The 57,671-nt window shown below is 69.7% G+C and carries 47 protein-coding genes and 1 riboswitch (1 of these 48 running past the window's edge); of the genes, 17 read left to right on the top strand and 30 right to left on the bottom strand.

Going from position 1 to position 57,671, the window contains the following annotated elements; all coding sequences use genetic code 11:
- Positions 1-507 (top strand): methyl-accepting chemotaxis protein (locus tag J2Y58_RS06895; protein WP_310100670.1); only part of this gene is annotated, 507 nt, incomplete at its 5' end.
- 84 nt (positions 508-591) lie between these two features.
- Here J2Y58_RS06895 and J2Y58_RS06900 read toward each other — a convergent pair.
- A complete protein-coding gene (locus tag J2Y58_RS06900) occupies positions 592-2,262 on the bottom strand; it encodes an amidohydrolase family protein (RefSeq protein ID WP_310100671.1) in 1,671 nt (556 codons plus the stop codon).
- Positions 2,263-2,383: 121 nt separating this feature from the next.
- Between J2Y58_RS06900 and J2Y58_RS06905 the strand changes: the two genes are divergently transcribed.
- The 3 genes from J2Y58_RS06905 to J2Y58_RS06915 all read left to right on the top strand — a co-directional run bounded on the left by J2Y58_RS06905 (position 2,384) and on the right by J2Y58_RS06915 (position 5,118).
- Positions 2,384-3,625: a threonine ammonia-lyase gene (locus J2Y58_RS06905; protein WP_310100673.1), complete on the top strand. Its 1,242-nt coding sequence runs from the start codon at positions 2,384-2,386 to the stop codon at positions 3,623-3,625.
- A gap of 114 nt (positions 3,626-3,739) precedes the next feature.
- The gene (locus J2Y58_RS06910) at positions 3,740-4,504 is read left to right on the top strand and encodes an arginyltransferase (RefSeq protein WP_310100675.1); all 765 of its coding nucleotides are present in this window, start codon (positions 3,740-3,742) and stop codon (positions 4,502-4,504) included.
- Positions 4,505-4,593: 89 nt separating this feature from the next.
- Positions 4,594-5,118 carry a hypothetical protein gene (locus tag J2Y58_RS06915; RefSeq protein ID WP_310100677.1) on the top strand — a complete coding sequence of 175 codons (525 nt, stop codon included), beginning with the start codon at positions 4,594-4,596 and terminating at the stop codon, positions 5,116-5,118.
- Positions 5,119-5,142: 24 nt separating this feature from the next.
- Here J2Y58_RS06915 and J2Y58_RS06920 read toward each other — a convergent pair whose 3' ends face one another.
- The 5 genes from J2Y58_RS06920 to J2Y58_RS06940 all read right to left on the bottom strand — a co-directional run bounded on the left by J2Y58_RS06920 (position 5,143) and on the right by J2Y58_RS06940 (position 11,744).
- On the bottom strand, positions 5,143-6,249 hold the full coding sequence (locus J2Y58_RS06920) for a low specificity L-threonine aldolase (protein ID WP_310100679.1): 1,107 nt from the start codon (positions 6,247-6,249) through the stop codon (positions 5,143-5,145).
- Positions 6,250-6,255: 6 nt separating this feature from the next.
- Positions 6,256-6,364, bottom strand: a riboswitch (SAM-I-IV-variant riboswitch).
- A gap of 29 nt (positions 6,365-6,393) precedes the next feature.
- A complete protein-coding gene (locus J2Y58_RS06925; protein ID WP_310100681.1) occupies positions 6,394-7,194 on the bottom strand; it encodes a transglutaminase family protein in 801 nt (266 codons plus the stop codon).
- Positions 7,194-8,129, bottom strand: a complete 936-nt coding sequence (locus tag J2Y58_RS06930) for an alpha-E domain-containing protein (protein ID WP_310100683.1) — start codon at positions 8,127-8,129, stop codon at positions 7,194-7,196. Before J2Y58_RS06930 ends, J2Y58_RS06925 begins: the two co-directional genes overlap by 1 nt.
- On the bottom strand, positions 8,129-9,676 hold the full coding sequence (locus J2Y58_RS06935) for a circularly permuted type 2 ATP-grasp protein (RefSeq protein ID WP_310100685.1): 1,548 nt from the start codon (positions 9,674-9,676) through the stop codon (positions 8,129-8,131). Before J2Y58_RS06935 ends, J2Y58_RS06930 begins: the two co-directional genes overlap by 1 nt.
- An 85-nt stretch (positions 9,677-9,761) precedes the next feature.
- Positions 9,762-11,744 (bottom strand): protein-disulfide reductase DsbD domain-containing protein, encoded by a 1,983-nt coding sequence (locus J2Y58_RS06940; protein WP_310100687.1) that lies wholly within the window; start codon positions 11,742-11,744, stop codon positions 9,762-9,764.
- Between the two features lie 89 nt (positions 11,745-11,833).
- Between J2Y58_RS06940 and J2Y58_RS06945 the strand changes: the two genes are divergently transcribed.
- Positions 11,834-13,492: an alkaline phosphatase family protein gene (locus J2Y58_RS06945; RefSeq protein ID WP_310100689.1), complete on the top strand. Its 1,659-nt coding sequence runs from the start codon at positions 11,834-11,836 to the stop codon at positions 13,490-13,492.
- A gap of 97 nt (positions 13,493-13,589) precedes the next feature.
- Here the strand turns inward: J2Y58_RS06945 and J2Y58_RS06950 are convergent, their stop codons facing one another.
- From J2Y58_RS06950 to J2Y58_RS06960, 3 genes are all read right to left on the bottom strand, one after another.
- Positions 13,590-14,072 (bottom strand): DUF4142 domain-containing protein, encoded by a 483-nt coding sequence (locus tag J2Y58_RS06950; protein ID WP_310100691.1) that lies wholly within the window; start codon positions 14,070-14,072, stop codon positions 13,590-13,592.
- A 78-nt stretch (positions 14,073-14,150) separates the two neighbouring features.
- Entirely contained in the window at positions 14,151-18,266 is a 4,116-nt protein-coding gene (locus tag J2Y58_RS06955) for a translocation/assembly module TamB domain-containing protein (protein ID WP_310100693.1), read from the bottom strand.
- On the bottom strand, positions 18,266-20,245 hold the full coding sequence (locus J2Y58_RS06960) for a BamA/TamA family outer membrane protein (protein WP_310100695.1): 1,980 nt from the start codon (positions 20,243-20,245) through the stop codon (positions 18,266-18,268). Before J2Y58_RS06960 ends, J2Y58_RS06955 begins: the two co-directional genes overlap by 1 nt.
- A gap of 132 nt (positions 20,246-20,377) precedes the next feature.
- On the opposite strand from J2Y58_RS06960, the gene J2Y58_RS06965 reads away from it, so the two are divergent.
- On the top strand, positions 20,378-20,548 hold the full coding sequence (locus J2Y58_RS06965; RefSeq protein WP_310100696.1) for a hypothetical protein: 171 nt from the start codon (positions 20,378-20,380) through the stop codon (positions 20,546-20,548).
- A gap of 48 nt (positions 20,549-20,596) precedes the next feature.
- On the opposite strand, the gene J2Y58_RS06970 is transcribed toward J2Y58_RS06965, so the two are convergent.
- The 10 genes from J2Y58_RS06970 to J2Y58_RS07015 form a co-directional block, all read right to left on the bottom strand.
- Complete coding sequence (locus J2Y58_RS06970; protein ID WP_310100698.1) at positions 20,597-21,181, bottom strand: STN domain-containing protein; 585 nt, start codon at positions 21,179-21,181, stop codon at positions 20,597-20,599.
- A gap of 45 nt (positions 21,182-21,226) precedes the next feature.
- Positions 21,227-21,712: a DUF1440 domain-containing protein gene (locus J2Y58_RS06975; protein ID WP_310100700.1), complete on the bottom strand. Its 486-nt coding sequence runs from the start codon at positions 21,710-21,712 to the stop codon at positions 21,227-21,229.
- 55 nt (positions 21,713-21,767) lie between these two features.
- Positions 21,768-22,160 carry a cytochrome c-type biogenesis protein gene (locus tag J2Y58_RS06980; RefSeq protein WP_405053077.1) on the bottom strand — a complete coding sequence of 131 codons (393 nt, stop codon included), beginning with the start codon at positions 22,158-22,160 and terminating at the stop codon, positions 21,768-21,770.
- Positions 22,157-22,684, bottom strand: coding sequence for a DsbE family thiol:disulfide interchange protein (locus J2Y58_RS06985; protein ID WP_310100704.1), 528 nt, complete (start codon positions 22,682-22,684; stop codon positions 22,157-22,159). The genes J2Y58_RS06980 and J2Y58_RS06985 overlap by 4 nt, the downstream gene beginning before the upstream one ends.
- A complete protein-coding gene (locus J2Y58_RS06990) occupies positions 22,681-24,606 on the bottom strand; it encodes a heme lyase CcmF/NrfE family subunit (protein ID WP_310100706.1) in 1,926 nt (641 codons plus the stop codon). The genes J2Y58_RS06985 and J2Y58_RS06990 overlap by 4 nt, the downstream gene beginning before the upstream one ends.
- A 198-nt stretch (positions 24,607-24,804) precedes the next feature.
- A complete protein-coding gene (locus J2Y58_RS06995) occupies positions 24,805-25,062 on the bottom strand; it encodes a hypothetical protein (protein WP_310100708.1) in 258 nt (85 codons plus the stop codon).
- Between the two features lie 65 nt (positions 25,063-25,127).
- The gene (locus J2Y58_RS07000) at positions 25,128-26,639 is read right to left on the bottom strand and encodes an efflux transporter outer membrane subunit (protein WP_310101291.1); all 1,512 of its coding nucleotides are present in this window, start codon (positions 26,637-26,639) and stop codon (positions 25,128-25,130) included.
- 61 nt (positions 26,640-26,700) lie between these two features.
- Positions 26,701-29,904, bottom strand: coding sequence for an efflux RND transporter permease subunit (locus tag J2Y58_RS07005; protein WP_310100710.1), 3,204 nt, complete (start codon positions 29,902-29,904; stop codon positions 26,701-26,703).
- A gap of 6 nt (positions 29,905-29,910) precedes the next feature.
- Positions 29,911-31,125: an efflux RND transporter periplasmic adaptor subunit gene (locus J2Y58_RS07010; RefSeq protein WP_405053080.1), complete on the bottom strand. Its 1,215-nt coding sequence runs from the start codon at positions 31,123-31,125 to the stop codon at positions 29,911-29,913.
- 41 nt (positions 31,126-31,166) lie between these two features.
- A complete protein-coding gene (locus tag J2Y58_RS07015) occupies positions 31,167-31,361 on the bottom strand; it encodes a hypothetical protein (RefSeq protein ID WP_310100712.1) in 195 nt (64 codons plus the stop codon).
- Between the two features lie 18 nt (positions 31,362-31,379).
- Here J2Y58_RS07015 and J2Y58_RS07020 point away from each other — a divergent pair, with 18 nt between their 5' ends.
- The 5 genes from J2Y58_RS07020 to J2Y58_RS07040 all read left to right on the top strand — a co-directional run bounded on the left by J2Y58_RS07020 (position 31,380) and on the right by J2Y58_RS07040 (position 38,944).
- Positions 31,380-31,886: a TetR/AcrR family transcriptional regulator gene (locus J2Y58_RS07020; protein ID WP_310100715.1), complete on the top strand. Its 507-nt coding sequence runs from the start codon at positions 31,380-31,382 to the stop codon at positions 31,884-31,886.
- Positions 31,887-31,994: 108 nt separating this feature from the next.
- The gene (locus tag J2Y58_RS07025) at positions 31,995-32,966 is read left to right on the top strand and encodes a substrate-binding domain-containing protein (protein ID WP_310100717.1); all 972 of its coding nucleotides are present in this window, start codon (positions 31,995-31,997) and stop codon (positions 32,964-32,966) included.
- Positions 32,967-33,080: 114 nt separating this feature from the next.
- Positions 33,081-35,573, top strand: coding sequence for a TonB-dependent receptor domain-containing protein (locus J2Y58_RS07030; RefSeq protein ID WP_310100719.1), 2,493 nt, complete (start codon positions 33,081-33,083; stop codon positions 35,571-35,573).
- A gap of 104 nt (positions 35,574-35,677) precedes the next feature.
- On the top strand, positions 35,678-37,438 hold the full coding sequence (locus J2Y58_RS07035) for an alpha-amylase family glycosyl hydrolase (RefSeq protein ID WP_310100721.1): 1,761 nt from the start codon (positions 35,678-35,680) through the stop codon (positions 37,436-37,438).
- A 192-nt stretch (positions 37,439-37,630) separates the two neighbouring features.
- The gene (locus tag J2Y58_RS07040) at positions 37,631-38,944 is read left to right on the top strand and encodes an MFS transporter (RefSeq protein ID WP_310100723.1); all 1,314 of its coding nucleotides are present in this window, start codon (positions 37,631-37,633) and stop codon (positions 38,942-38,944) included.
- Positions 38,945-38,948: 4 nt separating this feature from the next.
- On the opposite strand, the gene maiA is transcribed toward J2Y58_RS07040, so the two are convergent.
- Genes maiA through J2Y58_RS07065 form a run of 5 tightly spaced genes read right to left on the bottom strand, consistent with a single transcriptional unit; the run spans position 38,949 to position 42,849 of the window.
- Positions 38,949-39,587 carry a maleylacetoacetate isomerase gene (gene maiA, locus J2Y58_RS07045; protein ID WP_405053081.1) on the bottom strand — a complete coding sequence of 213 codons (639 nt, stop codon included), beginning with the start codon at positions 39,585-39,587 and terminating at the stop codon, positions 38,949-38,951.
- A 47-nt stretch (positions 39,588-39,634) separates the two neighbouring features.
- Positions 39,635-39,838 carry a hypothetical protein gene (locus J2Y58_RS07050; RefSeq protein WP_310100725.1) on the bottom strand — a complete coding sequence of 68 codons (204 nt, stop codon included), beginning with the start codon at positions 39,836-39,838 and terminating at the stop codon, positions 39,635-39,637.
- A gap of 25 nt (positions 39,839-39,863) precedes the next feature.
- Complete coding sequence (locus tag J2Y58_RS07055) at positions 39,864-41,099, bottom strand: adenosylmethionine--8-amino-7-oxononanoate transaminase (RefSeq protein WP_310100726.1); 1,236 nt, start codon at positions 41,097-41,099, stop codon at positions 39,864-39,866.
- A complete protein-coding gene (gene bioD, locus J2Y58_RS07060; protein ID WP_310100727.1) occupies positions 41,096-41,734 on the bottom strand; it encodes a dethiobiotin synthase in 639 nt (212 codons plus the stop codon). The genes J2Y58_RS07055 and bioD overlap by 4 nt, the downstream gene beginning before the upstream one ends.
- Positions 41,731-42,849 (bottom strand): 8-amino-7-oxononanoate synthase, encoded by a 1,119-nt coding sequence (locus J2Y58_RS07065; RefSeq protein ID WP_310100728.1) that lies wholly within the window; start codon positions 42,847-42,849, stop codon positions 41,731-41,733. The genes bioD and J2Y58_RS07065 overlap by 4 nt, the downstream gene beginning before the upstream one ends.
- A 110-nt stretch (positions 42,850-42,959) precedes the next feature.
- Here J2Y58_RS07065 and J2Y58_RS07070 point away from each other — a divergent pair, with 110 nt between their 5' ends.
- Positions 42,960-43,772 (top strand): DUF4336 domain-containing protein, encoded by an 813-nt coding sequence (locus tag J2Y58_RS07070; protein WP_310100729.1) that lies wholly within the window; start codon positions 42,960-42,962, stop codon positions 43,770-43,772.
- A 318-nt stretch (positions 43,773-44,090) separates the two neighbouring features.
- On the opposite strand, the gene J2Y58_RS07075 is transcribed toward J2Y58_RS07070, so the two are convergent.
- Together J2Y58_RS07075 and J2Y58_RS07080 are read right to left on the bottom strand one after the other, a co-directional pair.
- Positions 44,091-45,890, bottom strand: coding sequence for an IlvD/Edd family dehydratase (locus J2Y58_RS07075; protein WP_310100730.1), 1,800 nt, complete (start codon positions 45,888-45,890; stop codon positions 44,091-44,093).
- Positions 45,891-45,908: 18 nt separating this feature from the next.
- Positions 45,909-47,021: an aldose epimerase family protein gene (locus tag J2Y58_RS07080; protein WP_310100731.1), complete on the bottom strand. Its 1,113-nt coding sequence runs from the start codon at positions 47,019-47,021 to the stop codon at positions 45,909-45,911.
- 169 nt (positions 47,022-47,190) lie between these two features.
- Here J2Y58_RS07080 and J2Y58_RS07085 point away from each other — a divergent pair, with 169 nt between their 5' ends.
- Positions 47,191-48,510 carry a sugar MFS transporter gene (locus J2Y58_RS07085; RefSeq protein WP_310100732.1) on the top strand — a complete coding sequence of 440 codons (1,320 nt, stop codon included), beginning with the start codon at positions 47,191-47,193 and terminating at the stop codon, positions 48,508-48,510.
- Between the two features lie 166 nt (positions 48,511-48,676).
- Here J2Y58_RS07085 and J2Y58_RS07090 read toward each other — a convergent pair whose 3' ends face one another.
- A complete protein-coding gene (locus tag J2Y58_RS07090; protein ID WP_310100734.1) occupies positions 48,677-49,549 on the bottom strand; it encodes an SMP-30/gluconolactonase/LRE family protein in 873 nt (290 codons plus the stop codon).
- A 109-nt stretch (positions 49,550-49,658) separates the two neighbouring features.
- Here J2Y58_RS07090 and J2Y58_RS07095 point away from each other — a divergent pair, with 109 nt between their 5' ends.
- Genes J2Y58_RS07095 through J2Y58_RS07110 form a run of 4 tightly spaced genes read left to right on the top strand, consistent with a single transcriptional unit; the run spans position 49,659 to position 53,177 of the window.
- Complete coding sequence (locus J2Y58_RS07095) at positions 49,659-50,609, top strand: 2-dehydro-3-deoxygalactonokinase (RefSeq protein WP_310100736.1); 951 nt, start codon at positions 49,659-49,661, stop codon at positions 50,607-50,609.
- The gene (locus J2Y58_RS07100) at positions 50,606-51,247 is read left to right on the top strand and encodes a 2-dehydro-3-deoxy-6-phosphogalactonate aldolase (protein WP_310100738.1); all 642 of its coding nucleotides are present in this window, start codon (positions 50,606-50,608) and stop codon (positions 51,245-51,247) included. Before J2Y58_RS07095 ends, J2Y58_RS07100 begins: the two co-directional genes overlap by 4 nt.
- The gene (gene araD1, locus J2Y58_RS07105; protein WP_310100740.1) at positions 51,244-52,239 is read left to right on the top strand and encodes an AraD1 family protein; all 996 of its coding nucleotides are present in this window, start codon (positions 51,244-51,246) and stop codon (positions 52,237-52,239) included. Before J2Y58_RS07100 ends, araD1 begins: the two co-directional genes overlap by 4 nt.
- On the top strand, positions 52,236-53,177 hold the full coding sequence (locus J2Y58_RS07110) for a Gfo/Idh/MocA family oxidoreductase (RefSeq protein WP_310100742.1): 942 nt from the start codon (positions 52,236-52,238) through the stop codon (positions 53,175-53,177). The genes araD1 and J2Y58_RS07110 overlap by 4 nt, the downstream gene beginning before the upstream one ends.
- Here the strand turns inward: J2Y58_RS07110 and J2Y58_RS07115 are convergent, their stop codons facing one another.
- The 3 genes from J2Y58_RS07115 to J2Y58_RS07125 form a co-directional block, all read right to left on the bottom strand.
- Positions 53,178-54,686, bottom strand: coding sequence for an MFS transporter (locus J2Y58_RS07115; RefSeq protein ID WP_310100744.1), 1,509 nt, complete (start codon positions 54,684-54,686; stop codon positions 53,178-53,180). It abuts the gene before it with no gap.
- A gap of 202 nt (positions 54,687-54,888) precedes the next feature.
- Positions 54,889-56,463 carry an alpha-glucosidase family protein gene (locus J2Y58_RS07120; protein ID WP_310100746.1) on the bottom strand — a complete coding sequence of 525 codons (1,575 nt, stop codon included), beginning with the start codon at positions 56,461-56,463 and terminating at the stop codon, positions 54,889-54,891.
- A protein-coding gene (locus J2Y58_RS07125) for an alpha-amylase family glycosyl hydrolase (protein WP_310100748.1) crosses the window boundary here: on the bottom strand, positions 56,460-57,671 show its 3' portion. Its footprint extends 636 nt past the window's final position; only the last 1,212 of its 1,848 coding nucleotides appear in the window; its start codon lies beyond the right edge, outside the window; its stop codon occupies positions 56,460-56,462. The genes J2Y58_RS07120 and J2Y58_RS07125 overlap by 4 nt, the downstream gene beginning before the upstream one ends.

Consider the following 57,671-nt stretch of genomic DNA (forward strand, 5'->3'; position numbering starts at 1 on the left):
CGCGCGCTGGCGCAGCGTTCGGCGGATGCGGCGAAGGACGTGAAGGCGAAGATCACCGCCTCCACCGAGCAGGTCGACCTGGGCGTCGGCCTGGTCGCGGAGGCCGGCGCGGCGTTGCAGCGCATCACCGGGCGGATCGGCGAGATCAGCACGCTGGTCGGCAGCATCGCCGCCGCCGCCGAGCAGCAGGCGACCGGCCTGCAGCAGGTCAACACCGCGGTGTCGGAGATGGACGGCGTGACGCAGCAAAATGCCGCGATGGTCGAGGAAGCGACCGCCGCCGCACGCAGCCTGGCCGACGAGACCGACGTGATGACACGCGAGATCGCGCGCTTCCGGCTGGACACGCGGGGCGCCGCGGCGTCGGCGGCGTCATCGTCGCCGGTGCACCAGTTGCAGGCGCGCGCCGCACGGGCCGGCGCGCAGATCGCCGCCAGTGTGCGCGTCACGCGCACCCGGTCGGGCAGCGCGGCGGCGGCGGTGCAGGAGGGTTGGTCGGACTTCTGAGCGACGCGTGCGACCAAGGCGCCGTCCTCCCGCTCCTCATCGTGAGCGGACCGGGGCGAACACGCTGCGGATTGCTTCCGGCCGTTACTTCCGCTCCCACGCCTTCGTGCCGCCGATCCACGTCTCCAGCACCTTGGTCTGGCGCAGGTCCGCCGCGCTGGCGGTCAGCGGGTCGCGGTCGAGCAGAAGGAAGTCGGCGCGCTGGCCCGGCGCGAGAATGCCGAACTTCTGCTCGGCGAACCCGGCATAGCTCGCGCCGCCGGTATAGGCCCACCACGCCTGTTCGCGCGACACCGCCTGTTCGGGATACCAGCCGCCGACCGGCTGGCCGTTCTCGTCGGTGCGCGTGAACGCCGCCGCCCAGCCTGCCCACGGGTCGGGACGCTCGACCGGCGCGTCGGACCCGAACGCCAGCGTGGCGCCGTCGTTCAGCAGCGTGCGCCACGCATACGCCCCCGCCAGCCGTGCCGCGCCCAGCCGCGCCTCCGCCATCACGCGGTCGCTGGTCTGGTGGGTCGGCTGCATCGAGGCGATGATGTGGTACTTGCCGAACGCGGCCATATCGACGGGATCGACGACCTGCGCATGCTCGATCCGCCAGCGCCGGTCGCCCTTGTACGTCTCCGACAGCTCGGCGATGGCGTCGAGCACCTGCTTGTCGGCGCGGTCGCCGATCGCGTGGACCGCAACCTGATAACCGTCCATCGCCGCGCGGCTCATCGTGTTCTGCAATTGGTCGTCGGTCAGGAAGCCGAGCCCGCGCTGCCCCGGCGCATCGGCGTAGTCGGCCTTCAGCCACGCGCCGCGCGAACCGAGCGCGCCGTCGGCGTAGAGCTTCACGCCCTCCAGCCGCAGCCGGTCGTCGTACAGCCACGGCGTCGGTCCGGTTCCACCGATCGTGACGGTGGTGTCGATGCCGAGGCCGTAGGACATGATGCGGACGCGCAGCGCGTTGATGTCGCCCATCCGGCGGTAGGTCATCCAGTCGTCCACGCTGGTGCCCATGTCGGCGATCGCGGTTACCCCGAAGCCGAGCAGGATCTGCTGTGCCTTCAGGAACGCAGCGGTGCGATCCTTGGGCGACACCTTCGGGACGACGCGCTCGACCAGTTCGGTCGCGCGGTCGACCAGCACGCCCAACGGCTTCTCGACACGTCCGCCCGCCGGCGCGGCGGTGGCGGCGGTGACCCCGGCCAGCTTGAGCGCGGCGCTGTTCGCCCAACCGGCATGGCCATCGGCGCGCGCCAGCCACACCGGTCGGTCGCCGACCACCGCATCGAGATCCGCGGCGGTAGGAAAGCGGCCGAGCTTCCACACTTCCTGGTTCCAGCCGCGCCCGATGATCCACTGGCGATCCGGGTTGGCGCGCGCGTATTCCGCGATCCTGGCCTTCGCTTCCTCCAGCGAGCGCGTGTCCGACAGGTCGAGCGTCAGCGCGGCGAGCCCGAGCTGGATGACATGGCCGTGCGCATCGATCATGCCGGGCACCAGCACGCGCCCCTTCATGTCGGCGCGCCAGTCGTAGCGCGGACCGGGGTTCTTCTTGGTGCGCTTGGGCGGCTCTTCGTCGGGAGCGATCAGCCGCACGACCTTGCCTTGCGGGTCGATGACCATCGCCTTGAAGCGCACCACCTGCCGATCACGGTTCAGCGTCAGCCCGGTGACGTTGTCGATCAGCGCGTCGGCGCTCGCGGCGGCGGCGACGGAAAGGCCGGCGAGCGCGCCCAGCGCGGCGGTCAGATGGCGTCGGTTCATGTGACTTGCCATATGGCGGCGCCGGGCTTTTGGCGAGGGATGTCATGCGGCCATCGGCGGGTGGACCGGCGACGAGCGCGCAGGTGTTCCTTTCGTGCGATCGTTCCGCTACGTCCCGCGAATGGCAACCCAGCTCGCGTCCGCCCCTGCCCTGCCCGTCTCGATCGAGGACGTCCGCGCCGCGCAGATCCGGATCGGCGATGCGGTGGTGCGCACGCCGACGCTGATCAGCCAGACGCTGTCGAAGCTGACCGGCGCAACCGTGTATCTGAAGTTCGAGAACCTGCAATTCACCGCCGCCTACAAGGAACGCGGCGCGCTCAACACACTGCTGCAGCTCTCCCCCGAGGCACGCGCCAAGGGCGTGATCGCCGCATCGGCGGGCAATCATGCGCAGGGGCTGGCCTATCACGGCAACCGCCTGGGCGTGCCGGTGACGATCGTGATGCCGCGCAACACGCCGGTGGTGAAGGTGGTGCAGACGCAGGGGCACGGCGCGACCGTGATCCTGGAGGGCGACACGTTCGACGCCGCCTACGCCCATGCGCGCGTGCTGGAAGCGGAGCGCGGCTTCACCTTCGTGCATCCGTTCGACGATCCGCGCATCATCGCCGGTCAGGGTACGGTCGCGCTGGAGATGCTGGACGAGCATCCCGAGATCGACCTGCTGGTGGTGCCGATCGGCGGCGGGGGGCTGATCTCCGGCATGGCCACCGTGGCGCGCGCGATGCCGCGTCCGATCGAGGTCGTCGGCGTCGAAGCCGAACTCTACCCGTCGATGTACAATCGCATCAACGGCACCGACATGCCGTGCGCGGGCGATACGCTGGCGGAGGGCATCGCGGTCAAGGAACCGGGCGGCATCACCGCGCAGATGGTCGCGCAGCTGGTCGACGACATCGTGCTCGTCTCCGAACGCTCGTTGGAGGAGGCGCTGAGTCTGCTGCTCCAGATCGAGAAGACGGTGGTCGAGGGCGCGGGCGCAGCGGGGCTCGCCGCGCTGCTGGCGCATCCCGAACGGTTCCGCGGGCGGACGGTCGGCGTCGTGCTGTGCGGCGGCAACATCGACACGCGGCTGCTCGCGAACGTGTTGCTGCGCGATCTGGCACGCTCGGGGCGGCTGGCACGGCTGCGGCTGCGGCTCCAGGATCAGCCGGGCGCACTCTACAATGTGATGCGCGTGTTCGATCAGGAGCGGGTCAACATCATCGAGATCTATCACCAGCGCGTCTTCACCACGCTGCCCGCCAAGGGCCTGATCACCGACATCGAGTGCGAAGCCCGCGACCGCGCGCACCTCGACCGGCTGATGACGGGCCTGCGCGAGGCGGGTTACGAGGTGAGCCCCGTCGAACTGGCCTGACGCGGCACACCGCTTGGTGGTAAAGCGGCTTTTCAGCGCGGGCGCGACGTCTCATATGAAGCGCGTGGCAGGCAGGCGGCACGACATGGACGTTAAGCGGGAGGGTCGAGGCGTATGACGGCGCCGTTCCGTTTTCCACGCTTCTTCGTCACCAGCCCGCAGCCGTGCCCGTATCTGCCGGGGCGGCAGGAGCGCAAGGTGTTCACCGAGCTGTCCGGCCCCAACGCAACCGAGTTGAACGATGCGCTGGGACGGATCGGGTTCCGCCGCAGCCAGTCGGTCGCGTATCGCCCGAGCTGCGCCGGGTGCGCTGCGTGCGTATCGGTGCGGGTGCGCACGCACGAGTTCGAGCCGAACGCGACGCAACGCAAGCTGGTGCGTCGCCACGCCGACCTCGACGTCGCCGCATGTCGCCCGTGGGCGACCGACGAGCAATATGAGCTGATGCGCCGCTACCTGTCGGCGCGCCATCCCGGCGGCGGGATGGCGGCGATGGACGAAAGCGACTTCTCCGACATGATCGAGCATTCGCCCGTCAATTCGGTGGTGGTCGAATATCGCGAACCCTCCGACGGCGGGCGGCCGGGGCGGCTGGTCGGCTGCTGCCTGACGGACCGGCAGGCGGACGGGCTGTCGATGGTGTACAGCTTCTTCGACACCGATCAGGACCGGAGACCGGGGCTCGGCAATTTCATCATCCTCGACCATATCGCACGCGCGCGTGAAGCGGGGTTGCCGTACGTCTATCTCGGCTATTGGGTGAAGGGTTCGCGGCGCATGGCCTATAAGACGCGCTACCGCCCGATCGAGATGCTGGGCACGCACGGCTGGATCGCGATGCCGGAGGATGAGGTTGCGATGACGTCAACCTTCGCTTGAGCGTACGCGGCGTAACTGTGAGGATGCGCGCTTGCTCTTGGCCACCGAAGTGACAAGCTTGCTTCGAGATGACCCGGGGGGGCGCGACGATGCTGTCGACTCGCGAAAACAGGCCTCAGAAGCTTGCCGAGTGGCAGCGTCGCATGGACGGCGTGCGTATCGACGTCTCCCGCGACCGCGGCGCGCTGTGGAGCGGGATCGGGGCGGACACGGCGCGACGTCTTGCGGCATCGTTGCAGTTCATCACGCTGGAAATGACGCCGATCGGTGCCAGCCTCGATCATGGCCCCTTGAAGGATGAACTGATCCGCGATTTCGGTGATCAGTGGATCGCCGAGAAGCGACTTATCTTCCGCACGCTGTCGCGCAAGTTCGTCGCCGGCCTGTCGGGACATGTCACCGTCTTCCTGCCCGACGTGCTGGTTCGGCCTCGAGACGGCGCGGCGGGCTCGTTTGCCTACGCGGTGAAGATCATCTGGGACGAATTGAAGGATGCCGACTTCGGAGATCCTCGTGTCGCCGCGCACCGCATCACCTCGATGCGGGTTTGCCGCGTGAGAGGCGAGCAGATCGTGTCCGACACGATCATGTCGTCATCAAACCGAGTACACTGACCGCCGGCAGATGCTGAGCACGGCCTATGCCGCCTGAAGCCGCGCTTCGGCATGCGCCGCGTGGATGTCCTCGGCCAATTCGTCCACCCGCGCCGGGTCGGCATCCCAGGCGAACATGAAACGCGCGCCGCCGCCGATGAAGGTGTAGAAGCGCCAGCCGCGCGCGCGCAGCGTGTCCAGTACTGCGTCGGGGGCGATCAGGAAGATCGAATTGGCCTGCACGGGGAACAACAGCCGCACGCCGGGCAGGTCGGCGATGCGCGCGGCCAGCCGCTCGGCGCACGCATTGCCATGCTCGGCATTGCGCAACCACGCACCGCTTTCGATCAGCCCGACCCAGGGCGCGGACAGGAAGCGCATCTTGGAGGCAAGCTGCCCGGCCTGCTTGCAGCGATAGTCGAAATCCTCGGCGAGCGCGCGGTCGAAGAAGAGCACCGCCTCGCCGACCATCAACCCGTTCTTGGTGCCGCCGAAGCACAGCACATCGACCCCTGCTTCCCAGGTGATCGCGGCGGGCGTGCAGCCGAGCGCGGCGCAGGCGTGCGCGAATCGCGCGCCGTCCATGTGCAGCTTGAGTCCGAGTTCGCGACAGACCGCCGAGATCGCGCGCACCTCGGCCACCGAATAGACCTGTCCGGTCTCGGTCGGCTGGGTGATGGTGACGACGCGCGGCTTGGGAAAGTGGATGTCGCTGCGGCTGCTCGCGAGCGTGCGGATCGCTTCGGGGGTCAACTTCCCATCGACCGAGGGCGCCAGCAGCAGCTTGGAGCCGTTGGAGAAGAACTCCGGCGCACCGCATTCGTCGGTTTCGACATGCGCCGCCGAGGAGCAGATGACGCTGTGATACGACTGGCACAGCGAGGCGAGCGCGAGCGAATTGGCGGCCGTGCCGTTGAAGACGAAGAACACCTCCGCATCCTTGTCGAACAAGGTCCGGAAGCTGTCGGCGGCGCGCGCGGTCCAGTCGTCGTCGCCATACGCGACCGCCGAGCCGGCATTGGCCGCGATCATCGCGGCTACCGCCTCGGGGCAGGCGCCCGCATAATTGTCGCTGGCGAATTGTTGCGGTTGCTGGCTGGTCACGCGCGTCGATCCTGTTGCTCGGTTCAGCACCGGCAAGTCGAACGACATGTGGCGAGAGGTCCCGTTGGTTGCCGGTCCGGCCACATCCCCCCGGTGATAGAGGGCGCCACCTTGCCCGGGAGCAGGTTGGCGTCGAACATGCGTCCGACTCTTGATGCTGGCGCGGGCGTTAGACGACCCGGTGCCGGGCGGTCAATCCTGCGCGACGACCTGTACCTCGACGTCGAGGCATTCGCGCCCCTCGCCCAGCCGGGAGCCGGCGACCGGCGCGCAGCCCGCGGCGTCGAGCGCGACCGCGACGCGGACGTGGCGTTCCTCGGGCGAAAGCCCCAGCGAGGGATCGAACCCGACCCAGCCGAGCCCCTCGACCCAGGCATCGGCCCAGCCGTGCGGCGTCGGGCGCCCGCCCGACAGCATGTCGCAATAGCCGGTGACGTAGCGCGCCGGGAAACCGGCGGCGCGTGCGGCGGCGACGAACATCTGCGCTAGGTCGCGTGCCGTCGCGGTTTCGCGCGCGAAGGCGGCGGTGACCGTCAGGCCGGGCTCGGGCCGTCCGGCATCCAGCGCAAAGCGTTCGTGCAGCGCGGCGTTGAGCGCATGGAGCGCGGATAGCGGCGTTTTGCCGTCCGCCGTGTCGCGACCGAAGGCGGCTAGCGCCGCCTCGGCGTTGGTCGCGGGCGTGCTGCGCAGATAGAGCGTCGGCGGCAGCGGTTCGAACGTGCCCTGCAGGACGCCGCTGGACGAGCTCGTCACGACCTCACCCGACACGGTGATCTCGATCCCCGACAGCGGCCCTTCGGCGTACAGCATGGTCGTGATGTTGCCGAAGCCGTCGCGGTGATCGCGCAATCGCGCGTCGCAATCGATCGCGATGTTCCATTCCGCGACCGTCTGGTCGTGGGTGTTCCGCGGGGTAACGCGCAGCAGCTGCACCACGCGGCCCTGCGGAGCGGTGAAGCGATAGGTGGTGCGATGGTCGATCGTCAGGCGCATCAATGGAACTTGAACTGGCGGCCGATCGCGTCGTGCAGTTGCGCGTTCTCGACGATCAGCGCGCGGAGGTGCTGGTGGAGTCCGGCGGCGATCACGTCCCCGGTGCGGGTGCGCGCGACGCGCGCCTGGCGGGTGCGCGCCATCCGGTCGGCCTCGCCTTGCGACCCGCTGGCACGTGCCAGCGCGGTCAGCGCGGCGACCGTCTCCTCGGTGGAGGCGGCGAGGCTGCGCGGCAGCTCGGCGCGGCTGAGCAGCAGGTCGATGACGTTGGTGGGGTTCAGGCCGTCGCTATACAGCCAGCGGAAGGCGGTGACCGCCGAGACGGTCTGCAGAATCGTCGTCCATTGGTCACGGTCGACCGTGCCGCCGACCCGCTCCCCGGCGGGCAGCAGGATATGATATTTGACGTCCAGCAGCCGCGCGGTGTTGTCGGTGCGCTCGACCGCCTGCCCCAGTCGGATGAACGAGGTGGTCTGGTTGCGGAGCATCCGGTGCACCGCGCCCTCGAACCCGCGCGTCTCGGCCTTGACCGCGTCGACCACCGCCAGCGTCGCGGTGGGGTCGTAGCGTGCCGGGCGCTGGTCGAAGATCAGCCAGGCGGTGTTGATCGCCTGCCACGCCTCGCGACTGAGCGCGGTGCGCACCGCACGGGCATTGTCGCGCGCCATCGCCAGGCAGCGCAGGATCGATCCGGGATGGGCGGCGCTGGCGAGCAGGAAATGCGCCACCTCCTCGCGGGTCAGCGTGTGCCCGCCCGCCGCGAACGCATCGGCGGTCTCGCTGACCGACAATGCGGTGCGCCACGCATCCTCGCCGGCCGGCCGGGTGGAGAGGACGTCGAGGCGCAGCGTCGCCTCGACCAGCCGCGCGACGAAATCGGCGCGCTCGACATAGCGGCCGAGCCAGTAGAGCGAGGCGGCGGTCCGGCTGAGCATCACCGCTCCCCTTGCGAGGACGTCTGTGCCCCGGAGGTCTGCGCACCCAGCGTACCGCGCCCGAGCGTCTGCGTCATGGTGCCGGAGGGGCCGCTGAGCGTCTGCGTCATCCCCGGCGCTTCGTCCATCAGCACGAAACTGTCCTTGGTCCCGCCGCCCTGCGACGAATTGACCACCAGCGAGCCTTCGCGCAGCGCGACGCGGGTCAGGCCACCGGGCACGACCTGCACGCCCTTCGCGCCGGTCAGCACGAACGGTCGGAAATCGACGTGGCGCGGGGCGACACCCTGCTCGACGAGGGTCGGGACGGTCGACAGCGCCAGCGTCGGCTGTGCGATGTAACGTTCGGGTTGCGCGATCAGCGCCGCGCGGAAACGCTCGATCTCCGCCGACGACGCGGTCGGGCCGACCAGCATGCCGTAACCGCCCGATCCGTCGACCAGCTTGACGACCAGTTCGCCGAGATGATCGAGGACGTATTTTAGCGCCTCGGGCTCGCGGCAGCGATACGTCTCGACATTCGGCAGCCGCGCGTCGCTGCCCGAGTAATATTTCACGATCTCCGGCATATAGCTGTAGATCGCCTTGTCGTCGGCGATGCCGTTGCCGGGCGCGTTGAGGATCGCGACGTTGCCCGCGGCATAGGCCGCGATCAGCCCGGGCACGCCCAGCATCGAATCGGGGCGGAACACCAAAGGATCGAGGTAATCGTCGTCGACGCGGCGATAGATCACGTCGACACGCACGCGACCGTCGATGGTGCGCATGAAGACCACGTCGTCATCGACCACCAGATCGGCGGCCTCGACCAGTTCGATGCCCATCGAATCGGCAAGGAAGCTGTGCTCGTAATAGGCCGAGTTGTAATGGCCGGGCGTCAGCACCACGCATGTCGGCCGACCGCCGCAGCCGCGTGGCGCGACCGAGCGCATCGTCCCCAGCAGCAGGTCGGGATAGCTGTCGACCGCGGCGACGCGGAACTTGGCGAACAGCTCCGGGCAGAGCCGCACCATCGCCTCGCGGTTCTCCAGCATGTAGCTGACGCCCGATGGTGTGCGGGCATTATCCTCCAGAACGAAGAAATCGTCGGGACCGGTGCGCACAAGGTCGATGCCGCAGATATGCGCCCAAACGTCGTGCGGCGGGCGGATGCCTGCGATCTCGGGACGGAACTGCGCATTGCCGAGGATCAGGTCGGCGGGCAGTACGCCGTCGCGCAGGATCTTCTGCTCGCCGTAGATATCGACAAGGAAGGCATTGATCGCCTCGACGCGCTGGATCAGCCCTTGCGACAGCCGCGCCCATTCGTCGGCCAGGAACACGCGCGGGACGATGTCGAACGGGATGATCCGCTCGCTCGCCTCGCTCTCGCCGTAGACGGCGAAGGTGATGCCCAATTGGCGGAAGGTCGTCTCGGCGGATTGCTGCCGACGACGCAGCTCGCCATCGGGCGTGTCGGCGAGCCACCGGCACAGCTCCCGCAACTCGGGACGGGCGCCCTCGACGCCCGCTGCCCCCATGATCTCATCGAATGCCGCTGTCCCCATTTGTCCCCTGAACGCACGAGTGCCGCTTTCGACCCATGCTGATCGACATCAATCGCCTTCGCAACACATCATTGCGGTGCTGCGATCATCGCAAGTCGGTGAGCATCGCCTTGGTCAATACCTGTGGCAGGACGCGCGGCGCGGGCGCGGCGGGGGCGTAGAAGAGGTACAGCGGAACGCCGGCGCGATTGTGCTGCGAAATGAAGCGCCCGAGCGCCGGGTCGCCATCGGTCCAGTCGCCGACCAGCACCGCGACCTTGTGCCGGGCGAAGCCGTCCGCGACGGCCTGCGTCTCGATCGCGGCCTTTTCGTTGACCTTGCACGTCAGGCACCAGTCGGCGGTGAAATAGGCGAACACCGGGCGTCCCTCGGCGCGCAGGGCGGCGAGTCGCGCCTCGCTGAACGGCTCGGCGCCGGGCAGCGCTGCTTCGGCGGCGCGCGTCGCGCCGGGGCGGACGGCGGCGATGCCGGCGCCCGCGACCAGCAGCGCGACCGCCGCCGGCGCCCATCCGAACCGCGCACCTGCCGCCTGCCGCCGCCCCGTCCACCACAGCCCCAGCGCGGCGAGCAGCGCGGCGGCGAGCCCGAGCGTCATTCCGTCGACCCCCGCCTGTCGCCCGAGCACCCAGGCGAGCGCGAGCGCGGTCGCGAACATCGGCACCGACAGGATGTGGCGCAGCCGCACCATCCACATCCCCGGCTTCGGCAGCCGCCGCCGCAACGCGGGGACGAAGCCGACAGCCAGGAACGGCAGCGCGATCCCGAGCCCGAGCCCGGCGAAGACCATGAGCGCGGCGACCGGCGGCAGCACCAGCGCCGCGCCCAGCGCCGCACCCATGAAGGGCCCGGTGCACGGCGTCGCGACGAACGCGGCCAGCGCCCCGGTCATGAACGCGCCGGTCGCGCCGCCGCGCCCGGCGAAGCGCGGCGTCGGCAGCTCGAACAGCCCGGCGAGGTTGAGCGCGATCGCGACCACCAGCAACAGCAGCACGCCGACCACGCGCGGATCCTGCAACTGGAACGCCCAGCCCGCACTCGCCCCGCCCGCACGCAACGCCAGCAAGGTGCCGCCGAGCGCGAGGCAGACGAGCACCACGCCCGCGGTATAGGCCAACGCCTCGACACGCGCGTGCCGCTCGCTTTCGCCCGACCGCGCGAGCCCCAACGCCTTGAGGCTCAGGATCGGGAACACGCACGGCATGACATTGAGCAGCAGCCCGCCGAGCAGCGCGCCCCCGAACGCTGCTAGCGCTACGCCCCAGTCGAGCGCGCCTGTCGCCGCCGCGGGTGCGACCGTTCCGGGCTGCGCGGTCAGCGCCAGCGCGGTGCCATCACCCAGCGTCAGCACGCCTGCGAGCGGGCCTTGCTCCGGCGTTGCGGCGGCCTTGGTCTCGATCACCACCCGCTCGCCGTCGCGCGTCACGCTCTGCTGCGCCGGATAGTCGGTTGCGCCGCCGCGCGCCGGATAGAACCACGCCGCGCCCAGCGGCGCATCCGACGGATAGGGCACCGACAACCGGAAGCGGTCGCCTGCGACCTGCCATGTCGCCGCGCTGCCCAGCGGACGCGGGAGCGCGCGCCGCCACGCATCGAACTGCGCGCGTCGGCTTTCGTCGACAGCGCCCTCGCCGACCGTCAGCCGCGTGGCCAGCTCCTGCGTTTCGGGCACGCAGATCGTCTCGGTACAGACGAGATAATCAAGCTTCACGCGGATCGGCAGCGCACTGCCCGGCGCCAGTCCCTTCGGGACGGCCAGGGTGGTCAGCATCGTCCACGGCCGCTCATAGACGTGGTTCATCAATCCCGCGATCACCAGCCGCCCCGGCGGCGGATAGTCGAGCGCGCCCACGGTCGCGCCCGCCGGCAGCGTCCACGTCGCGCGCGTCGCCACGCCCGCGTCGCCGGGGTTCAGCCAATAACCGTGCCAGCCTTTGTCGGGCACGGCATGGATCGCCAGCGTTACGCCGGAACCCGGCGCCGGCCGCTCGCTCTCGGCCAGCAGCGTCATCGCAACATGCCGCGTCTGCGCGCTCACCGTTCCGGGTAGCAACAGCGAAACGACTGTCATCAGAGTGAAAAGCGCCGCGCGCACTGCTTGCCTGACCATCGGAGCGGGACCATAGCCGCTCCGCGTCCCCGTTGCATCAAGGTTGCCCGATGAAAGCCCTGTTCGCCGCTTTGCTATTGACGACCGCGCTCCCTGCCGCCGCGCAGGTCGCACCCGTCGCGCCGGCCCCTACACCGGCACCGACCGGCGCACCGACGATCAGGCCCAAGCTGATCGTCGCGATCTCGGTCGACCAATTCTCCGCCGACCTGTTCGCGCAATATCGTAACCGCTACACCGACGGGCTCGCGCGGTTGCAGCAGGGCGTCGTCTTCCCCTCCGGCTACCAGAGCCATGCCGCCACCGAGACGTGCCCGGGCCATTCGACGATCCTCACGGGCATGCGCCCCGCGCATACCGGGATCGTCGCCAACAGCTGGATCGATCAGCGCGCCGGCCGCCCCGACAAGGTCGTCTACTGCGCCGAGGACGAGCGCGCGCCGGGCAGCGATCACGATAAATACCAGCCCTCCGACTTCCACCTGCGCGTCGACACGCTGGGCGATATGATGAAGCGCGCCGATCCGCGCACGCGCGTGGTGTCGGTCGCGGGCAAGGACCGCGCCGCGATCATGATGGGCGGGCACCATACCGACCAGATGTGGTTCTGGGCGACCGATCATTTCGTCACCCTGCCCTCGCGCAGCACCGCGCCGGTGCCGGCCGTGGTGACGCGCGCCAACGACGCGGTCGGCAAGCTGCTTGCCGCCCCCCAGGCGGCGCTGCCGCTGCCGGGGTATTGCAAGGCGCTGGCACAGCCGATCGCGGTCGGCGGTCAGACGATCGGCGCCGGGCAGTTCCAGCGTGCCGCGGGCGACGCCAAATCGTTCCGCGCCTCGCCCGCGCTGGACGGCGCGGTCTTCGCGCTCGCGGCGGGCATGATCCAGGACATGAAGCTGGGCCAGGGCGCGGGCACCGACCTGATCGCGATCGGCGCCTCGGCGACCGATTACGTCGGCCATGCGCTCGGCACCCAGGGGTCGGAGATGTGCATCCAGATGCAGCAGCTCGACCAGACGATCGGCGCGTTCCTCGCCCAGCTTGACGACTGGGGCCTCGACTACGAGGTCATGCTGACCGCCGACCACGGCGCGCACGACATGACCGAACGGCAGCAGCAGCGCGCGATGCCGATGGAGGAGCACGCCTCGCCCGCCACCAACGCGAAGCTGGTCGGCGAGGCGATCGGCGCGGCGCTGGGGATCGCGGGGCCGGTGCTGCTCGGGTCGGAGGGCGACGTATACATCGCCGACTCGGTGCCGCAGGCGCGGCGCGCGGCGGTGCTGGCGGAGGCGAAGAAGCGCTATCTGGCGATGCCGCAGGTCGCCGCCGCCTTCACCCGCGCCGAGATCGCGGCGACGCCGTTCGCCAGGACGCCGCCGGAGACGTGGACGCTGCTGGAGCGTGCGCGCGCCTCCTATGATGCGGAGCGCTCCGGCGACCTGCTTGTGCTGCTCAGGCCGCGGGTGACGACGATCGTGAACCCCGCGCCGTTCTATGTCGAAACGCACGGTAGCCCGTGGGACTATGATCGCCGCGTGCCGATCCTGTTCTGGCGCAAGAAGATGACCGCGTTCGAGCAGCCGCTGTCGGTGGAAACCGTCGATATCGCCCCGACGTTGGCGGCGACGATCGGACTGCCGGTGTCGGGGCTCGACGGGCGCTGCCTCGATCTGGATGCGGGTGCGGCGGATTCGTGCGCCCGGTAGGATAGAACGTGCTTCGACCGTCATTGCGAGCGTAGCGACGCAATGACGGTCTGATGCACCTCAAAAGGTGGAGCGGGGACGTACCCCGCCCCCGCCCTCACATGCCGTTCAGCATGTCGATGTGGTGCTGCACCACCGGCGCGATCTGGCCGGCGGCGGTCTTCAGCGGCGCGGCGGTGCCGTCGCTGGCATAGCCCTGGTGGAGCGCCAGCGCCTGCTGGTGGGCGGTGCGCTGCTGGGTAAGGTAAGTCGCGTCGCGCTCAGCGCCCTTCTGCGCTCGCAGTTGCGCCACCATCTCGCTCTGCTCGGGCGTCAGCACCGGCGGCTTGGGCTTGACCCCCGACTTGGCGGCCGCCGCCTTCACCATCGCGGTGCTCTTGTTGTGATCGCGGATCATGCCCTGCGCGAAGGTGCGCACCTTGGCGTCCTTGGTCGAGCCGAGCACCAGCTGGCTGGACGTCTTCTCGTACAGGTCGCTTGCACCCGCGGCGGCGACATAGGCGTCGGGGGCCATCTGCTGCGCGACGGCGGGAGCCGCGATCAAAGTGGCAGCGGCGACGATCGGCATCAAACGCATCATGGGTCTCTCCATCACGAAGTCGTGCCGCGTCGAACGCGCAAGAAACAGGAAAGCGCCGACGATTCCGTATGATGCTGATCAATAATCGCGCGAAATGCGCACGTTTCCACTCTGCCGCCCCAGCGTCGAGATCGAGGAGAGCAGCGACAGCCAGCGGGTGACCTGAAACTCGACGCGCGTCGCCGAATAGCCCGCGCCATCGGTGATGATCTCGGCATACAGACGCCGGGTCACATACTTCCCCGCCGCGATCGACGTTCCCTGCCCGGTCTGCGGATCGGCGGGCAGGATGCGCAGGCGGTCGAGCCCGGCCGCGCGCCGCACCGCATTGATCGGGTTGAGCCCGTTGCCGCCGTTCTGGAGCGCGGCGACCGCGGCGGCCAGCTGCAACGCCTCGGGCGCGGACAAGTTGGTGATCGACGTGCCGAACAACAACCGCGACAGCAGCTCGTCCTGCGGCAGCGCGGGCGTGCTGGCAAAGCTGATCTCGGGCTTCTGCGCGACGCCGGTCACGCGAATGGTGGCGTTCAGCCCGGTGGTGTTCGCCGCCGCCTCGATATCGAGCGCAGGGTTGGCGGGCACTTCGCCCGCGAAGCGGATGATCCCGCGCGACAGCTCGAACTCGCGGCCGGCGAACTCATAGTCGCCGCGCACCAGGTCGGCGCGGCCGGTGATTGCCGGGTTGGTCGGCGTGCCCGCGATCTGGACATCGGTGGTCCATTCGCTCGACAGCCCCAGCCCGGTGACCATCAACCCGTTGCGCGCGCGGGCGTGGACATCCAATCGCCACGGCGCCGTCGGATCGTCGTCGACCACCGCGCCGCCGGGTACGTTGATCTCGCGCACGTCCACCTGCGGCACCGCGCTGGCCACTGTGGCTTGTCCCAGCCGGTAGCGGCTGCTGTCGAGTCGCACGTCGCCCGATATGACGCCGCCCACGCCGTCGGAGCGAAAGGCAATCGGACCGGTGACGGTCGCGCCGATATCCGCGCGGTCGATCAGCACCGCATGGTCCGCATCGATCCGCAGGTCGAGCGCGACGCCGTTCGCCGCGCCGAAATCGAAGGTGCCGGTACCGGCGACGCGCCCGCCGCGCCCCGCATCACCGCTGAACCGCTCGATACGCAGCCGCGATCCGTCGAAGCGGCCAGCGGTCTGGATGTTCGTCACCACGGTACCGGTCGTGGCGCTCTGGATGCGCGCATTGGCGGCGCGCACCAGCCCCCGGATCTGCGGCGAGGCGACCGTGCCGGTCACGTCGGCGGAGATCGCGACCGGCCCCGACAGGTCGAACAGCTCGATCCGCGTCAGCCGCCACAAGGTGTCGGCCGGCCCCGAGTAGCGCAGTTGCGCGAACAACCCGGCGCGCGTCAGCCGCTCGACTGCGTCGCCCGTACCCAGCGGGCGCAGCAGTGCCTGCGCGCGCCCCACGGTGCGCCCGCCCGAGGCCATCACCATCCGCACGCCGAGCTTGTCGGGGCCCAGCACCCCCGTCAGGCCGATGTCGATCGGCGCGGACGAACTCAGCAGCCCGGAACGCGTCAGCCCACGGATCGTCAGATTGGTGCGCCCGGTCGGCGCCGCGCCGTCGCGCGCATCGAGCGCCAGCGTGCCGGTCGCGGTGCCGCCCAGCCCGAGCCCGCTATAGCCGATGTCGAGCACCGCCAGCGGCAGACGGGTGAGCGACGCGCGCAGCGAGGTCTCGTCCGCGCCCAGCGCGCCGGAGACCTCCGCCGCACCGCCCGCGAAGGTCAGCTTCGTCGGTGCCAGCGTCCAGCGATCGCCGTCGCGCCGCAGCACCGCGGGCGTCTCCAGCCGGATCGGTTGCGACCCGATCGTCCCCGACGCGCGCAATGCGTAGCCGTCGGCGGTGATCTGCGTCACCGTGTCGACGCGGAAGCCCACCCCGCGCGACCCGGCGATCGACGCGCGCACCTCGCCGGTGTCGCCCGTCAGCGATGCCTGCCCCGAAAAGCGCGCCGCCGACAGCGCCCCGCGCCTGAGCCCTGCGCCGCTCGTCGTCGCGGTGACGCGCGCGCCTTCGGGCTCCAGCAGCACGTTGAAGTCAACACGTCCCTGCCGCACGCTCGCGCCGCCGCCGATCCGGGCATTGCGCGCGTCGATCCGCCCTGAAATGCGCTGCACCTCGCCCACGGGCGCGAAGTCGAGCGCGCCGGAGAGCCCGCCGCCCGCAACGGTCATCCGCCCGCGGAACCCGCCGTCGACGATGTCGAGCGTGCCCGTTGCCCGCGTCCCGCTGACATCGAGCCGCGCGACCGCGATCTGCGCCTGCCCGCCCGGCGGCAACAGGATCGCGCCCGCGCCCTGGAACGGCCCGAGCCGCGATCCGCCCGCCGCGACGAACGCGAAGCCCTGCGGCGTCGGGTCGAGGTGCGCGCGCACCCCGGCAAGGCCGAGCGCAGCGTTGGGGCGCGTGAAGACGAGGTCGACGGTCGGCTTCTCGATCCGCCCGTCGAGCTTCAGCTGCACCGGGCCGTAGGTGGCGTGATCGCCAGCGCCCTCGAAGACAAACGTCCCGTCGCGGCGGCGATAACCGCTACCCGCCAGCCGCAGCGACGGCGCGGTCAGCAGCAGCCGCGGGAAGTGGAGCACGCCGTCGGGGGTTCGCTCCAGCAGCGCCTCCACGCGCGGCAGCCCGCCGGCCAGGCTACGGAAGAAGCCGTTGTCGAGCCGCAGCACACGCGCGGTGCCACGCCCGACCACGCGCGTGCCGTGCCCGTCGGCGCCGGGGATCGCGCGCAACTGGGACTGGACATCGACCACGCCCAGCCCGGGGATGAGATAGCGCGTCAGCCCACCCGACAGCACCACGTCGTAGCGGCCGGTGTGCAGGTCGAGTGTCAGACCGATGGTCCCGCCCAGCTTGTCAGACCGCAGACGCAGCCCGTCGCCGGTGATCGTGTCGGCGGTGACGCGCAGGACGCCGCCCAGCGACAGGTTGCGCAGGATTCCGCCGGCGACGTCGCCGACCCCGGTAACGCGCGCCGCGGTGAAGGCGACCGGCAGCGCGATCGGACGCGGCCCCCATCGCCCCCGGCCCGCGGCGCGCGCCTGCTCGAAACCGGTCTGGTCGAAGGCAAAGCGGTCCGCGGTCAGGCGATAGTCGAAGGCGAAGGTGCGAAAATTGCCGTCGAGGATCGCGCGCAGTCGCAGATCACGCGCGGTCATGTTGCGGAACAGCGCCTCGGGTCGCAGCAGCCGCGCCGACACCCGCAGATTGCGGAACGCACTGTCGGCGAGATCGACCATTCCTTCCGCCTGCACGGCCAGCGCGCGCGAGCGCAGCGACAGCGTGCCGTCGAGCCGCCGGTTCGCGAAGGTGCCCGCGCCGTTCACCAGCACGCGCGGCGCGGTCAGCGTCTGGAGCTTGCCGCGGGTGATGCGGGCGGGCGCGACCTCGCCGGTCAGCGTATAGGCGCCGGCCCGATTGCCGAGCATCAGGTCGGCGAGGCGCGTGCCGCCCGCCGCCGCCACCGCGCGCCCCTGCCAGCGCTGCCAGTCGCCCGCGCCGTTTACGTCCAGCACCACCGCGCGGTTCAGGCCGCTCAGCCGCGCCAGCACACCGGTCGCGGCTCCCCGCGCGCGCGCGTCGATGTCGAACTTGCCCGCGTCGGGCCGCGCGTCGAGTCGGAGCGCCAGTCGATCGCTGCCCGCGACCGCGGCGTCGAGCGCGATCATCGCATGGCCGTCGCGGATATCCGCATGCCCCAGCAGCCGCCCCCCACGCACGCGGCCGGTCACCGCCGGCGCGACGATTAGTCGTGCGACCGAGAGCCGGCCGATCGCGATGTCGAACTTGGGCAGGATCGGCCCGGATCGCCCGGTGTCACGCGGCTCCGGCAGCTTGGCAAGCGTGGCCTCGGGTATGTCGAGTGCGGTGATGTCGAGCCGGTTGTGGATCCACGCGAACGGCGACCAGTCGAGCCGCGCGCGCGGCACCGCCAGCACCAGCCCCTTGGGATCGTACAGGCGGAAGTCGATCAGGTCGGCGGTGCCGTACAGCGAGCCGTCGATCCGCCCGAGCCGAAATCGCAGCCCGTTGTCTGGCTTCAGCGCGTTGATGCGGTCGGCAACGATGCGGTGCCCGACATCGCTGTCGATCACGGCCGCGACAACCGCGGCCAGTGCGAGCAGCACGGCGACGATCGCGCCGACGATCCGCGCGACCCGCATCAGAACGCCTGCCCCAGCGAGACGTAGACCGCGATCCGCGAATCGCCCGGCTGCGGGTTGATCGGGGTGCCGACATCGACGCGGATCGGGCCGAAGTTGCTGTAATAGCGCACCCCGATTCCTGCGCCGTAGCGGAAGCCGCTGAGATCCGGCAGCCCGCCGGTGTAGATGTTGCCGCCGTCGAGGAACGGTACGACCCCGAAGCTGCCGAACGCCTTCACCCGCGCTTCCAGCGCGAATTCGGCGAGACTGCGCCCGCCGATCGGGTCGTTGTTCACGTCGCGCGGGCCGATCGACTGGAAGCTGTAGCCGCGTACCGACGCGCCGCCACCGGCATAGAAGCGTCGTGACGGCGCGATCTGGTCGCGCGGCGCGCCCAGGATCGTACCCAGCCGTACGCGCCCGGCCAGCACCACCGCCGGGGTGACCGGCTGGTACGTGCTGGCGTCGATCTGGACACGGGTATAGCCGAACACCTGGTCCTGCAGCGACACCTCCGGGCTGACCCGCCCCGACAGCCGGAACCCGCGCGTCGGGTTCAGCAGGTCGTCCGACCCGTCGTAGCCGAGGCTGGTCGGCAGCGCGCCGATCAGGAAGGTGCGCCGCCGCGGCTGCCCGGTTGAGGCGATCACGTCGCGCTCGTCGGTGGCGACCAGCTCGGCGCCCAGCGACCACGTCCAGGTCTTTTGGAAGAAGATGTTGGTCTGCCGCTCGAGCGCCGCCGACAACGAGATCGTCTGCGCGTCGAAAGCGTCGCGGCGCAGGTGTGCGGCGGAGAGTTGCGCGGTCAGAACGCGGTCACGCGCGTGGAAATTGTTGCGGCGGAAGGTGACCTGCCCCAGCTGCTCGCGCGTGCCCGCGACCCCTCGCAGCGTCACCGCGCCCTCGGGGGGCAGCAGGTTGCGGTGCGTCCAGCTGACCTCCGAGCGCGCGCCCTCGCCGGTACCGTAGCCCAGTTCGACCGCGACGGTTCGCGGCGGGGCGGGCTCCAGGCGCACCGCGACATCGACCACGCCCGGATCGCCGGCCGCCACCGGCCGCACTTCGGCGGTCGAGACGAGCCCGGTCTGCACCAGCGCACGACGAAGGTCGTCGACCTCCGATGTCTCGTATTCGTCGCCGGGCCGGAAGCGTGCGATATCCTGCACGTGGCGGGCGTCGAACACCTTGTTGTCCGCGTTGACGGTGATCCGGCCGAAGCGCCGCGCCGTGCCGGGGACGACCGTCATCTCCAGCGTCGCGGTCTGCGCCGCGCGGTCGACCGTCACCTGCGGGTCGCCGACCTGTGCGAAGGGAAAGCCCTCCTCGCCGACCTGGGTGCGCAGGTTGGCCTCCGCGGCGGCGATCGCGTCGTTGTTGACCGGGTCGCTCGGCTTCAGCCCGAACGCGTCGCGCAGCGCAGCGGCCTTGGCGCCGGCCGCCTCGACTCCGGCCAGCGTCACGCCGGTGAAGCGGTACAGGGGCCCCGGCGTGGCGGCGAGCACCACCACCGGACGCCCGCGCGTGCGCTCGACGCGCGTCGCCACCGCGGCGTCATAGTAACCATCCGCCTTCAGCAGCGTGACGAGCAGCGCGGCATCCTGCCGCGCGCGCTGATCGAGCTGCGCGGCATTGGCCTCCTTCCCCTCCGCCCCCGCCAGCACCGACAATTCGCGGAAGCGTTGCTGGAGCAACGCACCGCCGATGCCGTCGACGCCGTCGATGCGCCAGCCGTAGCGGAAGCTGCTCGCCACCTCGCTCGCCGCCGCGATCGGTTCGCCGGGCGCGGCGACCAGGTCCGGCCAGTCGACCCCGATATCGGGGAGCGGGGCGAGCGCATCGTTGGGATCCACGCTTTCCATCGGCGCAGGGGGCGCGACGACCGGGGGCGCGATGGGACGCGGCGCGGGCGCGGTCTGCGCGAACGCCGGCCCCGTCGACAACATCGTCCCGCACACGACGCGGACCAGCACGCCATGCCGCCCCACGTCCGGCCACATGCTCAGCGGTCTAGCCGAGCACCCGGCCAAGAAGAAGGGCGAAACCGCCCGCCGCCACGAACCATGTCGCAGCGACGCGCCGTCCGGTCGCGGCGGCTGGCGCGCGTGCGACGGGCGTGGCATGCGCCAGGCATGGCACCTCCTCCCCGCTCTCCCTCGGCCGGCGGCTTCCCGATCGCGGTCGGCGCGCTCGCCGGCACCGCGATCGGCCTTTACGCCGGCCAACCCTCGATCGGCTTCCTCGCCGGGCTTGGCCTTGGCGTCGCGCTGGCGCTGCTGATCTGGTGGCGCGACCGGAAGTAAGGCGTTCGTGATTGCGGGCGTGGCGCGGCGACGACGCCCGGGACCACGTCAGAGCACCGGCGCGACCCAGCCCGGCGGCAGCGGGGCGGGCGCCATGCCGATCCTGCGCGCCACGCGGTCGAGCTGCTCATTGTAGCGCACCCGGTCGTTGACGTTCAGATGCGCCTGCTCGTTCACCTCGCGCGGCACAGCCTTCTCGACATGCCGTAGCATCTGCCCGACGCCGCGCGCGCGCAAACCGCTGATCGCGTCGCGCTCGCGCTGCTCCGCGGTTACGGTGCGCAGGGTCGCGATGCGACGCGCGAACCGCTGCTGCTGACGCTGGTCGATCCGCCAGTGACCCTTGTAGGGCGCGGCCTCCAGCCCGGTGCCGCGCAGCGAGCGATACAGCGCGTGCGCCGCGGTCATCCGCCCGCGCAGACGCCGCGCCCGCTTGTCGGCGAGCAGCGCGACGTCGACTTCCATGAAGCAGCCGGTGTCATGCGCGAGTGTCTGCACCCGCTCGTCCATGCGCTGCTGCGGCAGATCGACGCGCACCTTGCCGCGCGTACATTCCGCTGCGGCGGCGCCCGCCAGAAGCAACGTGGCGCTGCTTGCCAGAGCGGTCAGCGGACGGACGATCGACGAGAACATGACGGCTTCCCCTCAAGGCAATCGATGTGGGTTAGCGCGCAGCCGTCACGCGGGCAACGCCTTCGCGCCGGCGACACCCGCGCGCCGCGTGCCCTCCATGGCCACGCCGAAGACGAGGTGCGAGGTCAAGCCATAGGCGTTGCCCGGCACCTCCGCCTCGGGCCACGGCCCCCATCCGGCGGCGGGAACCATCAGATCATCAAGCAGCAACATCGTCGCGAGGCCGGCGGGCACGCCCCAGCCCTTCGCCAGATCGGGCCATTGCCGCACCGCCAGCGCGTAACCGCCGCCGACCGCCGCGCCGAGCGCATAGTGCATCGCCGATCCTGCCGCCTGCCGGTGCTTTTGCGTCACGGGCCGCCCGGCGACCGCCTCGCTGATTGTATCGGCAGCCTTTACGGTGGAGGGATCGTCGTTCCCGCCGCCCATGCCGAATGCGGGCGCGGCGACATCCTGGAAGCGGTCCATGACGAACGACGCGACCAGCCCCGCGCCGACGCCGATCAAGGTTGTAGAAATGAGCGAGCGCATGGCGATTGTCCCGATAATCCTGGCGTCCAACGCGCCGACGATCAGGAGCGACGCATCACCGTCGCCGGAATGTCGCGCGCGCCAGCCACGCACCCAGCGCGAGCAGCACCAGCGGGGCCAGCCACAACGGCAGCGTCGCGGCGCGTAGCGGCGGCGCATAGCTGACGTAATCGCCGTAACGCGCGATCAACCACGCGCGTACCGCCTCCGGGGCCTCGCCGCGCGCGATCCGCTGCCGCACCAGCGCCCGCATCTCGCCCGCCATGTCCGCATCCGAATCGGCGATCGACTGCCCCTGGCAAACGACGCAGCGCAGCGTCTCCATCAACGCGCGCGCCTGCCGCTCCCGCGCCGGATCACGCAGCTGCGTATAGGCGAGCGGCGGCAGCGCGGTCTGCGCCGCGGCCGGCACCTCCGCCAACAACGCGAGCACCGCCAGCGCCCTCACTTGGCGTTCGCCAGCGCCTGGAGGAGCGCGGGAACGTCCTCCGCGCGGATGTCACCGACGTGCTGCGCGCGGATCACGCCCTTGCCGTCGATGACGAACGTCTCGGGCACCCCCGAGGAGCCGAGTGCCAGCTGCACGCGGCTGTGCGCATCGGCACCGATCCGCGCATAGGGATCGCCGTTGCGGCGCAGGAAGGCGGCAATGTCGCCGGGCGTGTCCTTGATCGCGATCGCGTCGATCGGCACCCCCGCCGCCTTCAGCGTCAACAGCTGCGGCGCCTCCGCCACGCACGGCACGCACCAGCTGGCGAAGACGTTGAGCAACCGCGGGCTTCCCTGTCGGAAGTCGGCGGTCGCGAGCCCCGGCTTGCCCGGTGCGATCGCGGGCAGCACGAACTCGGGCAGCGCGCGCCCGACCAGCGCCGAGCGCACCGTGCGATCGGCGGGCCGCCACAGCCCCCAGGCGATCACCGCCACGACCACGCCGAACGCGCATAACGGCAGCCACACCAGCCAGCGCTTCACGCGAATGCCTCCGCGCGCTGCCTGGTGCGCCACAGCCGCCATTGGTGCCCGACCAGCGACAGCGCGCCGCCGATCGCAATCAGCGCGCCGCCGAACCAGATCAGCGTGACGAACGGCTTCCACCACAGCCGCAGCTGCCAACGCCCGTCGTCACCCAGCGCGCCGAGCACGGTGTAGAGCTGCCCGTTCCACATCGTCGCGATTGCGCTTTCGTTGGTGGTCGTCACAGGCGCGGTGAAGTAACGGACCTGCGGGCGCAGCACGAAGCGAGCGCCGCTCTCGTCGCTCACCCCTAGCCGACCTTCGAGCGCGGTCCAGTTGTCGCTGACCAGCGGGCGCACCCCCTCCAGTCGCACGGTATAGCCCGCGATCCGCGCCGGATCGCCGACCCCGACCGCCAGGAGGGTCTCCTGGGTATAGGCGGTGCTGATCGCCATCCCCGCCAGCGCTACCGCGATGCCGAGATGTGCGATCACCATGCCCCACAGGTGCAAAGGCGCGCGACGCAGGTTTCGCCGGGCGAGCGGCGCGACGCTCGCCACCGCCAGCCCGCCGGCCAGCGCCACGCCGGCCAGGGGCAGGACACCGATCGGCCCGCCGAGCAGGAACACCGCGACACCCGTCGCCAGTGTCGCGGCGATCGCGGGGAACAACCGTTGGATCACCGCCTCCGCCTCGTCGCGCCGCCACCGCAGCAACGGGCCGACCGCCATGACGGCGACCAACAGCAGCGCGATCGGCCCGGCGGTCGAGTCGAAGAACGGTGGCCCGACCGACAGCTGGATGTCGAATGCGCCCGCGACGATCGGGTAGAAGGTGCCGATCAGGACGATGCCGAGGATCACGGTCAGAAGGAGGTTGTTGGCGACCAGCGAGCCTTCGCGGCTGAACGGCTCGAAGAGCTTGCCCTGCCGGACCGTCCCGACCCGGGCCCCGAACAGTGCGAGCGCGCCGCCGATGTAGAGCAGCAGCAGCACGAGGATGAAGCTGCCGCGCCGCGGATCGACCGCAAAGGCGTGAACGCTGGTCAGGATGCCCGAGCGGACGAGGAACGTGCCGATCATGCTCATGGAAAAGGCGACGACCGCGAGCATCACCGTCCAGGCGCGCAGCCCGTCGCGGGTGGCGAGCACCGTCACCGAATGGAGCAACGCGGTGGCGGCGAGCCACGGCATCAGGCTGGCATTTTCGACCGGGTCCCAGAACCACCAGCCGCCCCAGCCCAGTTCGTAATAGGCCCAATAACTGCCCGCAGTGATCCCCAGCGTCAGGAAGAACCACGCCCCCAGTACCCACGGCCGCATCGCGCGCGCGAACGCCGGCCCGACGTCGCGAGTGACGAGCGCACCGACCGCGAACGAAAAGGCGACCGACAGTCCGACATAGCCTGCGTAGAGCGTCGGCGGGTGGAAGGCGAGGCCGGGGTCCTGCAACAGCGGGTTGAGCCCTGCGCCCTCCGCAGGCGGCGGGTCGAGCCGCGCGAACGGGTTGGAGGCAAAGAGGAGGAAGGCGTAGAAGCCGAGTGCGATCGCCGCCTGCGCCGCCAATGTCGCGACCAACGTTGGCTCGGCCAGCCGTCGCTCGACCCGCGCCACCGCCGCGCCCGCCACGCCCAGGATCGTGACCCACAGCAGCATCGAGCCCTCGTGGTTCCCCCAAGCGCCAGCGAACTTGTAGAGCCACGGCTTCATCGAATGGCTGTTGGCGGCGACCAGCGCGACCGACAGGTCGGTATCGAGGAACGCCGCGATTAGCGCCCCCATCGCGATCGCTGCCAGCGCGCCCTGCACGATCGCCACCGCGCGAATCGCGGGAGCCGCCTCGGCGCGTCCGCGGCCAAGCGCGATAACGCCGAGCAGCACCTGCAACGCCGCCAGCGCGGCGGCGAGCCACAGAGCAGCCAGCCCGATTTCGGCGGTCATGCGGGAAGATGCCCTTGAGTCACCGGGACGCCTTACGCCGGATCGCGGGGGCACGTCGAGATGGAGCGGTGGTCAGCCCACACCCTCAATTCCACACGCACGGGAATCCAGAGCCTCGGACGTTCGGCTCCTACGAAAACCTGCGCGTCTGGCTTCCCGCCTGCGCCTTCGCGGGAATGACGGACATGGTTCGCGGCACTACGCCCGGCGGTGCTTGCCGCCGTAATGCTGCCCGATATAGCTGCCGATCCGCGCCATCTCGCTCGCCGCGTTGCGCGTCGCCTCGGCGCAGCACGGGAACGGATCGCGCTCCGCCGCTGCGGCCCGCATCGCGACGCGCTCGCACAGCGTCTCGATATCGGCGCGCGACAGGAGGTTCTTCTCGCGCAACAGGCACAGCAGGGTCTGGAGGATGACCAGGCTCTCCTCTCCTGCGCGCGCGTCCGGGGTGACCATCGCCTCACTCCTCTCCAATTTGAAAGAGAGGGTACGCCGATGGCGCGCACGCGCAAGAGGGTTCGTCACGGCTGCGGGCGCGGTCCCTCACCTGCCAGACCGCCGCCGAGCGCGCGGTACAGCTCGATCAGGTTGTTCCCCTGCGTCAGGCGGGTCGTCACCAGCTGCTGCTGCGCTGAATATGCGGTACGCTGCGCATCGAGCGAGGTCAGGAAAGAATCGACTCCGGCGCGATAGCGTGCGTCGGACAGCCGCGCCGCGACGGTGGCCGCGTTGGCACGGGCACCCTGCGCCGCTAACTGCTCGCCGATCGTGCCGCGCTGCGCCAGCGCATCGGCCACCTCGCGAAACGCGGTCTGGATCGCGCGTTCGTAGGTGGCGACCGCCGCCTGCCGCGACGCCTTGGCATAATCGAGGTTGCCGGCGTTGCGGCCGCCGTCGAACAGCGGCAACGCCACCGACGGCGCGGCATTGTAGTTGAACGTGCCGCCGCCGAAGAGCCCCGACAGCGCGGTCGAGATCGTCCCGATCGTCGCGGTCAAAGAGATCCGCGGGAAGAACGCCGCGCGCGCTGCGCCGATGTTGGCGTTCTGCGCGATCAGCTGATGCTCGGCCTGGAGCACGTCGGGACGGCGCAGCAGCACTTCCGAGGTCAGGCTCGGCGGCAGCGCGTCGCGCGTGGCGGGCGCGGCGTCCAGTCCGGTCGGCAGTTGCGTCGCCGGCACGGTCGTCCCCGCCAGCAGGTTCAGCGCGTTCTGGTCGCGCGCTACCTGTGCGGTCAGCGTGGCGATGTCGTTGCGCGCCGCCTGATAATTCGTCTCGGCCTGCCGCGCCTCCAGCTCGGAAGCGACCCCGATGCGGAACTGCGCGCTGGTGAGGCGCACCGTCTCCTCGAAAGTCTTGAGCGTCTCGCGGCTCAGCCGTAATTGCTCCTGATCGGCGGCGAGTTGCAGCCACGCGCTCGCAACCTCGGCGATCAGGCTGATCCGCGCGCTGCGCTGTGCCTCCTCGCTTGCGAAGTATTGCTCCAGCGCGGCACGGTTCAGGTTGCGGACGCGTCCGAACAGGTCGAGCTCGAAGGCCGAAAAGCCGACGTTGGCCGAATAGAATTGGACATTCGACGAACTCTCGCCAACCGAGCCACCCGCGGCACCGCCGCCGCCGCCAGTGCCGCCCGTCCCGGTACCGGCGCCGGTGCCGGTGCCGGTGCCGGTGCCGGCTCCCGTGCCGACGCCGGCTCCGGTACCGCCGCCCGTCCCGGCGCCGGCCGCGCCGATCGCACCGAACAAGTTGTTGGTATAGGTCGCCGAACCGTTGACGCTGGTGCTCGGCACGATCGCCGAGCGCTGGACGCGATATTGCGCCCGCGCCTGGAGCACGTTGGCGGCCGCGACACGCAGGTCGCGATTGTTCTCCAGCGCGGTCGCGATCACCTGCCGCAACCGATCGTCCAGGAAGAAGTCGCGCCATCCGATCTGCGTGACGTCGGGCGCATCGGTGGCGGCACGCGGGTACACGCCGCCCTCCGGCAAGGCGACGGGCACCGCGCCAGTCGGGCGTTCGTACTTGGGCGCCATGTTGCACCCGGCGAGCGCGCTGGTCAGCGCCAGCGCGGCGAGGAACGTCGAACGAGTCACTTCAGGCTCCCTGATGGGCGGTATCGCCCGTGGGACGGTCGTCATGATGGGTGGCGTCGTCGTGGGACTTCTTCTCGTCCTTGCCCCCCTCCTCCTTGCCATGCCCGAACAGCTTGAGCACCACGACGAAGAACATCGGCACGAAGAAGATCGCCAGCACGGTCGCGGACAGCATGCCGCCCACCACTGAACGGCCGATCGCATGCTGGCCGCCCGCACCCGCGCCGGTCGACACCGCCAGCGGCATCACGCCGAACACGAAGGCAAGGCTGGTCATTAGGATCGGGCGCAGGCGCAGTTTGGCCGCCTCCACCGCCGCGTCGAAGGCGCTTTTCCCCTCGGCGATCTGCTCCTCGGCGAATTCGACGATCAGGATCGCGTTCTTCGCGGAAACGCCGATCGTGGTGATCAGGCCGACCTGAAGGTAGATGTCCTTGTTCTGTCCCGTCAGCCATGCGGCGAGCACCGCACCGATGATGCCCAGCGGCACGACCAGCAGCACCGAGATCGGCACCGACCAGCTTTCGTACAGCGCGGCGAGGCAGAGGAACACGATCAGCAGCGACAGCCCGTAGAGCGCCGGTGCCTGCCCGCCCGACAGCCGTTCCTCATAGGACAGGCCGGTCCATTCCAGGGTCGTGCCCGGGGGCAGTTTTGCATGGATCTCCTGCAACGCCTCCATCGCAGCGCCGGTGCTCTGCCCCGGTCCCGGCGAGCCTTGCAGCTGCATTGCCGGCTGCCCGTTGTAGCGGGTCAGCGAGACAGGAGCATTTGCCCATTCCTGCGTCGAGAAGGCGGTGAACGGCGCCATCTGCCCGTTGCTGCTGCGAACGTACAGCTCGCCGATGCTCTCAGGACTCATGCGATAGGGCGCATCGTTCTGAACATAGACGCGCTTCACACGGCCGCGGTCGATGAAGTCGTTGATGTAGCCGCCACCCCACGCGGTGGCGATCGTCGAGTTGACCGCCGACAGGTCGAGCCCAAGCGCGCGTGCCTTGTCCTCGTCGACCTTCACCTTCAGCTGCGGCGCGTCCTCCAGGCTAAGTGGGCGCACCTGTGCCAACCGCTTGTCCTGCGCGGCCATGCCGAGCATCATGTTGCGGATCTGCGTCAGCTTCTCGTGACCGATGCCGCCGGTGTCGACCAGCTGCACGTCGAAACCGGTCGCATTGCCAAGCTCCTGCACCGCGGGCGGGATCAGCGCGAAGATCAGCCCGTCCTTGTACTGCGAGAAGCTACCCATTGCGCGCGCGGCGATCGCCTGCGCGCGGTTGGCGCCGCCGGAGCGGTCCTCCCACGGCTTCAGGTTGACGAAGACGAGGCCGGTGTTCTGGCCCTGGCCGGCGAAGCTGAAGCCGTTGATCGTGAACACGCCGGCGACGTTCGCCGCCTCCTGCTTCAGGAAGTAGTCGCGAGTCAGCGCCAAGCCCTTGTCGGTGCGCGCGGTGCTCGCGCCCGCCGGTCCCTGGACCAGCGCGATCACGAAGCCCTGGTCCTCGTCCGGCAGGAAGCCCGAGGGCAGCCGGATGAAGATCAACGCCATGCCGGCGACGATCAGCAGATAGGCAAGTATCGAACGCTTCCAGTGGCGCGCGGTCCTCTGCACGCCATGCGTATACTTTTCCTGCCCGCGGTCGAACTTGTCGTTGAACCAGCGGAAGAAGCGGGCCAGCGGCCCCCGGCCTTCCTGCTTGTTCGGGTCATGCGGCTTCAGGATCGTCGCGCACAGCGCCGGGGTCAGGATCAGCGCGATCAGCACCGAGAGCACCATCGCCGAGACGATCGTGATCGAGAACTGGCGATAGATCACACCGGTCGACCCGCCGAAGAATGCCATCGGCAGGAACACCGCCGAGAGCACCAGACCGATGCCGACCAGCGCGCTGCTGATCTCGTCCATCGACTTGCGCGCCGCTTCCTTCGGCGACAGGTGCTCGGTGACGATCAGGCGCTCGACGTTCTCGACGACGACGATCGCGTCGTCGACGAGCAGACCAATCGCCAGCACCATGCCGAACAAGGTCAGCGTGTTGATCGTGTAGCCTGCGATCGCCATCACTGCGAACGTGCCGAGCAGCACGACCGGTACCGCAATCGTCGGGATCAACGTCGCGCGCCAGTTCTGAAGGAACAGGAACATGACCAGGAAGACGAGCACCACCGCCTCGATCAGCGTATGGACGACCTGCTCCACCGACAGCCGCACGAACGGCGTGATGTCATACGGGTAGATGACCTTCACGTCCGGCGGCAACGTCTTGCCGATTTCCGCCACGCGCGCCTTCAGCGTGTCGACGGTGTCGAGCGCATTGGCCCCCGCCGCCAGCCGCACGCCGAAGCCGGACGCCGGCTTGCCGTTATACTGCACGTCGAAGCCGTAATTTTCGGCGCCGATCTCGACCCGCGCGACGTCGCGCAGCCGCACGACCGCGCCGTCGGCGTTGGTCTTCAGCCGGATATTGCCGAACTGCTCGGGAGTCTGGAGCCGCGACTGCACCGACACGGTCGCGTTGAGCATCTGCTCCTTGGGTGCGGGCTGGGCGCCGATCTGCCCGGCCGAGACCTGCGCGTTCTGCGCCTGCACCGCGGCGGTCACGTCGGCGACGGTCAGCTGGTAGTTGTTGAGCTTCAGCGGATCGATCCAGATGCGCATCGCATATTGCGAGCCGAACACCTGCAGCTCGCCGACGCCGTTGACGCGGCTGACCGGATCCTGGAACCGCGACACGACCATGTCGGCCAGGTCGTTGTTGTTGTGCGATCCGTCGGTCGACACGAGGCCGACGACCGCGAGGAAGCTGGCGGAGGACTTGGTGACCTGGATGCCCTGACGCTGCACTTCCTGCGGCAGCAGCGGGGTCGCGGCCTGCAACTTGTTCTGGACTTGCACCTGCGCGATATCGGGGTCGGTACCCTGTTCGAAGGTCAGCGTGATCGTGACCACGCCCGCCGCCGACGACACCGATGAAAAATAGCGCAGATTGTCGATGCCGCGCAGCTGCTGCTCGATGATCTGGGTGGTGGTGCGCTCAAGCGTTTCGGCGTCGGCGCCCGGATAGTTGGCGGTGATCGCTACCGCGGGCGGGGCGATCTCGGGAAACTGGGCGATCGGAAGGCTGCGGATCGCGATGATCCCCGCCAGCATCAGCACCATGGCGATGACCCATGCGAAGATGGGCCGGTCGATGAAGAAGCGCGACATGCGGCGTTACTTTCCCTGAGCCGATTGGCCCTGCGGCGGCTGGCCCGGCGCACCGGGCTGCGCAGGCGCGGCGTTCGGGTTGAAGGGAACCGCCTTCACCGGCATTCCCGGACGCAGCATCATCGCGCCTTCCATCACGACCCTGTCGCCCGGCTTCAGCCCGGCCGTGACCAGCCAGTTGTCCCCGATCGTGCGCGGCGCGGTCAGCTGGCGCGGCTGGAGCTTATTGTCCGCACCGACGACCATCGCGGTCGGATTGCCGCGCTCGTCGCGGGTCACCGCGCGCTGCGGCACCAGGATCGCGTCGCTCTTCGTGCCTTCGACCAATTCGGCGCGGACGTACATGCCCGGCAGCAGCAGCCCGCGCGGGTTCGGGAACAGCGCACGGATCGTCTGCGTGCCGGTGTTGGGATCGACACTGACGTCGGCGAACTGGAGAGTGCCCTGAATCGGATAGACGGACCCGTCCTCCAGCCGCAGCTGGACGCGTGCCGCCTGTCCGCCGCGCGCCAGGTCGCCCGCGGCGATCTGTTGGCGCAGCTTCAGCAGGTCGGCGCTCGACTGCGACACGTCGACGTAGATCGGGTCGAGCCGCTGGATCGTCGTAAGCGGGTTGGTCTGCGCGGCGCTGACCAGCGCACCGGTGGTCGTCACCGACCGCCCGATCCGTCCCGAGATCGGCGCGCGAATCGTGGTGCGCGCCAGATCGATCTGCGCCGAACGCAGCGCGGCGGCCTGTGCGGCGACATCGGCCCGCGCCTGCTCGGCGCTGGTCACGGCATTCTCATAATCCTGCCGGGCGATCGCGTTGATCTTCACCAGCTCGCCGTAACGACGCTGGAGCGCGGCACTCGACGCGATCGCAGCGCGCGCGCGGGCCAGCGCGGCGCGCGCGCTGGCGACCTGCGCCTGATACGGCTGGGGATCGATGCGATAGAGCGGCTGTCCCTTGCGGACCGTGTCGCCCTCGGTGAACAGCCGCGCGGTGACCAGCCCGTTGACCTGCGGGCGAACCTCCGACGTCTCAAAGGCAGTCGTCCGCCCGGGCAACACCGTGGTCAGCGTCACCGCCTGCGGCTGCACCGTCACGAATCCGACCTGCGGCGGGCCGGCCTGTGCCTGCCCCTGTTGCTGCTGTTCCGGCGACTCGGCTCCACCGCCACAGGCAGCGAGCGGCGCCAGCATCATCGCGGCGACCGCGAACCCCGTTTTCGGCCCCATTTTCAACATGGACATCTCTTATGAAGTGTGTGAGTGATCGCTCACTCACGAATGCTGCTACTGCGAACAGATGGCAGCGTCAAGCTGGGAAGAAGATGGTCGACCGGGAAGTGCTCGAACAACAACAGCGATGCGACGCATACATTCAGGCCGATCTTCCACGCGATCGGAGCGGGAAGGCCAACGCGCGACGTGCCAAAATCGTTCAGGCCGCGCGGGAACTTTTTGCCGAACACGGTTTCTACGCCACCAGCATGGCCCGATTGTCGGAACGGTCGGGTGTGCTCGTGGGGCAGATCTATCGCGATTTCGCGAACAAGGAGGCGATCGTCGCCGCGCTGGTCGAACACGATCTCGACGAATTCCTGGCAGGCGACGCGCTGTGCGCGGCCAGATGCACTTCCGACCGCACGATGGTGCGCGGCTGGATCGCGCATTTCATCGCCTGCAACGACCTGAACGACACGCGTTTGATCTCCGAGATCATGGCCGAGGCGAACCGTAACCAGCGGATTGCCGAGATCTTCGATGCGATGGACGACCGGCTGCGCGGGCAGCTCGTTCGCGCGTTGAAGATCATCGTGCCGCAGGCGACCGATCCGGCGCGGATCGCACGATTGGCCGAATCGATCCTCATCATGGCCGGCGGTATGTGCCAGCGGCGACTGATGAACGCGCGCTGCACCGATCCGGAAGTGCTGAAGATGTTGATGGCGTTCATCGATAGCGAAATCGCGGCAATCGAGCGCGACCACCGCTGATCGCCCGCGACCACGGCGCCGTTGCGCCGCGGTGCGGTGCGGCTAAGGATGCCGGGAGAGAACAAGGCGGGGACAAAGGCGAGTGGCGACGGCGCGGAATCAGGAACAATGAAGCTGGCCGATCTGGCGACGGTGGCAGGGGTATCGACCGCCACCGTATCGCGCGCGCTGTCGGGTCATCCGTCGGTCAGCAAGGCGACGCAGGAGCGCATCCGCGCGCTCGCCCGCGAACACGGGGTGCGCCCCAACCAGCTGGCGCGCAACCTGCGGCTGCGCAGCACCGGCGCGATCGCACTCGCCATGCCGCTGGGCCATGCACGCACGCAGCATCTGACCGATCCGTTCTTCCTCAGCCTGCTCGGCTTCGTCGCCGATCTGCTGGTTGATCGCGGCTACGACATCCTGCTGTCGCGCGTGCTGCCCGAAAGCGACGAGTGGCTCGACCGGCTGGTCGACAGCGGACGCGTTGATGGCGTGTTGCTGGTCGGCCAATCCGACCAATATGACACGATCGAGCGCGTCGCGCAGCGCTATGCCCCGCTCGTCGTCTGGGGGGTCAACCGCCCCGGCCAGCACCATCTGACGATCGGCTCCGACAACCGGCTGGGCGGGCGGATCGCGGCCGAGCACCTGCTCGCACGGGGGCGGCGCCGGCTATTGTTCGTCGGCGACCCCGCGCCGCCCGAATTCGCCGACCGGCTGGCCGGCTTCCGCGACGGTGCAGACGGCGTCGAGGTGCTGGCGTGCGAGATGGACCCCAGCTCGGTGTCGGCGGCGGTGCGCGCACGGATCGCCGCCGGCGCGGCGTTCGACGCGATCTTCGCCGCGTCCGACGTCGCCGCGATCAGCGCATTGGGCGCGCTCACCGAGGCCGGGCGCGACGTGCCGGGCGACGTGGCCGTCATCGGCTATGACGACGTGACGCTCGCCGCGCACACCGCGCCGGCGTTGACGACGATCCGCCAGGATCTCGTCACGGGCACCGCGCTGATGGTCGATGCGCTGCTGCGCCGGATCGCGGGCGAGCCCGTCGACAGCGCGATCGTCGCGCCGCAGCTGATCGTCCGCGCGTCCACCTGACCTCAAAACTTTTGCAATCGTTTGCACAATCTAGATTGCAATCGATTGCAAAGAGAGTATGCATCCTCTTCAACGGGGTCGCAGAAAGCGACCGGTCAGGAGAGGTTTTCCGTGATGACGCTGCGTTTTCGCCTGCTCGCTTCCATTCCCGCGCTGCTGATCGCCGGCGCCTCGCAGGCACAAACCTCGACACCATCCGCCGATGCGCCGCAGACCGCCGACGTCGCGACGCCGACCGAAGCCGCCACCCCCGACGATATCGTCGTCACCGGTGTGGCGCAGGGCCGCAATCGCCTCGACACCTCCGTTTCGGTCAGCTCGCTCGACGCAGACCTGACCACCAAGATCCCGCCGCGCAACACCGCCGAGATCCTGCGCAACCTGCCCGGCGTCCGCGTCGAGGCGTCGGGCGGCGAGGGCAACGCCAACATCTCGGTGCGCGGCCTTCCGGTCGCCTCGGGCGGTTCCAAGTTCCTGCAATTGCAGGAAGACGGCTTGCCGGTGCTGGAATTCGGCGACATCATCTTCGGCAATGCGGACATCTTCATCCGCAACGACCTGTCGCTGGCGCGCATCGAATCGGTGCGCGGCGGCTCGGCGTCGACCTTCGCGAGCAACTCGCCGGGCGGCATCATCAACTTCATTTCGAAGACCGGGGAGCAGGAAGGGGGTTCGTTTCAGCTGTCGTCGGGCCTCGACTATCGCGAATATAGGGCCGACTTTGCGTACGGGGGCCGCATCGATGCGCAAACGCGTTACGAATTGAGCGGTTTCTACCGCCTCGGTGACGGTCCGCGCGACGTAGGCTATGACGCGATGCGCGGCGGCCAGATCAAGGCCAACATCACGCGCGAGTTCGACGGCGGCTATGTCCGCGTCTATGGCAAGTATCTCGACGACCGCAGCATCGCCTATCTGCCCAATCCGGTGCGCGTGACCGGCAGCGACGGCGACCCGACGTACCAGAACATTCCCGGCTTCTCGATCAACGAGGACACGCTGCACAGCCGCTACATCGGCTCGGTCCTGACGCTCGACGGCAACAACAACCCGGTCCGGCGCAGCATCGGCGACGGCATGCACCCGGTCGTCAAGTCGGTCGGCTTCGAGGGCCAGTTCGAGCTCGCCGAGGGCTGGAACGTGACCGAGCGATTCCGGTATTCGGACATCTCCGGCGACTTCGTCTCGCCGTTTCCGGCGGCGGTGGGCGATGCACAGACCACCGCCAACGCGTTCGCCGGCGCGAACGCGCAGCTCTTCTACGCCAGCGGGCCGCTCTCGGGGCAGCGCATCGCCACGCCCGGCACGCTCGGCGGCAACGGCCTGCTCGCCAGCGTCGTGCTGTTCGACGTCGATCTGAAGAGCCTCGACAACATCACCAACGACCTGCGCCTGAACGGCAAGGTCGATTTGGGCGGCGGCGCGCTGTCGATCGCGGCGGGTATCTACAATTCGCGCCAGGACGTGAAGACCGACTGGCTGTGGACGTCGTTCTTCCAGACCGTGCAGGGCGACGGCCGCTCGGTGCTGGTCGACATCCGCAACGCCGCGGGCGTGTCGCAGACCGCCGGGGGCACGCTCTACTCGGCATCGTTCTTCGGCAATTGCTGCCGCCGCAGCTACGACATGCGCTACACCACCAACGCGCCGTTCGCGCAGCTCGGCTTCGAGGTCGGCCGCCTGAACATCGACGGCAGCCTGCGTTACGATTTCGGCGCGGCCAAGGGCAGCATCGCGGGCGACCTGCCCGGCGCGACCACCACGCGCGCGCAGGACATCGACGGCAACGGCACGATCTCGGCCGCCGAGCAGGCGGTGGCGTTCATCCCGAACAACCGCACGGGCATCGACTATGACTATAGCTATCTCTCCTACTCGGCGGGCATCAACTACCGCCTGAGCGACACGCTGGCCGCCTTCGCGCGCTACAGCCGCGGCGGGCGCGTCAATGCCGACCGCCTGCTGTTCGGCCCGACGATCAATCTCCAGACCGGCGGCCAGGTCCCCGGCGCCAAGCCGTACGACTTCGTCAAACAGGCGGAGGGCGGCGTGAAGTTCCAGTCCGGCCCGGTCGCGCTGTACGCCACCGTCTTCAACGCCCGCACGCAGGAGACCAACTACCTGCTCTCGCAGCAGCAGTTCACCAGCCGCGACTATGAGGCGACCGGCGTCGAGGTCGAGGGCCGCTTCCGTCGCGGACCGTTCTCGCTGACTGCGGCGGGCACCTATACCGACGCGACGATCACCCGCGATGCCACCGACGCCACGCTGGACGGCAACCGGCCGCAGCGTCAGGCCGCGTTCGTCTACCAGGCGACGCCGCAGCTGGACTTCGGCCGCGTCAGCTTCGGCGCGAACGTGATCGGCACGACGTCCAGCTACACGCAGCCGGTCAACCAGCTGAAGATGCCTGCGTATACGCAGGTCAACGGCTTCCTGCTGGTGCGCGCGGCCGACAACATCAGCTTCAACCTGAACGCCAACAACATCTTCAACGTGAAGGGCATCACCGAGGCCGAGGACGCCGCGATCCCTGCCAACCAGCTGGTCCGGGCGCGCTCGATCAACGGTCGCACCATCGCGGCGTCGGTGCGGTTCGACTTCTGAGCCTTTCCGGCCACGCCGGCGCAGGCCGGGCCCGGAGTCCTGCGCCTGGCGCTCGACCCCGGTTCCCGCCGGCGTAACGATCATGATGTGAGAGAATCGACGACATGACGATGGCGCAGCGCCTGGAAGCGATCGCACCGCGGCTCCGGCGTCAGCTCGCCCGGCTCTACCCGGCGCAGGACCAGCCCGCGCTGTGGGAGCAGGTCGAGGCCGTGATCCACGCGCGCGCCGCCGAGCGCCCGGCGGCGATGCAGATACTGGACGCCGCCCGGGTCGCCGATCCCGACTGGTTCGTGCGTCCGGACATGCTGGGCTACTCGACCTATGTCGACCGCTTCGGCGGCACCGTCGCCGGCGTGGCAGCGCATGTCGACCATCTCGAAGCGCTCGGCACCCGCTACCTCCACCTGTTGGCGCTGCTGAAGGCGCGCGAGGGCGACAGCGACGGCGGCTTCGCGGTCGCCGACTATCTCGCCGTCGAGCCGCGGCTCGGCACGATGCAGGACGTCGAGCGGCTGGCCGGGCGGTTGCGCGCCGCCCGGATCAGCCTGTGCGTCGATCTGGCGCTGAACCACACCGCCGACGATCACGAATGGGCGAAGGCCGCCGAGGCCGGCGACCCGTTCTACCGCGACTTCTACATCGTCGCGGACGAGGCCGAGGCAGCGGCGCGCGACGCCGAACTGCCGCAGGTTTTCCCGACCACCGCACCCGGCAATTTCACCCATGTGCCGGAAATGGGCGGACACGTCTGGACGACCTTCTACCCGTTCCAATGGGATCTGAACTGGCGCAATCCCAACGTCTTCCTGGCGATGCTCGACGCCGGGCTGCGCCTGGCCAACCACGGCTTCGAGGCGTTTCGGCTCGACAGCACCGCCTTTCTCTGGAAGCAGCCCGGCACTGATTGCCGCAACCTTCCGGAGGCGCATTACATCGTTCGCGCCCTGCGCGCCGCGCTCGACATCGCCGCGCCCGCGACCTTGCTCAAGGCGGAGGCGATCGTCCCGACCGCGTTCGTGCCGCCGTATTTCGGGGTCGACGAGGGCGAAGGGTTCGAACCCGAATGTCACCTCGTCTATAACAATTCGCTGATGGTCGCGGGCTGGGTCGGGCTGGCCGAGCAATCCGCGCAGCTCCCGCAGGCGATCGTCGCGGCGAGCGGCGGGCTGCCGGCCGGAGCGAACTGGCTCAGCTACGCACGCTGCCACGACGATATCGGCTGGGGCGCGGTGCTGGGCGACCTGCGCGGTCTCGACGCTGCCCCGGAGGATCGGCTGCGCGCCGCCGCCGCCTTCCTGCACGGGGCGGGGGACAGTTGGGCGCGCGGGGTGCCGTTCCAGTCGGACGGCGCGGCGCTGCACGGCACCAACGGCATGCTCGCCGCGCTCGTCGGGCTGGAGGCGGCGACGACCGACGACGAGCGCGACGCCGCCTTCCGCCGCATCGCGCTGCTGAACGCGCTGTCGATCGCCAGCGGCGGGCTGGCCACGACCTACATGGGGGACGAGGCCGGGCTGACCAACGACTATGGCTATGTCGGGGACCCCGAGCGCGCGCACGAGGGCCGGTGGATCCATCGCCCGGCGATGGACTGGGCGGCGCTGGATGCGCCCGCGGCCCGCCGCATCACCGCCGACCTGACCGCCTTGCGCGACGCGCGCATCGCCAGCGGCGGCGCGGGCGCTCCCTGCGCGATCGCGACCGACGACCCGGCGCTGCTGGGCATTGCGTGCGGCCGCGACCGCGTGTTCCTGAACTTCGGGAACCACGCGGTAGCGCTGCCCGATGGCGGGCGCGACCGGCTGACGGGGGCGCACTGTGACCACGTCGAGGCTTGGGGCGCCGTATGGCTGGAGGAGTGATGATGGTGACGGCATCTTCGTCACGCGTGCACCCGCTCCACCCCATCCTGTCATTCCCGCGCAGGCGGGAACCCAGTACCCTGACCTATCCGCAAGAGACGCGGCGACAGCGCGTCCGGATTCCCGCCTTGGCGGGAATGACGGGGTGGTCATGGTGACGGACGGGCTCCCCCTCCCATCAGGAAGCGTGAGATGACCAAGCCGCGCCTGTCGCTCGCCCGCATCGTCGAGATGAACCTCGGCTTCCTCGGGCTGCAATTCTCGTTCGGCCTGCAACAGGCGAACATGGCGCCGATCTACGGCTATCTCGGCGCCGACGAGGCGACGCTGCCGCTGCTCTGGCTCGCCGGCCCGGTCACCGGCCTTCTCGTCCAACCGCTGATCGGCGCGATGAGCGATCGCACCAACAGCAGGCTCGGTCGTCGCACGCCCTATTTCCTCGTCGGTGCGGTGCTGTGCAGCCTGTGCCTGTTCGCGATGCCGTACAGCCGCGCCTTGTGGATGGCGGCCAGCCTGCTGTGGATCCTCGACGCGGCCAACAACGTCACGATGGAGCCGTACCGCGCCTATGTCGGCGACCGCCTGGCCGAGGATCAGCGCGCCACCGGCTTCCTGACGCAATCCGCGTTCACGGGCCTTGCCCAGACGCTCTCCTATCTCTCGCCGTCGCTGCTCGTCTGGTTCGGGTTCGACAAGGATGCGGTCGACGCCAACGGCATTCCCGACATCACGCGGCTGGCGTTCATCATCGGCGCGGTGCTGTCGCTATCGACGATCCTGTGGTCAGTCTGGCGCGTGCCCGAACTGCCGCTGCCGCCCGAGGAGCAGGCGCGAATGGATGCCGAGCCGCTCACGCTGCGCGGTGCGCTCGCCGACCTGAAGACCGCGTTGGTCGAGATGCCCCGGCCGATGCGCCAGCTGGCACTCGCGATGCTGTGCCAATGGTACGCGATGTTCGCTTATTGGCAGTTCATCGCCTTTGCGCTCGCGCGCTCGCTTCACGGCACCTCCGACACGTCCACCACCGCGTTCCGCGACACGACGCTGACGGTCGGACAGCTCGGCGCCTTCTACAATGCGGTCGCGTTCGTCGCCGCGCTGGCGCTGATGCCGCTGGCCAGGCGCCACGGTGCCAAGCGCGTCCACGCCTGCTGCCTCGCCGCCTCGGGCGTGGCGATGCTGGCGATCCCGGCGCTGCCGTCGACGGGCTGGCTGTTCGTCGCGATGATCGGCGTCGGCATCGGCTGGGCCGGGATGATGGGCAACCCGTACATCATGCTGACCGGCATGATCCCACCCGAGCGCAACGGCGTCTACATGGGCATCTTCAACATGTTCATCGTCATCCCGATGATGATCGAGAGCCTGTCGGTCCCGCTGTTCTACCGCAGCCTGCTCGGCGGCGACGCGCGCGGGGTGATCATGCTCGGGGGCGCGCTGATGCTGCTCGGCGCGGTCGCGACGGTGATGGTCGGGCGGGGTGCGCGCCGCCGGGTGGTCGCCTGACGCGCTATTCCGCGTCGGGCTGACGCTCCGGCGCGGCCTTGGCGAACGCCGGCAGCGCGAGGCATGCCGCCTCCACCGCCAGCAACCGCGGCCAGCGTACGTCGACCCCGAACCGCCGTGCGTTCACCAGTTGCGGCACCAGGCACAGGTCGGCGAGCGTCACCTGTGTGCCAAAGGCATATGGGCCGTCGTGGCCGGCGATCAGCGCGTCGCAACTCCCCAGCCCGTCCGCGATCGTGTCGCGCGCCCATGCTGTCACCGCCGCCTCGTCCAGCCCGGCAGCGCGCAGCCGCTGAAGGACGCGCAGGTTCTGCACCGGGTGCGTGTCGCACGCGATCACCTGCGCGAACGCCCGCACCCTTGCCCGGGCGACCGCATTCCCCGGCAGCAACGGCGGCTCGGACACGAGCTCGTCGAGGAATTCGCAGATCGCCAGGCTCTGTGTCAGCACTGCGCCGTTCCATTCGAGGGCCGGCACCAGCCCCTGCGGATTCAGCGCCAGATAATCGGGCGCGCGCTGCCGTCCGTCACGCAGGTGGTGGAAGACGTCGCGCCACGCGATCCGCTTGAGGTTCAGCGCGATCCGCACGCGATAGGCGGCGGTCGAGCGGAAATAGCCGTGCAGCACCGGCTCGCCATGCATCCCGGTCATCATCCTCCCCTTCGTATGGGGAGCATAACCCCTGCGGGTCAGTTGCGCAGCAGCGGAACGATGCCCTTGCGCCGCGCACTCCCGTCGGCGAGCGCGCGCAAGGTCTCGGCCTCCGCCGCCAGCCGCTGCGCCTCGCCCAGCGACAGCGCGTCACGCGCCTTCGCCTCCAGCGCCGCCGCACGCTCCCGCGCGACCTCGCGGTGGTCTGTCCACCATCCACGCAGGCGGTCGTAAAACGTCATCATGACGCGCCCAACGCGCGACACGCTATCTCTTCGCCGCGATCGCCTCGGCGATGACGAAATAAATCCGTTCGAGATCAGTGTCGTCGATACAATAGGGCGGCATCACGTACAAGGTGTCGCCCAGCGGCCGCAGCAGCACGTCGCGGTCGCGGAAGAAGGCGAGCAGGCGCGGCGCGATGTCGGCCAGATAACCCTCCCCCGCCCCGACCTCGAACGCCGCGATCGTCCCCAGCCGCCGCGCGTTCCGCACGCCCTCCAGCGCCGCCAGCCGCCTGGCCTGTGCCTCGCCCAATCGCGCGACCCGCTCCCGCACCGGCTCCTCGCGCCAGATCGCCAGGTTCGCCGCCGCCGCCGCGCAGGCGATCGGGTTGGCGGTATAGCTCGACGAATGGAAGAACATCCGCCCCCGGTCGGTCGACCAGTGCGCGTCGAAGATCGGCTCGCTCGCCATCGTGACCGCCAGCGGCAGCGCACCACCGGTCAGCCCCTTCGACAGGCACAGGATATCGGGCTCGATGCCGGCCTGCTCGCACGCCAGCAACGTGCCGGTGCGGCCCCATCCGGTCATCACCTCGTCGGCGATGAACAGCACGCCGTGGCGCGCACAGATCGCGCGCATCTGCGCCAGTACTTCCGGGGCGTAGAACAGCATGCCGCCGGCCCCCAGCACCAGCGGCTCGACGATGAACGCCGCCGCCCCGCCCGCGCACGCCCGTTCCAGCGCGTCCAGCGTCCCCTGCTCCGCTCCCGCCGCCGGATAGGGGATCGTCTCGACATCGAACAGCAGCGGCGCATAGGCACGGTTGAACACGCCGCGCTGCCCGACCGACATCGCGCCGATCGTGTCGCCGTGATAGCCATGCTCCATCACCAGGATGCGGTGCCGGGGCTCGGCGCGCGCCAGCCAGTAACCGAGCGCCATCTTCAACGCGACCTCGACGCTGGTGGAGCCGGAATCGGAGAAGAACACCCGCGTCAGCGACGCCGGCATGATCGCGCGCAGCCCGGCCGCGACCTCCTTGGCGGGTTCGTGCGTCCAGCCGGCGAAGATCATCTGGTCCAGCCGCCCGGCCTGTTCGCGGATCGCGGCGGCGATGCGCGGGTGTGCATGGCCGTGCGTCGTCACCCACCACGACGAGATCGCGTCGATCACCCGCCGCCCATCGGTGGTGAACAGCGCCGCCCCCTCGGCGCGTGCCACGCACGGGATCGGCTCGCGCAGCCCGTGCTGCGTGAACGGATGCCAGACCGAACTCACCGGACATCTTCCACTTGGAAGTCGCACACGTCGAACTGCGCCGCGAACGCCGCCGCCAGCGCCCCGGGGGTCAGGTCGGACAGGATCGGCAACCGCCCCAGCCGCCGCACGCCACCAATCGCCGCGATCGTCGCCTCGCTGTCCTCCACCGCCTCGCCGATGAAGGCGACACCCAGCACGCGGACCCCGCGCGCCCGCAACGCCTCGATCGACAACAGGCTGTGGTTGATCGTCCCCAGCGCGGTGCGCGCGACCAGCACCACCGGCGCGCCCCATGCCGCCGCCTGATCGGCGAACGACCGCGCGCGGGTCAGCGGCACCAACACGCCGCCCGCGCCCTCGACCACCAGCGGCCCCGGCACCGTGGGCAGCGCCAGCCGCGATGGATCGATCGTCACGCCGTCAATCTCCGCGGCGCGGTGCGGCGAGCACGGCGTCGCCAGCCGGTATGCCTCTGGCACCACCTTCGCCGGGTCGACGCCCAGCGCGACGACGCTGCCCCCATCACTGCCGTCCGCCAGCCCGGCCTGCACCGGCTTCCAGTAATGCGCGCCCAGCGCCACCGTCAGCGCGGCGGCGAACACCGTCTTGCCGACGTCGGTGTCAGTACCCGTCACGACGATCGTCCCGCTCACGGCAGCACCTCCTGCAACACTGCCGCCAGCGCGGCGATCTCCGCTTCGCCGACGTGCAGCGTCAGCGCTACTCGCAGCCGCGCGGTGCCGGCCGGCACGGTCGGCGGACGAATGCCGCGCACGTCGAACCCCGCCGCCTGCACCGCCGCCGCCACGCGCATCGCGTCGCGGTCCAAGCCGATCACCAGCGGCACGATCTGCGACTCCACGCGCGCACCAAGCGGCGCGAGGTGCCGCCTTGCCGCCCCGATCAGCGTATGCAGCCGCGCACGCCGCTCCGGCTCGTCCACGACGATCCGCAACGCCTCGCGCGCGATCGCCGCGCCCAAGGGCGCGGGTGCGGTGGAGAAAATGAACGGTCGCGCGCGCGCCACCAGAAAGTCGCGCACGATCGCAGGTCCGCACAACAGCGCCCCCTCGCACCCCAGTGCCTTGCCCAGCGTATTCAGTGTGATGACATTCGCGCGGCCGTGCAGCGCCGCCGCCACGCCGCGCCCGCCGTCGCCCCACACGCCGGTCGCATGCGCCTCGTCGACGATCAGCATCGCGTCATGCCGCTCGGCGACCGCAGCATAGGCGGCGACGTCGGCCAGGTCGCCATCCATGCTGTAGAGGCTCTCGATGGCGATCCACGCCGTACCCGTGCCCCCGCCCGCGCGCCACGCCGCGATCGCATCGCCGGCGGCCTGCGCATCGCCATGCGCCGCCGCGACGCACGGGGCGCGGCCCAGCCGCAGCCCGTCGTGCATGCTGGCATGGACCAAAGCGTCATGGACCACCAGATCGCCCGGCTGCGGCACCGCCGACAGCAGTGCCGTGTTCGCCGCATAGCCGCTGCCGAAGAACAGCGCGGTTTCCGCGCCGAAGAAGCGCGCGGCTTCCGCCTCCAGCGCCTCGTGCTCGGCATCGTTGCCGCGCAACAGCCGCGACCCGCCCGATCCCACCGCCACGCCGCGCGCCAGCGCGTCCGCCGCCGCCGCCAGCATCCGCGGCGCGGTCGACAGCGCCAAATAGTCGTTCGAGGACAGGTCGACCCCGCCGCGCGAGGTGAGCGTCCGCAGGCGGTCGGCATCGGCGAGCGCGGACAGATGGGCGCGTTGAGCGGCAAGCTGCATCGGCGCGGCTATGCCCGCGCGGATGCGGCTTGGCCAGTATCGATGCCCCCGAAGCGCATCGTGGCGCGTTGGCGGCGCTCGGCCGATGCGATGCAGATGGAGGTATCCCCATGAACCGCAACACGAAGATCGCGCTGGGCGGTGCGGCGGTCGCCGCCGGTGCCGTTGCATGGCTGGCGGCACGCGAACGCCGCAGCGACGCCCCCGCGAGCTACCCGCCGCTCGACGTCCTCAAGCCGTTCGCCGACGGCATCTGGATATCCGACAGCGGCCCGATGATCGCCTCCGGACTGTCGCTGCCGATCCGCATGACGGTGATCCGGCTGCCCGACCGCTCGCTGATGCTCCACTCTCCGACGCGCTTCACCCCCGCTCTGGCCGCGGCGCTCGCTGAGGTGGGCACGGTGCGGCACCTGATCGCGCCCAATATCGCGCATTGGACGCGGCTGCCGGCGTGGCAGCGTGCCTATCCGCAGGCGACCTTGTGGGCCGCGCCCGGCCTGGCCGAGCGCGGGCAGGTGCAGCGCAGCGGCCTCCGGATCGACCGCGAGCTTGGCGACGCCGCGCCGCCCGAATGGGCCGAGAGCGTCGAGCAGGGGCTGATCGACGGCGCGGCCGGGTTCAGTGAAATCTGGTTCCACCATCGCCCGTCACGCACCCTGATCCTGACCGACGTGGTGCAGCATATGGAGCCGGAGCGGCTGCCCCCGCTTACCGCTCTGGTTGCGCGGCTGAGCGGCGGCGCGAACGGTACGACCCCGCGCTACCTGCGCCCGGTGCTACGCTTCGGCGGCACCGACCTGCACGGAACCGCGGCAACCCTGGTCGGCCTCGCGCCCGAGCGCGTGGTCTTCGCCCACGGCCGCCCCTTCACCACCGACGCGGCCGCGCGGTTGAAGCAGGCGCTCGCCTGGGTGGAGTGAGGGGTGGGCTCCTGTCGCACCACCTTGGTCCGGTTCCTATCGCAGGGCTCGTCACGGCAGCGCGTGTCGCGCGCCGCCGAACCCGATCGTACCACCCGAACCATTCGCGCCGAGCCTGTCGAGCGCGTGCCGATGACGCACCCTTCGACAGGCTCGGCACGAACGGATTGTTGATCGAAACGGCGCGAGCGGGATACCGTCGCCGCAGCGGAGGTCGGGACCTCCCCCTTGCCGAACGCCGCGCACACCAAGCAGAAGATCCCAGCTTCCGCTGGAATGACGACGGCGGGGAGAGGACCCGCCCCCGCCTCATGCCCCTCAATGGTTGTCGCGCGGCAGGCCCATGGTCTGTGCGATGCGCTGGTACTTCTCCGCACCCTCCAGGATCGCGCCGGTGTTCATCTGCCCGACCACCGCGCGCTGGATTTCCTGCCACGGCGTCTGCGAGGCCGGATAGGCGTAGCCGCCGGCCGCCTCCAGCGCCGCGCGCCGCTCCGCCAGTTCCTCGTCGGAGATCAGCACATTGGCCGTGCCCTTGCCCAGGTCCACGCGCACGCGGTCGCCGGTCTTGAGCAGCGCGAGCCCGCCCATCGCCGCCGCTTCTGGCGAGGCGTTCAGGATCGACGGCGATCCGCTGGTCCCCGACTGGCGACCGTCACCGATGCACGGCAGCGCATGGACGCCCTCGGTGATCAGATACGCCGGCGGGCGCATGTTGACGACCTCGGCAGCACCCGGATAGCCGATCGGCCCCGCACCGCGCATGAACATCAGCGTCTCGGGCGTGATCCCGGTCGCCGGATCGTCGATCCGATGGTGATAATCCTCCGGCCCGTCGAAGACCACCGCCGGCCCCTCGAACGCCTCCGGATCGTTCGGGTTCGACAGATACCGGTCGCGGAACTCGGGCGAGATCACGCTGGTCTTCATCACCGCCGCGTCGAACAGATTGCCCGACAGCACGATGAACCCGGCCTCTTCCTTCAGCGGCGCATCATAGGGACGGATGACCTTTTCGTCCTCGATCGCCACCCCGCGGCAGTTCTCGCCCATCGTGCGCCCGTTAACGGTCAGCGCGTCCTCGGCGATCAGCCCCTGTTCGATCAGCTGGTTGACCACCGCGGGCACGCCGCCCGCACGGTAGTAATCCTCGCCCAGATACTCACCGGCCGGCTGCAGGTTCACGAGCAGCGGGACCTTGTGCCCCTCGGTCTCCCAATCCTTGATCGGCAGGTCGACGCCGATGTGGCGCGCGATCGCCGCCAGGTGGATCGGCGCGTTGGTCGACCCGCCGATCGCCGAATTGACCTTGATCGCGTTGTGGAACGCGTCCTTGGTCAGGATGTCGGACGGCTTCAGGTCTTCCGCCACCATCTCGACGATCCGCTTGCCGGTCAGATACGCGACCTCCTGCCGGTCACGATACGGCGCCGGGATCGCCGCGGAGCCCGGCAACGACATGCCCAGCGCTTCGGCCAGCGAGTTCATCGTCGTCGCGGTGCCCATCGTGTTGCAATAGCCGGTCGACGGCGCCGACGACGCCACCAGCCGGATGAACTCGGCATCGTCGATCTCGCCGGCCGCCAGCATCTGCCGCGCCTTCCACACGATCGTGCCCGAGCCGGTCCGCTCGCCCTTGTGCCAGCCGTTCAGCATCGGCCCCACCGACAGCGCGATCGCCGGGATGTTCACGGTCGCGGCCGCCATCAGCATCGCAGGGGTGGTCTTGTCGCACCCGATCGTCAGCACCACGCCGTCGAGCGGATAGCCGTAGAGCACCTCGACCAGCCCGAGATAGGCGAGGTTACGGTCGAGCCCCGCGGTCGGGCGCTTGCCGGTCTCCTGGATCGGATGCACCGGGAATTCCAGCACGATCCCGCCCATCTCGCGCACGCCCTCGCGCACCCGCTCCGCCAGCACCAGATGGTGGCGGTTGCAGGGGCTGAGGTCCGAGCCCGACTGTGCGATGCCGATGATCGGCTTGCCCGAGCGCAGTTCGTCGAGGCTCAGCCCGAAGTTCAGGTACCGCTCGAGATACAGCGCCGTCATGTCGATGTTGGCGGGATTGTCGAACCACGCACGGCTGCGCAGCTTGGTCGGATCGTGGGGGGCGGTCATGTCAGCAAACTCCGGAGATCAGCGCGCCACCGAGACGCGATAGACCATGCGATGGTGATAGGGCTTGCCCGGATCGACCCGTGCCGAGCCGAACGACGGCTGGTTGGGGGTGTTCGGGAACTTCTGCGGCTCCAGCGCGAAGCCGTCGCCCATGCGATAGACGTGGCCGCTCTTGCCCTTGAGCGAACCGTCGAGGAAATTGCCGGAATAGAATTGCACGCCCGGCTCGGTCGTCAGCACCTCGAGCACCCGTCCCGAGGCCGGGTCCTCGACCCGCGCCGCCAGCTCCGGCTCCTTCGTCGCGCCCTTGTCGAGCACGAAATTGTGGTCGTAGCCGCGCCCGATCACGATCTGCGCGTCGCGCCCGTCGCGCACGCTCTGCCCGATCGCGCGCGGCTTCGTGAAGTCGAAGACCGTTCCGGCGACCGGCGCCAGCTCTCCGGTCGGGATCAGCGCTTGGTTGACCGGTGTGTAACGCGCGGCGGGGACCGTCATCCGCTGCGCATAGATGCCGCCCGCCGAACCCTCGCCCGCCAGATCGAACAGCGCGTGGTTGGTCAGGTTGACGATCGTCGGCGCATCGGTCTTAGCCTGGAAGTCGATCGTCAGCGCGCCCTTGTCGTCGAGGCTGTAGGTGACGGTGACGTCCAGCGTACCCGGATAGCCCTGGTCGCCCGCCGCACTGCGCATGGTCATCGTCACGCTCGCCTGCGGACCGGACTTCACGTCGGTGATCCGCCAGACGTATTTGTCGAAGCCCTTCGTCCCGCCGTGCAGCGAGTTGGTCTTGTCGTTCAGCGGCAGCTGATAGGGCTTGCCGTCGATCGTGAACCTGCCGCCCGCGATCCGGTTCGCATAGCGCCCGACCGTCTGGCCCCAGAAATTGGGAGCGGTAACATAAGTGGTCGCGTCATCGTAGCCGAGGGTGATGTCGGCCACCTTCCCGTCGCGGTCGGGTGCGTTGAAGGATTGCAGCGTCGCGCCCAGCGTCATGATGCGCGCGCTGACGCCGTTGCTGCCGGTCAGCGTCACCGCCTCCACCGCCGTGCCATCGGGCAGCGTGCCGAACGCCGCGCGCTCCGCCGTCGCTGCCATCGCGGACGACGCGCCCAGCGCTGCCGTGCATGCCATGCCCACACCCGTCACCCAACGCGCCACCGAAATGCTCACCGACACCCTCCCGCACTTGCCAGTCAACCGCGTTTGTCGCATTGACCGCTCGCTGGCGGCAAATATAGTCAGACATATCTCTGCGGCGCAAGCCCGCCGCAGTCGTAGACGATCAGGTGAGGAGAGGAAGATGGCCGGACCCCCAATTTCGCCGGGCGCGGCGCCCGCGGGCGGCGGCGGGGCGATGCCCGCCTATGGCCGCGCGCTGACGCTGCTGGCGAGCCTGTTCTTCATGTGGGGGTTCATCACCGTCATCAACAACACGCTGCTGCCGCACCTGCGCAGCGTGTTCGACCTGAACTACACCCAGACGACGCTGATCGAGAGCGTGTGGTTCATCGCCTATTTCTTCGCCTCGATCCCCGCCGCCAAGCTGATCGAGCGGATCGGCTACCAGAAGTCGCTGGTCATCGGCCTTCTCATCATGGCCGCCGGCGCGCTGGGCATGGTGCTGGCCGCCAGCCTGCCGAGCTACGGCGTGACGCTGGTCATGCTGTTCGTCATCGCCAGCGGGATCACCCTGCTCCAGGTCGCGGCCAACCCCTACGTCGCGGTGATCGGCCCGCCGGAGACCGCCTCGTCGCGGCTCAACCTGGTGCAGGCGCTCAACTCGGCCGGCACGATGCTGGCGCCGCTGTTCGGCGCGTACCTGATCCTGGGCCGCTCGAAGGGCGGCACCGCCGCGACCGGCACCGTCCTGACCCCGGCCGAGCGGTTGGCCGACGCGCAGTCGGTGATCCTTCCCTACGTCCTCGTCGCGATCGTGCTGGTCGTGCTGGCGGTCGTCATCGCGCGCTTTCCGCTGCCGGCGATGGGATCGTCGACCAGCCGCGTCGCGAAAGAGGATCGCAAGAACCATTCGCTGTGGAAGCATCGCAACCTCGTCTTCGGCATTCCCGCGATCTTCATCTACCTGATCGCGGAGATCGGGGTCGCCAACCTGTTCGTGAACTTCGTCAGCCAGCCGGAAATCGCCAACGTCACCGCCGAACAGGCCGGCCGCTATCTGACGCTGCTGTGGGGCGGGATGATGGTGGGCCGCTTCGCCGGCTCGGCGATCATGCAGCGCATCCCCGCCGAGACGGTGCTCGCCGCCTTCTCGGTGGGCGCGTTCGTGGTCATGCTGATCACCGTGTTCACGACCGGGCCGGTCGCGATGTGGGCGCTGATCTCGGTCGGGCTGTTCCACTCGATCATGTTCCCGACGATCTTTACCCTCGGGATCAAGGGCCTGGGCCCGTTGACCGAGGAAGGCTCGGGCCTGCTCATCATGGCGATCGCGGGCGGTGCGCTGGTGGTGGTGCAGGGCAAGCTGGCCGACAGCTACGGCTTGCAGGCATCGTTCCTGCTGACCGCGGCGTGCGAGCTGTACATCCTGTTCTATGCATTGTGGGGTGCGAAGACGACGAACGCGCTGCCGGACGTCGGGGTGCAGGACACCGCGCGCTGACCCTTCCTCGTCATCCCCGCGGAGGCGGGAATCCAGACGCGCAGGTCGTCGCAAGGGCCGACACGTCAGAGGTTCTGGTTCCGCCTCCGCGGGGATGACGGACGATCGGGACGACGAAGGAAAATGAACGCCCGGCGGCTCGCGGGAGCCGCCGGGCGTTGCCGTCTCAGCCGACCCGCACCGGCGGCAGCGCCTGCCCGGCCACGTCGACATCGAACGCGAACAGCCCGCCCGCATCCGGCTGCGCCGCCAGCGCGCCCTCGTCGAGCCCCTTGCGCGCGGTCGTCGCATAGGCGGTCTTCAGGTCCGCGCCGCTCAGCGCGATCTTGGTGACGTTGGCCGCGGGCAGCTTCACCTCCTGGCGCAGCATGCCGTCCGGCGCGTAGCAGCGCGCGCACCAGCCGCCCCACAGACCGACCCAGACGTTGCCGGCCGAATCGACCGTTACCCCGTCCGGATGACCATCGGCCGGGTCGATCGTGACGAAGTCACGCGCGGCGCCTGTCGTGCCGTCCGCTTCCAGCGCCACCGCATGGATGACCCCGCCCAGCGTATCGACGTGGTAAAGCGTTGTGCCATCCGGAGAAATCCCAGGACCGTTGGTGATCGAAACGGCCGCGATCCCGGTCGTCGTCACCTGCTTCCCGTCCCAGCGATGGACGCGCCCGGTGATCGCGCTTTCGCCGTCGTCCATCGACCCGAAATAAACGCTGCCGTCCGCCGCCACCGTCGCATCGTTCAGGCGGTTGCCGGGCAGATCGGGCTCGACATCGGCCAGATGCGCAAAGGCGCCCGCCTCCGGATCGAACCGCGCCAGCCCGGTCTGCAGCCCGGCGAGCAGCGCGCCGTCCGCGGCGGGCAGCACCCAGCCGACCTGCGCCGGCGCGCTCCACGTCGTCACCTCGCCGGAGGCCGGATCGAAGCGATGGACATGCTGCTGCTTGATGTCGACGAACCACAGCACGCCGCGCGCCGGATCCCATGCCGGTCCCTCGCCCAGCGTCGCCGCACCGCGCCACACCGTCCGCACCTCGGTCATCTTTCTCTCCTTGTTCCAGGCGTGCGGGACTACAGGATCGCAGGCGCGGCGCACAGCCTTGACCTCGCCGCTCCAGCGTATATGTCCTACAAATAAGTGGGAGGATGACGTGACGGGTGACTATATCGTCATCGACTGGGGAACGACCAACCGTCGTGCGTGGCGCATGTCGGCACAAGGTGTGCCGAAAATAGCGACGAAGGATGCACGGGGCGTCCTCTCGGTGCCGCAAAACGGCTATCCTGCGGAGATCGGTGCGCTGCGGGACGAACTCGGCGACCTGCCCGTGCTGGCGGCCGGGATGGTCGGCTCCAACCGCGGCTGGCACGAGGTGCCGTATGTCGACGCCCCCGCCGGCCTGACCGACCTGGCGCGCGGCTGCGTGACGCTGGCCGACGAGGACGTCGTGCTGGTCCCCGGCGTGGCCCTGCGCGGCGAATTGGGGCGCGGCGAATTGGGGCGCGGCGAATTGGGGCGCGGCGGAACGGGTGCCGGCGCTTCGGGAAGCGGCGGGCGCGCCGACGTGATGCGCGGCGAGGAGGTGCAGGTGCTCGGCGCGATCGCGGCGGGGCTGGCGCCGGGCGATGCGCTGTTCTGCCAGCCGGGCACGCACAACAAATGGATCGCGACCACCGACGGGCGCGTCACCGATATCGCCACCGCGATGACGGGCGAGCTGTTCGCGCTGCTGCGCGGGCACGGCATCCTGGCGGGGATGCTCGACGGCGCGGTCGCGGACGGCGCGGCGTTCCGCGACGGGCTGTCGCGCGGCGCAGGGGCGAAGGACCTGACCGTCGCCTTGTTCGAGGTCCGCGCACGCGTCCTGCTCGGCACGCTGGCGCCCGCCGACGCCGCGGCGTTCGCCAGCGGCGTGCTGATCGGCGCCGACGTCGGCGCGCGCGACGATCTCGCCGGGCGCGAGGTACAGTTGCTCGCGGGCGGCGCGCTCGCCGATCTCTATGCGGCGGCGATCGACCAATGCGGCGGCCGCGCGGTAGCGCTCGACAGCGAACGCGCGTTTGCCGCCGGCATCCACCGGCTCTGGGAACTGACACGATGACCACCGAAACCCACTCGCGCTTCGACGCCGCCTTCGCCGCCGCGCCGCTCGTCGCGATCCTGCGCGGGCTGACCCCTGCCGAGGCGCCCGCGATCGGCGACGCGCTGGTCGATGCCGGCTTCACGCTGATCGAGGTGCCGCTCAACTCGCCCGATCCGTTCGACAGCATCCGCCTGCTCGTCGATCGGGTGGGCGACCGCGCGATGATCGGCGCGGGCACCGTCCTGACGCCCGAGGACGTCGCGCGCGTCGCCGACGTCGGCGGCACGCTGATCGTCTCGCCCAACACCGATGCCGCGGTGATCGGCGCAACCGCGGCGCGCGGGATGATCTCGCTGCCCGGCTATTTCACCGCCAGCGAGGGCTTCGCGGCGCTGGCGGCCGGCGCCACCGCGCTGAAGCTGTTCCCCGCCGACGGCACCACCCCCGCCTATCTGAAGGCGCAGCGCGCGGTGCTGCCCAAGACGGTGCGGATGCTCGCGGTCGGCGGGATCACCCCCGAGAACATGGGCCAGTGGCGCGCGGCGGGCGCGGACGGCTTCGGGCTCGGCTCCAACCTTTATCGCCCCGGCAAGGCCGCCGACGCGGTCGGCGCCGAGGCGCATCGCTATATCTCTGCGCTCAAGGACATCGCATGACCAATCTGCGCCTGCTTCAACATCGTGGCGACGACGGGCGTCGCCGCGTGATCCTGGCCGAGGGCGACCGCGCGGTCTTCCTGACCGACGCCGAGTCGACCCGCGCGCTCGCCCGGGCGGCGATCGCCGCCGGCACGACGCTGGCCGAGGCCGCGGCGCAGCGCCGCACCGACGAGACGGTCGACCTGGCCGCCGAACTGGCGGCCGGGCGGCTGCTCCCCGCGATCGATCATGAGGACACCGCGCGGCTGATGCTGGCCGGCACCGGGCTCACGCACCTCGGCTCGGCGTCGGGGCGCGACGCGATGCACAAGGCGGCGGCGTCGTCGGAGCACCAGACCGATTCGATGCGGATGTTCCTGGAGGGCGTCGAGGGCGGCAAGCCCGCCGCCGGCCAGGTCGGGCAGCAGCCGGAGTGGTTCTACAAGGGCGACGGCCAGTCGCTGGTCGCGCCCGAGGCGCCGTTCGCGTCGCCCGCCTTCGCGCAGGACGGCGGCGAGGAGCCGGAGCTGGCCGGCATCTACCTGATCGGTGACGACGGCACGCCGTACCGGCTCGGCGTGGCGCTCGCCAACGAGTTCAGCGACCATGTGACCGAGAAGCACAATTACCTGTGGCTCGCACATTCCAAGCTGCGGCAGGCGTCGCTCGGCGCCGAGTTGCTGCTCGGCACGCCGCCGTCCGACATCCGCGGCACCAGCCGGATCGTGCGTGACGGCCGCACGCTGTGGGAGAAGCCGTTCCTGACCGGCGAGGACAACATGTCCCACCATCTGTCGAACCTGGAGCATCACCACTTCAAATATGCGGGGTTCCGGCGGCCGGGCGACGTGCACGTCCATTTCTTCGGCACCGCGACGCTGTCGGTGGCGGACGGCATCAAGACGCAGGCGGGCGACGTGTTCGAGATCGACGCCGCGCCGTTCGCGCTGCCGCTGCGCAACACGCTGACCGACGCGGCGCCCGCGCCGGTCGTGGTGCGCGCGCTGTGACGGCCCCGATCCGCCTCGCGCTGGTCGGCATGGGCAAGATCGCGCACGACCAGCACCTGCCCGCGATCGCCGGCCATTCCGGCCTCGAACTCGCCGCGACGGTCAGCCGCAGCGGCGAGAGCGTGGGCGGGCTGCCGTTCTTCCGCAACGTCGAGGAACTCGCCGCCAGCGGCACCGCCATCGACGCGGTCGCGCTGTGCACCCCGCCGCAGGTCCGCCACGCCATCGCGCTGTTCTGCATCGAGCAGGGCTGGCACGTGTTCCTCGAGAAGCCGCCCGGCGCGACGCTGGCGGAGGTCGCCGCGCTCGACGACGCGGCGAGGGCAAAGGGCGTCAGCCTGTTCGCCAGCTGGCATTCGCGCTACGCCGACGGGGTCGAACCCGCGCGCGCCTGGCTCGCCGAGCGCAACGTTCGCCGCGCGACGATCACGTGGCGCGAGGACGTCCGCGTCTGGCACCCGGGACAGGACTGGATCTGGGAGCCGGGCGGGTTCGGCGTGTTCGATCCGGGCATCAACGCGCTGTCGATCGCGACCCGCATCCTGCCGCGGCCGTTCTTCGTCGAGACCGCCGAGCTGGACGTGCCGTCGAACCGCGCCGCCCCGATCGCGGCGCGCGTCGCCTTCCGCGACACCGCCGGCTGCGCGATCGCGATGGACCTCGACTTTCGCCAGGAAGGCCCGCAGCATTGGGACATCGAGGTGGAGACCGACGCCGGCACGCTGAAGCTGGCCAAGGGCGGATCGGTGCTGACGATCGACGGCGAGGAAACGCTGGCGCACGACAGCGACCTGCACGGCGAATATCCCGGCCTCTACGCCCGCTTCGCCGAGATCGTGCGCGCGGGTGAGTCGGACGTCGACGTCTCGCCGCTGCGCCTCGTCGCCGACGCCTTCCTGCGCGGCCGGCACGTCACGGTCGAGCCGTTCGTGGAGTGACTATGCCGCCGGGGCGGGACGATCGCGGATGCGCAGCATCGCGACCGCCGCCCCGGCCATCGTCGCCGCCGCGAACGCCATCGTCCAGATCGGCTCGGTCGGGAAGAAGGCTCGCGTGATCGATCCCATCACGGTCGCCACCAGCAGCTGCGGCGTGACGACGAAGACGTTGAACAGCCCCATGTAGACGCCCAGCTTGCGCTGCGGCAGCGCGGAGGCGAGGATCGCGTACGGCATCGCCAGGATCGTCGACCACGCGATGCCGATCCCGACCTGGCTCAGCAGCAGCCAGCGCGCATCGGGCATCGCGAAGATGCTCGCGAACCCCGCCGCGCCGCACAGCAGGCCGACGACATGCGTCCGCGCCTGCCCGATCCGCCGCGACAGCCACGGCAGCAGGAACAGCGCGGAGACCGCCGCCACGCCGTTATAGGTCGCGAACAGCACGTCGACCCAGTTCGCGCCGCGCTGATAGGCCGGGCTGGCGGCATCGGGGGCGGCGAAGAACACCTGCGTGACGACCGGCGTGGTGTTGATCCACATGATGAACAGCGCCGACCAGCTGCAGAACTGCACCACCGCCAGCCGCTTCATCAACGGGGGCATCCCGGCGAAGTCGCCGACGATATGCCCCAGCAGCCCCGGCGCACGCCCGCCGCGCGCGCGCCGGATCGCGATCAGGCTGGCCACGCCGTAACCGGCGAGCAACCCGCCGAGCAGATACATTTCCTTTTCCAGCCCCGCGACCGCGACCAGCGCCGCCACCGCCGCACCGGCCGCGATCCACGCCAGCGGCGCGGTCGTCGCGCGCGCCGCCAGCGCACGGGTGGTCGCGCCGTCCTCCACGTCCGCCGCACCGTCGAACGCCGCCATTTCCGCGGGCGAATATTCGCGCGTCGTCACCACCGTCCACAGCACGCTGGCGAGCAGCGCCGCGCCGCCGAACCAGAAGGCGAAGCGCACCGAATCGGGGATCTGCCCGGGCGCGGCGATGTTCGACACGCCCGCCTGCTCGAGCAGCCACGGGAAGATCGACCCGAACACCGCCCCCGCGCCGATGAAGGCGGTCTGCACCCCGTAGCCCGCGGCATGCTGATCGCGATCAAGCATGTCGCCCACGAACGCGCGGAACGGCTCCATCGAGATGTTGAGCGACGCGTCGAGCACCCACAGCATGAGCGCCGCGACGATCAACGCCGGGCTGAGCGGCATCACGAACAGCGACAGCGCGGCGAGCACCGCGCCGGCCAGGAAGTACGGCCGTCGCCGGCCGAACCGCCCCAGCCACGTCCGGTCGCTCAGATGCCCGATCACCGGCTGCACCAGCAGCCCGGTCAGCGGTGCCGCGATCCACAGCGCCGGCAGATCGTCGAGCGACGTCCCCAGCGACTGGAAGATCCGGCTCATGTTCGCATTCTGGAGCGCGAAACCGATCTGGATGCCGAAGAAGCCGAACGAAATGTTGGCGAGCCCGGCGAGCGACTGGCGATGGCGGCGCGGCTGCGTCATGCGCGCACCCCTTCGCCGGTCAGGGCACCGACCAACCACGCGCCGTGAGGCGCGCCCGACGCAACCGGCCTACCCCGTTCGAGCCGAGCCTGTCGAAGCACGTGCACGGAACGGAGCGCGCGACACACGCACTTCGACAGGCTCAGTGCGAACGGTGTGGATGAAAGGGGCGACACACTACGCGCGCAGACGAGGGCGTCTCTCACCCCGCCCTCGCGATCAGCGCGCCATAGCCTGCGAAGGCCGAACCCTCGACGCCATAGGCCAACACCATTTCGCCCCACACGATCGGCACCTCCCGCGCCTCCGCCGACAGGTTGACGACGCACAGCAACCGCTCGCCCTCATACTCGCGCACGAACGCCACCACGTCGGCGGGCGCGTCCAGAAACCGCAACGTCCCCCACCGCAACGCCGGCTCCATACGCCGCATCGCCAGCACCCGGCGGGTCCAGTGCAGCAGCGATCCCGCATCCGCCTCCTGCACGTCGACCGCCATATCGGCATGGTCGGCCCCGAACGGCAGCCACGGCTCGCCCGCGGTGAATCCGTGCCCCGGCCCGTCCGCGGTCCACGGCATCGGCGTGCGCGCACCGTCGCGGCTCAGGGTCAGCGGCCAGTTCGCGATCGCCTCCGGATCGCGCAACTTCTCGAACGGGACCGCGACCTGCGTCAGCCCCAGTTCCTCGCCCTGATAGAGAAAGATGTTGCCGCGCAGCCCCGCCAGCAGCAGCATCTTCGCGCGCGCGAACGCATCGCGGTGCTCCGGCAATGCCCAGCGCGACACCGCCCGCGGCGCATCGTGATTCTCGAACGCCCAACTCGGCCAGCCTTCACCCGGCGCCCCCGGCCATCCCGACAAGGCCGCGCGCACCAGCGCGGGGGTCAGGTGGTCGGCATAGAGGAAGTCGAAGCCATAGGCCGTCTCAAGCCGCCCGGGGCGCGTATAGTCCTTGCGCACCCAGTCGCTTTCCTCGCCGCCGATCTCCGCGACCGAGAAGCGGGCGTCATATTCGTCAGTCAGCGCGCGGATGCGCTCGACGAACGGCAGCATGTCGGGCTGGTCCTGGCTGTGCACCTTCTGCTGGAAATCGAACGAGCGCGTGCGTGGGCGGTTCGACGGCGCGGCGGGCGGATTGTCGCGCAGGTCCGCCGCGCCCATCGCATGGTTGATCGCATCGAGCCGGAACCCGTCGACACCACGCTCCAGCCAGAAGCGCCCGACGGCGAGCAGCGCCTCCTGCACGCCTGCGTTGCGGACGTTCAGCTGCGGCTGCTCCTTCAGGAAGGTGTGGAGATAATATTGCTGGCGCCGCGCGTCCCACGTCCATGCCGGCCCGCCGAACACCGACTGCCAGTTGTTGGGCGGCGACCCGTCGGGCTTTGCATCCGCCCAGACGTACCAGTCGGCTTTGTCGCCATCGCGGTGGCTGCGGCTCTGCACGAACCACGCATGGCGATCGGAGGTGTGCGACCACACCTGATCGATGATGACGCGCAGCCCCAGTTCGTGCGCGCGCGCGACCAGCGCGTCGAAGTCGGCGAGCGTCCCGAACACCGGATCGACGTCGCAATAGTTCGCGACGTCATAGCCGAAATCGGCCATCGGCGAGGTATAGAAAGGCGAGATCCAGATCGCATCCACGCCCAGCGACGCGACATGATCCAGGTGCGCGGTGATCCCACGCAGGTCGCCAACGCCGTCGCCGCTCGCATCGGCGAAGCTGCGCGGATAGATCTGGTAGACGGCGGCACCCTGCCACCACGGATAGGTCATCGGGCGTCTCCGATCGCGCAGACGGCATAGCCTAGCGCCGGCAGGCGCACGCGCAACGATCCCGGCGCGGCCGTCTGCGCGGCGCAACCCTCGCCGGCCAGCGTCGTCACCGTGGCGGCGCCGCTCACCTCGACCAGCCGGTCGAGCGGGGCGGTCGACGTATTGAACGCCAGCAGCACCTCGCGCCCGGTCGCCGGATCGATGCGTGACACCGCCAGCAACCCCGGCGTTTCCTCGCGCGCGCGCAGGATCGTGCGGCCGCGGGTCAGCGCCGGGTGCGCCACGCGGACGCGCGCCAGCGTCGCGATCTGCCGGAACAACGGGTTGTCCTGCGCGAAATGCGCGATTGCGGTCGTCGTATCTGTGCCGAGCAGCCGGTTGTCGTTGTAGCTGGCGACGCGGCTGGCGAACAGGTCCTCGCGCGCGTCCTGATCGCCGCCGTCGCCCGTGAAGCCCTGCTCGTCACCCGCATAGATCGTCGGCACGCCCCGCAAGCTCAGCAGCATCGCGTTCGCCAGCATCGTGCGGCGCAGCACCTCTCCGTCATCGGCCTTCGGAAAGGCCGTGCGCACGAAATAGGCGAAGCGGCCGTTGTCGTGGTTGCTGACGAACGTCGGCAGCCGCTCCGCCGCCGCCGCACCGCCCTCGTACAGCGCGTCGCCCGCGATCAGCGTCTCGAACGCGTCGGTGCCGCGCGTGCCCGCCACGGTGTCGAGCACCGCGCGCCGGAACGCGAAGTCGAGCACCGCCGGCAGCTTGTCGACACGCGTGTGCGCCGCCAGCGGGCCGGGATCGAGCTGATCGGCGGCCACCTCGCCGAAGATATGGAAATTGGGGATGCCCTTCGCGGCGGCGCGCGCCTGCATCGCGGGAACGAACGCCTGCCAGAACTCGGGATTGACGTGCCGTGCCGTGTCGATGCGGAAGCCGTCAACCCCGAAGCGGTCGATCCACCCGCCGAAGATGTCGATCATCCCTGCCACGACGCGCGGGTTCTCGGTCATCAGGTCGTCCAGCCCGACGAAGTCGCCCATCGTCGAATTTTCATTACGGAACGTCGTGTTGCCGCGATTGTGGTAGAGCGTCACGTCGTTCAGCCACGCCGGCGATTTGGCGCGCTCCTCGCCCTTCGGCACGTAGGGGGTGTAGGCATAGGTCGGATCGGTCAGCTTCGCGAAATTGGCGGCCGTCTGCACGCCATCGCCCGC

Source organism: Sphingomonas sp. BE138 (assembly GCF_031456125.1).
In the GTDB taxonomy this organism is placed as follows: domain Bacteria; phylum Pseudomonadota; class Alphaproteobacteria; order Sphingomonadales; family Sphingomonadaceae; genus Sphingomonas.

Coding starts and splice junctions, on each gene's coding strand:
- J2Y58_RS06900 (WP_310100671.1), bottom strand. CDS start 2,262: ATGAACCGACGCCATCTGACCGCCGCGCTGGGCGCGCTCGCCGGCCTT.
- J2Y58_RS06905 (WP_310100673.1), top strand. CDS start 2,384: ATGGCAACCCAGCTCGCGTCCGCCCCTGCCCTGCCCGTCTCGATCGAG.
- J2Y58_RS06910 (WP_310100675.1), top strand. CDS start 3,740: ATGACGGCGCCGTTCCGTTTTCCACGCTTCTTCGTCACCAGCCCGCAG.
- J2Y58_RS06915 (WP_310100677.1), top strand. CDS start 4,594: ATGCTGTCGACTCGCGAAAACAGGCCTCAGAAGCTTGCCGAGTGGCAG.
- J2Y58_RS06920 (WP_310100679.1), bottom strand. CDS start 6,249: ATGTCGTTCGACTTGCCGGTGCTGAACCGAGCAACAGGATCGACGCGC.
- J2Y58_RS06925 (WP_310100681.1), bottom strand. CDS start 7,194: ATGCGCCTGACGATCGACCATCGCACCACCTATCGCTTCACCGCTCCG.
- J2Y58_RS06930 (WP_310100683.1), bottom strand. CDS start 8,129: ATGCTCAGCCGGACCGCCGCCTCGCTCTACTGGCTCGGCCGCTATGTC.
- J2Y58_RS06935 (WP_310100685.1), bottom strand. CDS start 9,676: ATGGGGACAGCGGCATTCGATGAGATCATGGGGGCAGCGGGCGTCGAG.
- J2Y58_RS06940 (WP_310100687.1), bottom strand. CDS start 11,744: ATGACAGTCGTTTCGCTGTTGCTACCCGGAACGGTGAGCGCGCAGACG.
- J2Y58_RS06945 (WP_310100689.1), top strand. CDS start 11,834: ATGAAAGCCCTGTTCGCCGCTTTGCTATTGACGACCGCGCTCCCTGCC.
- J2Y58_RS06950 (WP_310100691.1), bottom strand. CDS start 14,072: ATGATGCGTTTGATGCCGATCGTCGCCGCTGCCACTTTGATCGCGGCT.
- J2Y58_RS06955 (WP_310100693.1), bottom strand. CDS start 18,266: ATGCGGGTCGCGCGGATCGTCGGCGCGATCGTCGCCGTGCTGCTCGCA.
- J2Y58_RS06960 (WP_310100695.1), bottom strand. CDS start 20,245: ATGTGGCCGGACGTGGGGCGGCATGGCGTGCTGGTCCGCGTCGTGTGC.
- J2Y58_RS06965 (WP_310100696.1), top strand. CDS start 20,378: ATGGCACCTCCTCCCCGCTCTCCCTCGGCCGGCGGCTTCCCGATCGCG.
- J2Y58_RS06970 (WP_310100698.1), bottom strand. CDS start 21,181: ATGTTCTCGTCGATCGTCCGTCCGCTGACCGCTCTGGCAAGCAGCGCC.
- J2Y58_RS06975 (WP_310100700.1), bottom strand. CDS start 21,712: ATGCGCTCGCTCATTTCTACAACCTTGATCGGCGTCGGCGCGGGGCTG.
- J2Y58_RS06990 (WP_310100706.1), bottom strand. CDS start 24,606: ATGACCGCCGAAATCGGGCTGGCTGCTCTGTGGCTCGCCGCCGCGCTG.
- J2Y58_RS06995 (WP_310100708.1), bottom strand. CDS start 25,062: ATGGTCACCCCGGACGCGCGCGCAGGAGAGGAGAGCCTGGTCATCCTC.
- J2Y58_RS07000 (WP_310101291.1), bottom strand. CDS start 26,639: ATGGCGCCCAAGTACGAACGCCCGACTGGCGCGGTGCCCGTCGCCTTG.
- J2Y58_RS07005 (WP_310100710.1), bottom strand. CDS start 29,904: ATGTCGCGCTTCTTCATCGACCGGCCCATCTTCGCATGGGTCATCGCC.
- J2Y58_RS07010 (WP_405053080.1), bottom strand. CDS start 31,125: ATGGGGCCGAAAACGGGGTTCGCGGTCGCCGCGATGATGCTGGCGCCG.
- J2Y58_RS07020 (WP_310100715.1), top strand. CDS start 31,380: ATGGCCCGATTGTCGGAACGGTCGGGTGTGCTCGTGGGGCAGATCTAT.
- J2Y58_RS07025 (WP_310100717.1), top strand. CDS start 31,995: ATGAAGCTGGCCGATCTGGCGACGGTGGCAGGGGTATCGACCGCCACC.
- J2Y58_RS07030 (WP_310100719.1), top strand. CDS start 33,081: ATGACGCTGCGTTTTCGCCTGCTCGCTTCCATTCCCGCGCTGCTGATC.
- J2Y58_RS07035 (WP_310100721.1), top strand. CDS start 35,678: ATGACGATGGCGCAGCGCCTGGAAGCGATCGCACCGCGGCTCCGGCGT.
- J2Y58_RS07040 (WP_310100723.1), top strand. CDS start 37,631: ATGACCAAGCCGCGCCTGTCGCTCGCCCGCATCGTCGAGATGAACCTC.
- maiA (WP_405053081.1), bottom strand. CDS start 39,587: ATGCATGGCGAGCCGGTGCTGCACGGCTATTTCCGCTCGACCGCCGCC.
- J2Y58_RS07050 (WP_310100725.1), bottom strand. CDS start 39,838: ATGACGTTTTACGACCGCCTGCGTGGATGGTGGACAGACCACCGCGAG.
- J2Y58_RS07065 (WP_310100728.1), bottom strand. CDS start 42,849: ATGCAGCTTGCCGCTCAACGCGCCCATCTGTCCGCGCTCGCCGATGCC.
- J2Y58_RS07070 (WP_310100729.1), top strand. CDS start 42,960: ATGAACCGCAACACGAAGATCGCGCTGGGCGGTGCGGCGGTCGCCGCC.
- J2Y58_RS07075 (WP_310100730.1), bottom strand. CDS start 45,890: ATGACCGCCCCCCACGATCCGACCAAGCTGCGCAGCCGTGCGTGGTTC.
- J2Y58_RS07080 (WP_310100731.1), bottom strand. CDS start 47,021: ATGGCATGCACGGCAGCGCTGGGCGCGTCGTCCGCGATGGCAGCGACG.
- J2Y58_RS07085 (WP_310100732.1), top strand. CDS start 47,191: ATGGCCGGACCCCCAATTTCGCCGGGCGCGGCGCCCGCGGGCGGCGGC.
- J2Y58_RS07090 (WP_310100734.1), bottom strand. CDS start 49,549: ATGACCGAGGTGCGGACGGTGTGGCGCGGTGCGGCGACGCTGGGCGAG.
- J2Y58_RS07100 (WP_310100738.1), top strand. CDS start 50,606: ATGACCACCGAAACCCACTCGCGCTTCGACGCCGCCTTCGCCGCCGCG.
- araD1 (WP_310100740.1), top strand. CDS start 51,244: ATGACCAATCTGCGCCTGCTTCAACATCGTGGCGACGACGGGCGTCGC.
- J2Y58_RS07115 (WP_310100744.1), bottom strand. CDS start 54,686: ATGACGCAGCCGCGCCGCCATCGCCAGTCGCTCGCCGGGCTCGCCAAC.
- J2Y58_RS07120 (WP_310100746.1), bottom strand. CDS start 56,463: ATGACCTATCCGTGGTGGCAGGGTGCCGCCGTCTACCAGATCTATCCG.